This is a genomic window from Ensifer adhaerens, from assembly GCF_000697965.2.
GTDB lineage: Bacteria > Pseudomonadota > Alphaproteobacteria > Rhizobiales > Rhizobiaceae > Ensifer > Ensifer adhaerens.
The window spans coordinates 2800001-2854208 of the sequence record NZ_CP015880.1; the positions used below are offsets into that span (position 1 = coordinate 2800001).

The window sequence follows — 54208 nt, forward strand, 5'->3', positions numbered from 1 at the left end:
GTTACCGCCTTCTACCGGTTCCAGGATCCGAGCGACAACACGATCGACTATTTCGACCAGGACGGCAAAAGCATCCGCCAGTTCCTGCTGCGCAATCCCGTGCCGAATGGCCATTTCCGTTCGGGCTTCGGCATGCGCCGGCACCCGATCCTCGGTTTCTCGCGCATGCACACCGGCGTCGACTGGGCAGCCCCGCGCGGCACACCGATCATCGCCGCCGGCGGCGGTGTCGTCGAAAAGGCCGGCTGGGATTCCGGCGGCTATGGCAATCAGACGCTGATCCGCCATGCCAACGGCTACGTGTCCTCCTACAACCACCAGAGCGCGATCGCCAAAAACGTCAAGGTGGGCAACAAGGTCGTCCAGGGCCAGGTGATCGGCTGGGTCGGAACGACCGGCCTTTCGACCGGACCGCACCTGCACTACGAGCTGATCGTCAACGGCAACAAGGTCGACCCCTTGCGCATCCGACTGCCCGGCGGCAAGTCGCTTTCGGGCGACGCGCTGGCGAAGTTCGAGAAGGAACGCGACCGCATCGACGAATTGCTGAACAAGGACGGCACGGGCGCAGAGGTCGCGAGCAACTAACCGCTCCCCTCCCCTGCTCGAAAATCGGCACAAACAGAAAGGCCGCCCCGAAGGGCGGCCTCTTGATTTGTGCGCTGCCGGACTTAGGCGGCTTCCTTGTCCGGCCCCGCCCCGCGCTTGAAGTTGAGGCGGTCCGAGCCCGAAAGCACCTTGACGGTCGAACCATCAGGGAACTCGCCCTGCAGGATCTTCTCGGCGAGCGGATCCTGCACGAACTTCTGGATCGCCCGCTTCAGCGGACGGGCACCATAGGCCGGGTCGTAGCCCTTGTCGGCCAGGAACGCGCGGGCATCGTCGTCGAGTTCCAGCGTGATCTTGCGCTCGGCAAGCAGCTTGCGCAGCCTTTCGAGCTGGATATCGACGATCGCCCCCATCTCCGACCGACGCAGCCGGTGGAACAGGATGATCTCGTCGACGCGGTTCAGGAACTCCGGCCGGAAGGCGGACTTCACCACCTCCATCACCTGGTCGCGAACCGCATCACTGTCCTCATTTTCGCCAAGCCCAACCAGATACTCCGCGCCGAGGTTGGAGGTCATGATGATCATCGTGTTGCGGAAGTCGACAGTGCGACCCTGACCATCGGTCAGGCGGCCGTCGTCGAGCACCTGCAGCAGCACGTTGAAGACATCCGGATGCGCCTTCTCGATCTCATCGAACAGCACGACCTGATAGGGCCGGCGCCGAACGGCTTCGGTCAACGCACCGCCTTCCTCATAGCCGACATAGCCCGGAGGCGCACCGATCAGCCTGGCGACGGAGTGCTTCTCCATATATTCCGACATGTCGACACGCAGCAACGCGGTCTCGTCGTCGAAGAGGAACCGGGCAAGCGCCTTGGTCAGCTCCGTCTTGCCGACGCCGGTCGGGCCCAGGAAGATGAACGAGCCGATCGGCCGGTTCGGATCCTGGAGACCCGCACGGGCACGCCGGACGGCACGGGAAACTGCCTGCACGGCGTCACCCTGGCCGACAACCCACTTCGCCAATTCGTCTTCCATGCGAAGCAGCTTGTCGCGTTCGCCTTCCAGCATCTTGTCGACCGGAATGCCCGTCCAGCGCGAAACGACATGCGCGATGTTGTCGGGGGTCACGACCTCCTGCACCATCGGGTTGGCATTGGCGTTCTCCTGGCTTTCGGCGTCCGAGAGCTCCTTTTCGAGCTTCGGAATGACACCGTAGGTCAGTTCGCCGGCACGCTGGAACTCGCCCTTGCGCTGGACGATCGCCAGTTCGTTGCGGGCTTCGTCGAGCTGCTTCTTGAGATCGGCGGCACGCCCGAGCTTCTGCTTTTCCGCCTGCCAGCGGGCCGTCAGCGCGGATGCCTGCTCTTCGAGCGAAGCAAGATCAAGTTCGAGCTTCTCGAGCCGATCCTTCGACGAGACATCGGTTTCCTTCTTCAGGGCCTCGCGCTCGATCTTCAGCTGGATGATGCGACGATCGAGCTCGTCGAGCTCCTCGGGCTTGGAATCCACCTGCATCCGCAGCCGCGAGGCGGCTTCGTCCATCAGGTCGATCGCCTTGTCCGGCAGGAACCGGTCGGTGATGTAGCGGTTCGAAAGGGTCGCGGCGGCAACCAGCGCCGAATCCGAAATCCGGACCTTGTGGTGCTGCTCGTACTTTTCCTTCAGACCGCGCAGGATCGAGATCGTGTCTTCGACCGTCGGCTCCTCGACCATGACCGGCTGGAAGCGACGGGCAAGGGCCGCGTCCTTTTCGACATGCTTGCGGTACTCGTCGAGCGTGGTCGCGCCAACGCAATGCAGTTCGCCGCGCGCAAGCGCCGGCTTCAACAGGTTGGAGGCGTCCATGGCGCCATCGGCCTTGCCGGCCCCGACCAGCGTGTGCATCTCGTCGATGAACAGGATGATCTCGCCGTTTTCGGCCTGCACCTCGTTGAGCACGGCCTTCAGCCGCTCCTCGAACTCGCCGCGGAACTTCGCACCGGCAATCAGCGCGCCCAGGTCGAGCGCCATCAGCCGCTTGTCCTTGAGGCTTTCCGGCACGTCACCATTGACGATGCGCAGTGCCAGGCCCTCGGCGATCGCGGTCTTGCCGACGCCGGGCTCACCGATCAGAACCGGATTGTTCTTGGTGCGGCGCGACAGCACCTGGATGGTGCGGCGGATCTCGTCGTCGCGGCCGATGACCGGGTCGAGCTTGCCTTCTCGCGCGTCGGCCGTCAGGTCGCGCGCGTATTTCTTCAGGCTGTCGAAGCCCTGTTCGGCAGTGGCGCTGTCGGCGGTGCGGCCCTTGCGGATGTCGTTGATCACCTGATTGAGCTTGGTCGGCGTGACGCCGGCCTTCTTCAGGATGTCAGCAGTGGCCGCAGAGCTTTCGATCGCCAGCGCCAGCAACAGGCGCTCGACGGTGACGAAGCTGTCGCCAGCCTTCTTGGCTGCGTCTTCGGCGCTCGAAAACACCCGCGCAAGCGGCTGCGACAGATAGACGGAACCGTTGCCGCCGGAAACCTTGGGAAGCTTTGCAAGCGCTACGTCATTGCCGGCGCGCGCTTCGCGGGCATCACCACCGGCCCGCTCGATCAGCGAGGCGGCCATGCCCTGGTCGTCATCGAGCAGTACCTTCAGCACATGCTCCGGCGTGAACTGCTGGTGTCCTTGCGCCAGCGCGTAGGTCTGCGCCGACTGCAGAAAACCGCGCACGCGCTCGGAATATTTTTCGATGTTCATACTCTACCTCCATAGCCCGGCAGGCCCATCATGGCACCCGTCGGTGTTTCAGGATCAGGCTCCCGCATTCGGCAAGCCTGTCAGTGGCGCGATCCCCGCTTTGCGTCGGATCAACGCGTCCGAAGCGAATATGGGGCAGCGATTTTGGAAATTAAAGAGCCTCCCGGCGCTCGTGAGACGGAAATCTGCAACCACGAGGCGGCCGCGCACCGAAAGGGTAACGCGGCCGCGGGATCGTCTATGCCGCGGGGGTCCGCTCGGCGAAGGACGCGCCGAATTCCTTCATCCGCCGCACATAGTAGGCCGGCTCGATCAGGACCTCCGGCAGATAGAGGCCCGGCGTCGGGGCGGCCCCTCCTTCAAGGCCGAGCATGCGCTCGACCGCAAGGGCGACGCCAAGCGCCGTCAGTGGGGCCTGGCCCTGAGGGTGCACGATCTCATAGCGACGGTCGACCAGTTCGCCGTGTTTGTCGCGGCCCTTGATATCGATGGCGATCTCCGTCGAGAACGGTTCGCCGCGCCGCCTGCTCGCGGACACGCTATAGGCAAGATCCAGGCGGATATCGCTGGCGTTGGTACGGGCCGAAAGCGCCATGACGTCGAAGGGCGAATAGGCGGTCGCTTCGAGTTCGACGCCGTCAACGCTTCTGAAGCGCGCCTTGGAATCCTCGCCGCCGGCCCAGTGGAACTTGCCATCCGCGACGGTCAAAGCGGCGGGCGCAAGGCCGGTGATGCGGTTGTAATCCGCAAGTGCTGCCGGCCCACCCATGTCCTCTTCGTCGAGCAAGACGCCGATGCGGATCGTGTCGATCGCCTCATAGGCTTTGGCAAAGTCGAGGATCGGGAAGATCGCGGCGCCGGCGAGCCAGTGGCTGGCGAGCAGGATCGGCGCACTGTCCGGCGCGTGGATATACTGCGCCATCTCCGGACCGACCTCGAAGGTGCCGCTCGATAGGCTGATATAGGGAATGCCGTGGCGCTGGGCGTAACGCATCGAACTCAGCTTTTCGTCTTTCAGGAAGATGACGACGGCGCTGAAGCGGGGCGCATCGCCAAGGCCGAGATCCGGGCGACTGAGGTCGACGCTGACCCCGACCGCGCCGCCAACCTCACGTGCGACCGCCTCGGCCCTGCCAAGATCGCGGCCACCGATCGCGATCGGCAGCGTCGGGTGCAGACGACGAATGATCCTTGCGGCCTGCGACCCGACGACACCGGAACCACCGACAATCAAAACGGGCAGAAACTTGCTCGACATCTTCCTATCTCCTAAACGAGAGGTAAGCGGCACCTACCGAACTTACCATTAGTAACTTACTATTGGTAAGTAAGATGCCGAATACCACTTTCAAGAGGCATGGGCCGACGCGAATAGAGGATTGTGATCGATGAGCCGGACGAAAGGCCGAAAGCTTGCGAAGCCCGAGCGGCGCGCCCAGCTGCTCGAGACCGCCAGGGAGATCCTGCGCGAACGGGGCGCCGACGCCCTGACGCTTGGCCATCTCGCCGAAAGCGCTGGCGTCAGCAAGCCGATCGCCTATGAACATTTCGGCACGCGCGAGGGGCTCTTGATCGCGCTCTCCCAGGAAATCGAAGACCGGCACACGGAAAAACTGAAGGTCGCGCTGAAGGGTGCATTAAATCGGCTCGAAGCGGTCGCCGATATCATCAGTTCCGTCTACATCAACTGTGCTGTCGAAAGCGGCGAGGAATGGCAGGCGATCTCCGGCGCGCTGCGCGGCAATGCGGACATGATCGCCACGCAGCAACAGCAGGCTGACGATTACGTCGCCATGATCAAGGCAGCCCTCTCTCCTTTCTCGGAAGTCCCCGAGGACGATCTGAGGCTTCGATGCACGGGTATCGCCGGCGCGGCCGAGGCGATCGGCCGCGAACTGATCCGCGGGCGCACAAACGAGACCGCTGCGAGCAGCAACCTAACTGCACTCATCATCGACAGTGCCAAAAGCTGACCAGTGCAACTGGCTGATCAGCGTTTGCCGTGCAAAGAAAAACCCGGCCGCGATGGGCCGGGTTTTTGATGCCTGCACCGGGCAGGCTGACTAAAGCGACTTCGCTTACTCGGAAGCAGCCAGAGCCGGCGCTTCCGGAGCGTCATCGCCTGACGGCTGAGCCTCGTCGGCAGCACCTTCCTGGGCGCTGCGGCGGGGACGGCGCGGACGCGGCGCGTTGCGGCGGCGCGTTGCGGCACGGCCGGAAGCGGCAGGAGCTTCTTCTTCCATCGCAACTTCGGCCGGCGTGCCTTCGATCACCGGCTGCGGGCCGGTACCGTCGATGACAACGGGCTGCGGCTCGGCAACAGGCGTTACGGCTGCGGCACCCGAAGCCGGCATGTCGTCGGCGTAGCCCTGATCCAGATCGTCCTGGTCCTGGTCGGCTGCGTCGTGGCCGCGGAAGTCCTGACGGTCGTCACGCTGGAAACGATCCTGCATCTGCGCCTGCGCGGCAGCAATGATGCGGTTGTAGTGTTCGGCGTGCTGCAGGTAATTTTCCGCCATGACCCGGTCGCCGGAGCTCTGGGCGTCGCGCGCAAGTGCAGAGTACTTCTCGGCGATGTGCTGGGCCGTACCGCGAATCTTCACATCCGGACCGGAGCTGTCGTAGGTCCGCGTCAGCGGATTCGAGCCCTTGCGGTTGTGATTGTTGTTGCTTCCATTGTTGTTGTTATTGTTGTTGTTATTTCGCCCGCGGCCGCGCTTGTTTTGCTGTCCTGGCCTCATAGTACATTCACCCGAATTCTCTTGATAATGATGATCATGTGGTTTCGTCTTCCGGCCGGATCCGCCCGACAGAGCACGCACCGTTGCGCTCGCACAATGGCGGCTTCGGCGCCGACTGACGTCAAATTAACAGGTACCCGCACAAGGCACGTGTTGAACCCTAGCAACTCTTTCTTGAGAGCAATCCCCGTGGCCAGGTCATACCGGAACGAATCTTAGGTCCATGACCTTCTGCCCAGTGCGCGGGCAAACTAGCCCGCTTCCTCTGGGATTCCAAGCCCTTTCTTTGCCTCTGCAAGAAAGAAGATGCGCCAGTGCAGCATTTTTTCAACGGTTTGTGTCGCGTTCGAAGATCAGGACGCGGTCATTGCCGCCGAGATCCTTCGCCTCTTCACGCAGACGGAATTTTTCGGCGTAAAACAACGCCGTTACCGCCTCTTTCTGGTCGAAACCGATTTCCAAGCCTATCACGCCGTTTGTCTCAAGATGATGACCAGCTTGAGAAGCGATGGCGCGATAGGCATCTAGCCCATCTTCTCCGCCATCAAGCGCTGCGGCCGGGTCGTGAAGTCTCACCTCCGGCTCAAGCTCTTCAACCACACTGGACCGGATATACGGCGGATTTGAGACGATAACGTCGTAACGACCGTCCACCTTTTCGTACCAGTTGCTGAGCAACGGCCGAAAGCGATCCGCAAGTCCGAGAGCGACGGCATTTGCCGTCGCCGTTGCCAGCGCGTCTCCGGATATATCGGTAGCCGTGCCCCTGGCTTCAAGAACCTCAGACAGAAGCGCGAGACAAATCGCGCCCGTGCCGGTCCCGAGATCCATGATCTCGCAACCTCCCTTTCGCGCGACCACCGCGCGCAGATAGGGGATCATGCGGTCGACCAAGGTCTCGGTGTCCGGGCGCGGCTCCAGGGTTTCCTTCGACAGCCTCAGCGGCAGACCGAAAAACTCGCGTTCACCGAGGATGCGATAGACCGGCTCGCGCGCCAGCCGGCGCGCAACCGCCGCCCGGATCCGCTGGGCATCCTCATCCGAAACCGGGTCCCTGCCCCGCGACACGACCGCGCTCAGCGACAGGTCGAGCAGGCCCGAGATCAGGTGCCGGACGTCGAGCGCCGCATGCTCGATGCCACCCGCCTGCAGGCGATCGCGACTTTCGGCAACCAGACTCGCGAGCGTCTCGGCCATCTCTTAGCCCCGCTGCTCGCCGAGCTGCGCCAGCTGGCTCGCCTGGTAGTCGGCAAGCAGCGCATCGACGACTTCGTCGATCTCGCCCATCATCATCCGGTCGAGCTTGTAGAGCGTCAGGTTGATGCGGTGGTCGGTAAGGCGTCCCTGCGGGAAATTGTAGGTGCGGATGCGTTCGGAGCGATCGCCCGATCCCACCTGGCTCTTGCGGTCGGCCGAGCGTTCGCTGTCGGCGCGCTGGCGCTCCATGTCGTAGAGGCGCGAGCGCAGCACCTGCATCGCTTTCGCACGGTTCTGGTGCTGCGACTTTTCCGAGCTGGTGACGACGAGCCCGGTCGGCAGGTGGGTGATGCGCACGGCCGAGTCCGTCGTGTTGACGTGCTGTCCGCCGGCGCCCGACGAGCGCATCGTGTCGATGCGGATATCCTCGGGCCGGATCTCGATATCGATGTCTTCGGCCTCGGGCAGCACTGCGACGGTTGCCGCCGAGGTGTGAATGCGACCGCTCGCCTCCGTCTCCGGCACGCGCTGTACGCGGTGCACACCAGACTCGAACTTCAGCCGCGCGAACACGCCGCGCCCGGAAACTGTAGCGATGATTTCCTTGAAACCGCCGGCTTCGCCTTCGCTCGACGACAGCACTTCGACCTTCCACCCCTTGCCCGCCGCATAACGCTCGTACATCCGGAACAGGTCGCCGGCAAACAGCGCCGCCTCGGAACCACCGGTTCCGGCGCGGATTTCAAGGATCGCGCTCTTTTCGTCGGCCGCATCCTTCGGCAGGAGCAGGATCTGGATCTCCTGTTCCAGCTGTTCGATCGCCTCGACGACCTCGGGCTTTTCCATTTCGGCGAGATCACGCATCTCGCGGTCGGTCGATTTGTCGGCGAGCATGGCGATGATGTCGGCAAGCTCCGCCGTCGCCTTTTCGTAGGCGCGGATCTTCGTCACCACCGGCTGCAGTTCGGAATACTCCGAGGCGAGCTTGACGTAGACGTCCGCGGCCGGGCCGGCGGACATGCGCGCCTCGATTTCACCGAACCGCCGTTCCAGTTCGCGCATCTTTTCAACGGGAAGCTTTGCCAAGTCTCACTCCAATGCGTCTCGCCCCGGCCGGATCAGCTCCGGACGAGGGTTGCGACGCGTCACTTCAATCTAAACCGGAATGCCGTTTTCCGCGGCGAAATCCACCAGCATCTGGCGAACGGGCGTCTGATCTCGCGTGTCGTCCAGTGCAGCGTTGAGCAGTGCGCCGAGCTTGGACGCGTCAAGCGCCAGAAGCATCGCCTTGATCGGTCCGACGGCCGTCGGCGACATCGACACCGAACGGAAGCCAAGACCCAGCAGCGCCATGGCCGAGAGCGGCTTGCTCGCCATCTCGCCGCAGAGCGTCACCGGCGTATCGTGCCGGTCGCCGGCGCGCACGATATCACGCAGGATCCTGAGGAACGGGCGCCCGAGCACGTCGAAACGATCGGACACGCGGGCATTGCCGCGGTCGACGGCCATCGCGAACTGGAAGAGGTCGTTGGAGCCGACCGAGACGAAGTCCACCTCGGTCATCAGCTCGTCGAGCTGCCAGAGCAGCGCCGGCACTTCCAGCATGGCGCCGAATTGCAGCTTGCGCGGCAACTGTTCGCCGAGCTTCGACTGCCGCTCGATTTCCTTCTGCAGGAGGTCGCGCGCGATCCTGAGTTCGGAGACCTCGGTGACCATCGGCAGCATCAGCTTGAGCTCGGCACCGGCCGCCGCCCGCAGCATCGCGCGGAGCTGGGTGCGCAGCAGACCCGGCCGGTCGAGCGAAAGCCGGATGGCGCGCCAGCCGAGCGCCGGGTTTTCCTCTTCCGCAGCGCGGAAATAGGGAACCACCTTGTCGCCGCCAATATCGAGTGTGCGGAAGGTTACGGGCTTGCCGCCCGTCTGCTTCAGCACGCTGCGGTAGAAGGCTTCCTGTTCCTCCGCCTTCGGCATGGTCGAGGCGATCATGAACTGGAGTTCGGTGCGGAAGAGGCCGATGCCTTCGGCACCCGCCTCGTTCAGATGCGGAAGGTCGACCAATAGGCCGGCATTCATCTGCAACGTGATACGCGTGCCGTCCCGGGTCAGCGGTTCGACGTCCTTCAGCGCGCGGAACTGTGCCTGACGCCGCGCCCGGAAGCGAACCTTTTCCTCATAGGCGCGCTGCAGGTCGGCGAGCGGCCGCAGATGCACCTTGGCGTCATCGCCATCGATGATGATCGCGTCGCGGTTTTCCGCAAGCGCCACGGCACCGGTCGCCTGGCCGATCACAGGAATGCCCATGGCGCGGGCAACGATCACCACGTGGCTGGTGACGGCACCCTCTTCGAGCACCAGGCCGCGCACATTTTCGCGCGGATAGTCGAGCAGCTCGGCAGCGCCCATGGCGCGCGCGACGATCACCGCATCGTTCGGGAAGTCGCTCGCCGAAAGCTTGGCGCCGTAGCCCGAGAGCTGGCGCAGCAAGCGGTTGGCGAGATCGTCAAAATCATGCATGCGCTCGCGCAGATAAGGGTCCGTCAGGCGGATCATGCGCGCTTTGGTTTCGCTCTGCACACGCTCGACGGCGGCTTCCGCCGTCAGGCCGTTGCGGATCGCTTCTTCGAGCTTGCGCACCCAGCCGCGGTCATGCGCGAACATGCGGTAGGTCTCGAGCACTGCCCGATGCTCGCCCTCCATCGACACCTCGCGGCGCGACAGCATGTCGTCGATCGAGATCCGCAGCGACCCGAGCGCCTCTGCAAGCCGCTGCAACTCCTGGTCGGTATCCTCGTTGAGAAGATTGGTGACGACGATCCTTGGTTCGTGCAGGACGACATAGCCAAGGCCGATGCCTTCGCCGTAGCTGTTGCCGTCGATCGAGACGGGACGCGAGAGATCGAGTTCGAGCCCTGGCTTGGTGATCTTCTTGAGCTCGCCGGTTGCCACCATCTCGGCGAGAACCATGGCGGTCGTTTCGAGCGCCTCGACCTCGTCCTCGCGATAGTTGCGCATCGCCTTGTTCTGGACGACGAGAACGCCGAGCGCGCGCCCTGTGCGCAGGATCGGCACGCCGAGGAAGGAATGATAGATCTCTTCGCCGGTCTCCGGCAGGTAGGTAAAGGCCGGGTGAGACTGGGCGTCGGACAGATTGAGCGGCCGGGCCGAAGCGGCGATGGTACCGACGAGGCCCTGCCCCATCTTCAACTGCGCCAGGTGAACGGCGGCCTTGTTCAGACCTTCGGTCGCATAGAGTTCGAGCACGCCGTCGGAGCGCAGCACGTAGACCGAACACACTTCCGCGACCATATTCTGCGCGATCTGGCGCACGATACGGTCAAGGCGCTCCTGCGGCTCCAGCGGTTCCGCCATCAACTCGCGCAACCGCTTGAGGAGAACGCGCGGACCTGCGGAAAGGTCTCTCATCGCGTGGGGTCTCCCGAAATAGAGGGGACGGCAGCAAAGGGGATGCGCGGCCAAGTCGCCGCGAATCCCAAATCGGTCGTCTGTCGATTAACTCTTATCGAGACCGTAAGCGGAATGCAAAGTGCGAACCGCCAATTCCGCATAGGGTCCATCGATCAGGATCGAAATCTTGATCTCGGAAGTGGTGATCGCCTTGATGTTGATGCCCTTGTCGGCAAGCGCACGGAAGGCCGACGCTGCAACACCGGCGTGGCTGCGCATGCCGATACCGATGACCGACACCTTGACGAGGCCGGCTTCGGACTGGACAACGTCGTAACCGATCTTGTCCTTGTTGTCGCCGAGCACCTTCAGTGCCTTGTCGACATCGCCGGAGGGAACCGTGAAGGTCATGTCGGTTTTCGAACCGTCCTCGGAGATGTTCTGGACAATCATATCGACGTTGATATGGGCTTCAGCCAGCGGGCCGAAAATCGCGGCGGAGACGCCCGGCCGGTCGGCGAGACGGCGCAGCGAAATCTGGGCTTCATCCTTGGCATAGGCAATGCCGGTTACGACTTCCTGTTCCACGATCTCATCCTCATCACAAATCAGCGTACCGGGCGGATTGAGAAGGTCACCCATGCCCGGCGCATCGGGATCTTCGAAAGACGAACGCACGAAGGTGCGGACCTTGTGCACCATGGCAAGCTCCACCGAGCGCACCTGCAGCACCTTGGCGCCGAGCGATGCCATTTCCAGCATTTCCTCGAACGCGATCTTCTTCAGACGCCGCGCCTTCGGCTCGATGCGCGGGTCGGTGGTGTAGACGCCATCGACGTCGGTGTAGATGTCGCAACGGTCGGCCTTGACGCCGGCGGCGATCGCAACCGCCGAGGTGTCGGAGCCGCCGCGGCCGAGCGTGGCGACGCGGTTGTCGGGCCCAAGCCCCTGGAAGCCGGCGATGACGGCGACCTGGCCCTCGCCCATGCGGCGGATGAGCTCGGCACCGTCGATGTCAAGAATGCGGGCAGCGCCGTGGGCGTTGTCGGTGCGGATCGGGACCTGCCAGCCCTGCCACGAGCGGGCGTTGATGCCCATCGACTGCAGCGCGATGGCGAGAAGACCGGAGGTCACCTGTTCGCCGGACGCGACGATCGCGTCGTATTCGCGCGCATCGTAGAAGGGCGAGTTGGCGCCGGTTGCCTTCGGCATGTTCTGCACCCAGCCGACCAGCTCATTGGTCTTGCCGGACATCGCGGAAACGACGACGGCAACTTCGTGGCCGGCATCGACCTCGCGTTTCACATGGCGGGCAACATTGTGGATGCGTTCCAAATCAGCGACGGACGTCCCGCCGAATTTCATCACGATGCGTGCCATGTGCCTCTACCGGTACCCAAATTGCGCGCGCTTGCGCGCGTGACAGGAAAGCCCCCGCCGGCGCCCGACGGTCAAAAAGCTTGGGAGACTTCTCGCACATCGGCAGTCACCGCTACGGGGAGCGGAAAGTCGCGGCGTCTCTTAGCGGATCAGGGGCCTGCGCGCAATGGCAGGGCGGCAGGAATAAGGCTCCATACGCACGGTGGGGAAACGTGCGCGGTCGCGGTTTGCGCCACTTGAAATTGCGGCAGCGCCGGCTAGGCTGCCAACGGACGCTTGAGGGGGCAGACATGCAAGCACATCGCATACCCGCAACCGCACGAATGATGGCCCGCTGTGCCGTCGCGCTTTCCGTGACGCTCTTGTGTTCGACACCGTCGAACGCCGCCGATTTCGACCAGGCACGCATGGCGCCGCAAGGCGACTGGACGGTGATCGTCAGCCCCTATGTCTGGGCGGCGAGCCTCAAGGGGGACGCATCGCTTGCGGGCTTCGACACCGATGTCGACGTGCCCTTCAAAGACACGCTCGACCATCTCGACCTGGCGCTGATGGGCAACATCGAGCTGACCAACGGCCAATGGGGTGTCTATTTCGACGGCCAATACGTCCGTACCAGCCAGGATGAGGAGCTGCTCAGCCATGAGATCGGCCTCGACATCAAGATGACGACGCTGGCCTTCGGCGCGTTCTATCAGGTCTATGAGCAGGAACTCGGCGGCAACACCGTCTTCGGCAAGCCCCGGACGCTGTCGATCGAGCCGACGATCGGTCTGCGCTGGACGAAGCTCGAGGCGGACGTGTCCGTGGCCGGCTTCAACACGAGCAAGAGCGCCGACTGGACCGACCCCTTCGTCGGCCTGCGGCTCAACGCCGATCTCAGCGAGCGCTGGAACCTCGTCGCCGAGGCCGATGTCGGCGGCTTCGATGTCGGCTCAAAGCTCAGCGTCAACGCCCAGGCCTATCTCGGATACCGAACCGAAATGCTTGGCCAGCCGACAATTTTGCGCGCCGGGTACCGGTTGCTCTATCAGGATTACGAAAGCGACGACTTCACGGGCGCGAACAAGTTCCGCTGGGACGTGAGCCAGCACGGCCCGGTGATCGGGTTTTCCATGTTGTTTTAGAACCTGGGCCTGCTTCAACGCTCAAGGACCGACTGGCGGATACCCAGCATACGCTTTGCCCGCGAAGGAGAATGGTATGACGTTCATCGTAAAGCCGGCCGTCCGATCGGTCACATCCGCGCTTGCCGCCCTTCTCATGCTCGGTCAGACGACGGCGGAAGCCTGCACCCGCCTCGTCTATCTCGGCCCCGATGACAATATCATCACTGCCCGATCGATGGACTGGAAGAGCGACGTCGCGACCAACCTCTGGGTCCTGCCGCGCGGCATCGAGCGCAACGGTCAGGCAGGGCCGAACTCGTTCAAATGGACGGCGAAGTATGGAAGCGTCGTGGCCACCGGCTATGATGTCTCGACCACCGACGGCGTCAACGAGGCCGGCCTCAATGCCAATCTCCTGTGGCTGGTCGAATCCGAGTACCCTGACTTCAACGATAAATCGAAGCCGGGCCTGACGATCGCCGCCTGGGCGCAATATGTGCTCGACAGCTTCGCCACTGTCGAGGACGCGGTGAAGGCGCTTGAGAAAGAACCGTTCACGATCGTCACCGACAACGTACCGGGTGAGAACCGGCTGACGACGCTGCACCTTTCGATCTCGGACAAGACCGGCGACAGCGCAATCGTCGAGTATATCGGCGGCAAGCAGGTGATCCATCACGGTCGCCCGTATCAGGTGATGACCAATTCGCCTGTCTTCGACCAGCAACTGGCCCTGAACGCCTACTGGAAGCAGATCGGCGGCACCGTGATGCTGCCGGGCACGAACCGCGCGGCCGATCGTTTCGCGCGCGCCTCGTTCTACGTCAACGCCATTCCGAAGGACGAGAACCCCGACCGTGCGCTGGCCAGCGTCTTCAGCGTCATTCGCAATGTCTCGGTTCCCTATGGGCTCAACACGCCGGAGGAACCGAACATTTCCTCGACCCGCTGGCGCACCGTGGTCGATCACAAGCGCAAGCTCTATTTCTTCGAGTCGGCGCTGACCCCGAACACCTTCTGGGTCGACCTGAAGAAGATCGATTTTACCAAGGAGACCGGCAAGGTGATGAAGCTCGATCTCGGCGAAAACCAGGATCACACCTATTCGGGCGACGCGACCGGCGACTTCAAGCAGGCCGAACCGTTCAAGTTCCTCGGGTTGCAGATGTGAGCACACCGGCTCGGGGCCGGCGCGAAGCCATTGAAAATTGCGCGCGACGGTGTTATTGACGCTGCCGTAAGTTCAAATTCGAGAAAGGGGGGCTGCACGTGATGACATTTTTCCGGCACCACCGCCAGCGTGGCCCCGTCCAAGCCCTGCAGATGCGTTTGCAGGGCTGACCAGACATCCTTTCGCGAAGATCGCGAGCCTATCCCTGGTCTGCCCAGAGTGATGCAGTGCGGAACCGTTTCGGTTTGAACGCCTGCATCGTCTTCCAATACCGAGTAGATGCGGCCCGAGCACAGCATGTCTGTGCTGCGGGCTCGACCATCCGAAACCCCGGCCTGAAGTGCCGCCCCGGATGATCCGCCGTCGCTCGTGCAGTCCAGAGAACGACCATGGCCTTGATCAATATCCGCAACCTCGGCGTCAGCCTGAGCGCACCGCTTTTCTCCAGTCTTAGCCTGTCCGTCGCATCCGGTGATCGTATCGGCATCGTCGCTGCCAACGGCCGCGGCAAGTCGACCCTGCTGAGATCAATCGCCGGCAGCTTTGATCCGACCGCCGGCGAAATCACCCGCTCGCGCGGGCTGACGGTCGGTCACGTCGAGCAGAACGTGCCTGCGTCGCTTTTACCTCTCTCCTTCCACGACGCCGTTCTTTCGGCCCTCCCGGCCGACCAGGCGGAAAACGAAAGCTGGCGCGTCGATATCGTGCTCGATTCCCTCGATGTGCCGGAGGTTCTGCGGACTCGCGCCGTCTCGGAGTTGAGCGGCGGCTGGCAGCGGCTGATGCTGCTTGCCCGCGTCTGGGTCAGCGAGCCAGACGCGCTGCTGCTGGACGAGCCGACCAACCATCTCGATCTCGCCAAGATCGCCCGGCTGGAGGCCTGGCTGAATGCGCTGCCACGCGACGTGCCGGTGCTGGTTGCCAGCCACGACCGCGCCTTCCTGGACGCAACCACCAACCGCACGCTGTTCCTGAGGCCAGAGCAATCGCCGATCTTCGCGCTCCCCTATTCGCGGGCGCGCGCCGCTCTCGATGAGGTGGACGCATCGGAGGAGCGGCGTTACCAGCGCGACATGAAGGTGGCGCAGCAACTGCGTCGCCAGGCCGCCAAGCTCAACAATATCGGCATCAACTCCGGCAGCGACCTGCTCACGATAAAGACGAAGCAACTGAAGCAGCGCGCAGAACGGCTGGAGGATGCGGCAAAGCCCGCGCATCAGGAACGTTCCGCCGGCGCGATCCGGCTCGCCAATCGAGGCACCCATGCCAAGATCCTGGTGACGCTCGACGACGTCCAGGTCGAAACGCCCGACGGCACCCCGCTTTTCCGCACCGGCAAGCGCTGGATCTGCCAGGGCGACCGCATCGTGCTGCTCGGCGAAAACGGCGCCGGCAAGACCCGGCTCGTCAACCTGATCCGCACGGCGATCGAGGAGCCCTCCCGCGCGCCGGAGACGCTGAAGGCAACACCCTCGCTGGTGCTCGGCTACAGCGACCAGGCGCTTGCCGGCCTGTCGGACGAGGAGACGCCGCTTGCCGCGCTGTCCCGCCGCTTCTCGCTCGGCGACCAGCGCGCCCGTAGCCTGCTCGTCGGTGTCGGCGTCGGCATCGACATGCAGGAAAAGGCGATCGGCCGGCTGTCGGGCGGCCAGAAGGCGCGTCTTGCCATGCTGGTGCTGCGCTTGAAAGAGCCCAATTTCTACCTGCTCGACGAACCGACCAACCACCTGGACATCGAGGGCCAGGAAGCGCTCGAAACGGAGCTGTTGAGAAACGAGACGAGCTGCCTGCTCGTCTCCCACGACCGCAGCTTCGTGCGCAATGTCGGCGACCGCTTCTGGCTGATCGAGAAGCGCCGCCTCGTCGAGGTCGAGGACCCGGAGGACTTCTTCGCCTCGGCGGCGGCAGGCGACGTCGGCTGACATAAAGCGCAATCATCGCAAGTGTGACGCCCGCAACAAGCGGGCGTCACAAATGCCAACATCATCAGGCGGGCGGCCGCGCAATCAGGCATGCGACCTCGCTGCTGTCAAAAATCTGCGCCGACAGTGCCTCGACCTGCCAGCTCTGGCGAAGGGCCGCCGCCGCGAGCCGCGCCAACGTCGTCCGCCCCCGTGGACGGCTCGTCATGGAAAAGAAAAAGACGTCCCTCAGGCTTCAACAGCTGCGCCAGCGCCGCAAACTCTCGAGCGGGATCGCCCCGCGTGAACACGCCGACGCGCATGGCGAACGCCTTGTCGAAGCGACGGCCACCGAGATCGAACGAGCGAAGCTCCGCAACCCGCAAGGTCGCCCGGCCTGCAGCAACATGTTCAGCATTTCTGCGTGCTGCCGCCGCGATCATCACAGCCGAGCGGTCGATGGCGACAATCTCCCCTTCGCCGAGCCGATCGCAAACCTTCGTCACGGCAATGCCATGGCCGCAACCGACTTCGAGCAGATGATCGGACGGCTGCGGCGCGATGACGCCGACCGCCCAGTCGATCCTGTTCAAGCCCATGTGGATTCCTCCCCTCGCCAGCGCAGAAACTAGCACGCGGAAGAGCCGCAGCACCAACCAATCCGATGCAAAAATAAAACCACTTGCAAAACCATATCAGATTTGCCACCCTTTCCGTGACAGGCATGCCGCAACGGGAGAGATACAATGCGCAAGGTCATCATGTGGGACATGGTTAGCGTCGACGGCTTCTTCGAAGCACCGGGGCACGACATCGAGTGGTTCGTCTTCGAGGACGAGCTCGCCGCCTATATCGGCGAAACGCAGCTCGAGGCCGACACCCTGCTTTTCGGCCGCGTGACCTATGAAATGATGGCGGGCTACTGGCCATCCGCTGAAGGCGACATCGCGACCTTCATGAACGGCGTCGAGAAATTCGTCTTCTCGCGCACGCTGACCTCCGCCGATTGGGCGGGGACGACGCTCGTGACCGGCGACGCCGCAAGCGAAGTCGAACGACTGAAGGCGCTGGATGGCGGCACGATCTTCGTTTTCGGCAGCGCCGACTTCGCGAGCGAACTGATCGAGAAGGGCCTCGTCGACGAATACCGCCTCGGCATCAATCCGGTGCTGCTCGGCGAGGGTATGCCGCTGTTCAAACCAGGGCTGAAGCGGACGAAACTCAAACTGACCCACACACGCCCTCTGACGTCCGGCGTGGTTATCCTGCACTACCAGCCAGAAGCGGACGCCTAGCAGGGCGGGCGCCACGCACGCGTGTGCGCCGATCTGGCCCAGCGCCGCCTCTTGACTTCCTTGTCCGATCGTCCGACTTCACTGCTGCACAAGTCCCTAAATCGGGATCGATTTAAGGATAGAATTTTGCAGCACTTTAAAGTGCTACAGCGTCCTTAGCGCGCCTTGAAAGACGCGCGGCGCTGTCGGGACGATGCAAGGAGACGGCGACATGAGCGAGACCGCACGCACGACGATCGACCAGAGCGAGGTTGACCGCTTTTCCGCCATGGCCGCGGAGTGGTGGGATCCGACCGGCAAGTTCCGGCCGCTGCACAAGTTCAATCCCGTTCGCCTCGCCTATATCCGGGACAAGGTGGCCGGGCATTTCGGCCGTGATCCCAGGAGCCCGCAGCCGCTCAAAGGTCTGCGCCTGCTCGATATCGGTTGCGGTGGCGGCCTCCTGTCGGAGCCGATGGCACGCATGGGCGCCGATGTTCTCGGCGCCGACGCCTCCGAAAAGAACATCGGCATCGCCAAGACGCACGCGGCCGGAAGCGGTGTGGCGGTCGACTATCGCGCCGTGACCGCCGAAGCCCTTGCCGAAGCCGGCGAGAGCTTCGACATCGTGCTCAACATGGAAGTGGTCGAGCATGTCGCCGATGTCGATTTCTTCATGACCACCTGCGCCCATATGGTTCGCCCCGGCGGTCTGATGTTCGTCGCCACGATCAACCGCACCATGAAGGCAGCGGCGCTTGCCATCTTCGCAGCCGAGAACGTGTTGCGCTGGCTGCCGCGCGGTACGCACCAGTATGAAAAACTGGTGCGCCCGGAGGAACTGGAAAAGCCGCTCGTGGCCAACGGCCTCGAAGTGACCGAGCGGACCGGCGTCTTCTTCAATCCGCTTTCCAATCAGTGGAACCTGTCCAAGGACATGGACGTCAACTACATGATCGTCGCCAAGCGGCCGCTATGAGCAACTGTCGGCGGTCTCAGCCAGCCTGCCGACGCTCCTGCCACTCGCGCTTCAACAGCGCATAGACGTATTCGTCGCCCCAGACATCGTTGAACCGGTCGTTCTCGATCAGATGCGCTTCGCGGCGCATGCCGAGACGCTCGACGACGCCGACGGATCCCTTGTTGAGGGCATCGAGCCGGGCAAAGATCCGGTGAAACTTCAGCGTCGAAAAGCCGAGATCAAGCAACGCCCGCATCGCTTCCGTAGCGTAGCCCTTGCCGGCAAAGTCGGGATTGAAGATGTAGCCGGTCTCCGCCTGTTCCGCCGCACTGCTTGCGAGCTTCAGCAGGACCTCGCCGATCAGTACACCATCCTCGCGGCGCTCGACGGCAAACACCGCGACGTCCCCATCGTCAACGAGCTTTGGCGCCGAAGCCTTGGCGAATTTTGTCCGCGCTGCCGTTTCGTCGAGCGGGTCCTGATAGAGATAATGGTAGACCTCCGGCAGGCGGTGATAGGCAAAGAATGCCGGAAAATCGCCAGGCGCGAAGGGCCGGATAACGAGGCGATCAGTGGAAATGTGAACATCGGACAATGCCATTGGCTGGAAAACTCCCATTGCAAAGCTGCGAGATGGGAGCCAAGGCATTGTATTTAAAGGGTGAGAACCAAAGTTTAGACGCGCAGATGCGAAAGTGCCCCGCGTCAGTTGACCTCGTCGGGCAAGATCGGCAGCGGCGCGACCGCGATCCCTTCTTCGAGCAACGCCACGGCCTCTTCCGCCGTCGCCTTGCCGATCAGCCCGCGCTCTTCCGCCTCGCCGTAGTGGATCTTGCGGGCTTCCTCGGGAAAGCGCTCGCCGACATCCTCGGCGTTCTCGCGTACGGACTTCACCAGCTCGCGGATCTTGGCGACCGTTTCCTTCTGCGCCTGGTCCATGATCACCGCCCGCGTCGCCTCCTTCTTGCGCGCGGTCGCGACCGAGGGCGCCATCAGTTGCTTGGCAACGGATGTCGAGTTGCAGCTCGGACAGGAGACCAGTTTGCGCTCGACCTGGCGGTCGAAATCGTCACTCGACGAGAACCAACCCTCGAAATCGTGGCCGTTGTCGCAGGAAAGGGTGTAGCGGATCAAGCGGCAACGCCTCCCTTCCCGGTCGGCGCCACTTCATCGAGCACGAAGCTACGGGCATTCTTCAAGTTCGGTATCTTGGCACGCGCCGCATGCACGGCGGCGACATCGATGTCGGCAAGCACAACCGCCTCGCCCGTAGGGCCAGCCGAAGCGAGCACGCGCCCCCAGGGATCAACGATCATAGAATGGCCGAACGTCTCACGCCCATCCTCATGCGTGCCCCCTTGCGCGGCGGCAATGACGAAGAGGCCGTTCTCGATCGCGCGGGCGCGAAGCAGGATTTCCCAGTGCGCCTCGCCCGTCTGCCGTGTGAAGGCGGCGGGCACCGACATGATCTCGGCGCCGGCAACGGCCTGCTGCCGGAAAAGCTCCGGGAAGCGCACGTCGTAGCAAATGGAAAAGCCAAGTTTGCCGAAATCGAGTTCGGCCAGGCGTGCAATGCTGCCCGGCTGATAGGCGGCACTTTCCCGCCAGCTCTCGCCGTTGTCGAGATCGACGTCGAACATATGGATCTTGTCATAGTCACAGATCTTTTGGCCATTCGGGCCAAACAGCAGGCCGCGATTGGCGATCTTACCGTCGGCAAGCGCGATCGGCGTCGAGCCGACATGGAGGTAGACGCCAAGTTCGCCGGCAAGCTGAGCCGCCGCCGCGGCAATAAGATCGTTGGCCTCGTCCTTCAGGATCGCGCGCAGCGCCGCCCGGTCCCGCTGCAGCGCCCCGGTCATTTCCGGAGTCTGGATATAGGTCGCACCCTGGGCTGCCGCTTCACGCGCGAGCCGCACCATCGTCTCCGCATTCTTGCGCGGATCGACGCCGGAACACATCTGAATGGCTGCGGCCTTGAAAGTCATCACGTCCAACTCCTAAGCGCTCACCGCTGATAAACGGGACGTCGCCTCATGCAAGGGTACGGTGCCTCAGGCAGCCAGCATCGCGTCGAGTTTGCCGGCGCGTTCCAGCGCGTGCAGGTCGTCGCAGCCACCGACATGAATGTCGTTGATGAAGATCTGCGGGAACGTCGTCCCACCGTGCGACTTGTCGATCATCACCTGCCGAACGTTCGGATCATAGGTGGCATCGTGCTCGAGGAAGGAAACGCCCTTGGTTTCCAGGAGTTTCTTTGCGGCCGAGCAATAGCCGCAGAACTGACGCGTATAAATGACCACCGAAGCCATGATCCTGAACCGCTCCTTTGCCGGCGACCGTGCCGGACATCTGATTGTCATATAAGACCGGATACGGCTCTTGCAAAGGTCAAAACCGTGACCGACCCGGCTCCCGCCCGCTTCAGCGCACGGGTCGCTGCGGCAACGGTTGCGCCGGTCGTATATACATCGTCGACGAGAACCACGCTTTTCCCACTGAGACCCGCCCTGCCGCTTTCCGAGACGGCGAAGGCGCCGCGGACGTTCTCCTCGCGGGCGCGCAATCCCAAGCGTACCTGCGGGCTCGTGCGCCGGATGCGCCTCAAGATGTCGGGCTGATACGGACGACCGGAGAGCTGCGCAATGGCTCGCGCCAATTCCGCCGACTGGTTGAACCGCCGCTTCCACAGCCGGAAGGCATGCAGCGGCACGGGGATGATCGCGTCGGCGGAAGCGACGGCACCGTCGCTCGCCCGGATCATCCATGTCGCCATCATCGGCGCGAGATCCGTGCGGTCGCGATATTTCAGCCCGTGGACCAGATCGCGGGCAACGCCTTCATGGATCGCCACCGACCTTAACCGATCGAATGCAGGCGGGTTGGCGATCGCCTCCGGTGACACCGCTCCGGCGCCGTGATCGACCGAAAACGGCATGCCGAGAATATCGCAATAGGGCCGCTCGATCAGCGGCAGCGTCGCCCAGCAGGAGGCGCAGACCGCGCGATGATCGCCGACCAGCCGGCCGCAACCGCAACAGACAGGCGGAAAGACGAGATCGACGAGCCCCAGTCCGAATCGTCTCAGCATGCCCGCGCGCCACGCCTGCGGAATACGCAACCTCTCCCATGCCATGCGGTTGACTTTGTGCCTCCGAAGGTCTCTTTGCTGCCCATCGCGGAGAGACTATCGTGGAAAAAATCTTTGACCAGAGCCTCGTCGAGGCGCACCGGGCAAGGGCGCTCAGAAACGCCGATCCGAAGGCCGGTTTCCTTCTCGACATCGTTGCCGAAGAGCTCGCCGAGCGTGTCGGCGTGGTCGAGCGTCATTTTGATCGCGCACTCGAACTTCACGGCTATACCGGTGAAACGGCCCGCCAACTGATGGCGACCGGCAAGATCGACGCCATCGAGCGCATCGAGACCGACGCCCGCTTCAGCTCGACCGAGGCGCCGGTGACGATCGCCTCGCTCGAGGAAGTTCCGGCCGAACCGGAAAGCGTCAACCTGATCGTCTCGCCGCTGTCCCTGCATCTGACCAACGATACACCGGGCGCCTTCATCCAGGTGCGGCGGGCGCTGAAGCCCGATGGGTTGTTCCTCGCCGCCATCCCGGGCAGCGGCACGCTGCAGGAGCTGCGCGAAGCGCTGCTGGCTGCAGAGGCCGAATTGACCGGCGGCGCCAGCCCGCGCGTCATTCCCTTCGCCGATGTCCGTGACGTCGGCGCTCTGCTCCAACGCGCCGGCTTCGCTCTGCCGGTCACCGACACGGAAACCTACACGGTGCGCTATGATTCGCTGTTCGCGCTGATCCGCGACCTGCGCGCCATGGGCATGACCAGCCCGCTTTCGGCGCGCAGCCGCACGCCCGTTTCCAGGCGGTTCTTCCTCAGGGCTGCGGAAATTTACGCGGAGCGCTTCTCCGATCCGGACGGCCGCGTTCGCGCTACCTTCTCCATCATCTATCTGTCCGGCTGGGCGCCGCACGAAAGCCAGCAGAAGCCGCTGAAGCCGGGTTCAGCAAAGCAACGGCTTTCGGCAGCGCTTGGCACGAAGGAGCAGCCGCTGTAGGGCGGCATCCACCCCAGATCCGGTCTTAGTGCTTATGCGCTCGGGAACGCTGCGGCGAGCGAGTCGTAGACGTAGGTCAGGGCGTTGCCGATCTGGTTGGCCCCGAAGATTAAGCTGAGGGAGACGAGGGCGGCGATCAGCGCATACTCGATGGCGATGCCGCCGTCCGTGCCACCAAACAAGCGTCTAAGCGTTTCCATGCGTCCCCAGCCAGATTTGTGTTCAATCCGAATCGGACGCCAGCGCCAAACGGGCCGATGGCGTTCGCCTCAGCAGCCGCTCTTGCGGCCGTCGGCATCGATAATGCAAACCGCTCCGGGCATTTCCTGAAGGACGCTGCGCCGAACCGTGTAGCGCTTGGTGGTCCCCTTCGAAGGGATGGAGCCGGTGGAAATGTTGTCGTAATCGACGGGCGTGTTCGCCATGATGCGCTTGTCGGTCTTGGATGACAGCATGGGCGTCAGGATCAGTGTCAGCGCGATCACCGCCGTTCCGAACAACAGCGACAGATTGAGCACACCTGTCCGGCGGGACTGATTATTCATCAGATCCTTTTCCTGAACCGTGTTCCAGAAATCGTCGTCCACCATCCCAGCCTCACAAACGCGCAAAATACGGCGAACGCAAGCGCCCTTCCCAAGCTTGGTTCCACCGCACTGCCTGAAATCGATACGCCGTTGCCAACGATACGTACCAAAACTGAATTGGAGCTATCTTTGCGCCAGGGAGATAAACGATCGATTAATAATCAATCAGATTTCGGGTAGGTTCAGAGCAAATCCATAATAAACGGGATAAGCGGTTCGTCTGCCGGCGGCATCGGAAAATCGCGCAGGGCCTTTGGCCGGACCCACTTGATCGCCTGGCCTTCCCGCCCGATCGCAACCCCTTCATAGCGGCGGCAGACATAGAGCGGCATCAGCAGATGGAAGTCGTCATAGGTGTGGCTGGCGAAGGTGAGCGGCGCCAGGCATGCGACCTTGGTGCGGATGCCGAGTTCTTCCTCAAGCTCGCGGATCAGGGTTTCCTCCGGCGTCTCGCCGGCTTCAACCTTGCCGCCCGGAAACTCCCATAGGCCGGCAAGCGATTTCCCCTCCGGTCGCTGCGCGAGCAGGATACGACCATCGGAATCGACAAGCGCGCAGGCCGCGACAAGCACGATCTTCTTTCCGTTGGCATCCATGGCCTCAAGCTCCCGGCGTTCGATAGATGTAGCTGTAAACCTCGGAGAAACCGGCGCCGCGATAAAGCGCCATAGCCGAGCTGTTATCCGCTTCCACCTGCAGCCAGGCCTTCTTGGCTCCGCGCAGACGCGCCCAGCGCAGGCAGACGTCGAGCATCGCCTTGCCGACGCCCCGGCCACGGACCCGCTCGTCCACGGCAAACTGCATGATGCCGGCAAGATCGTTGTCCTGGACGACGAGCGCCACGGCCGTCGGCCCCATCTCGGCATCCTCGAACAGGAAGAGGCCACTCTCCGGCTTGATCGCGTTGATGATTTCGGCCAGCGCCGCCTTGCGCTTCGGATCGCTCTTCGCAATCCCGATGCACGCATCGACGAACCGGCCGACATCCTTGATCGGCAGATGATCGATGCCGTCACCGAACTCGCGCTCGACCAGGTCGACGCTCATGACCAGGCTGCGGCTGAACGCATTCCAGCCCTCGGCATCCATATGGGCGACAAGCTGCGGCGGCGTCAGCGGCGTCTGGCGCACAGTCAGCGGCCGGCCGTAGTCGGCAAAGCGCCGGGCAGCCTTTTCGAGACGGACCGGGATGTCGCGATAGTCGGACGGATCAAGCGGATTGACGGAATTCAGCCGCTTGGAATCATGGCCTGCATTGAGCCGGATCAGCCAGCTGCCATCATATTGTACGGACGCTGCCGGCCAGGCGCGGAAACCCACGGCCTCGAGACGGCGCACGTTCGGAAGATCCACCATTGCCACTTCCCCAGCTTCGGCCTGTGCCTTGCCCGCCACGTGCCGAATATCATTCGATGTCATCTTGCTACCTCTGCACGGTCTGGCGCGCCAGGCCGCTCACCATCACATAACCGGCGCCTCAGCTCCGGTAGTCGCCGTTGATCTCGACATATTCCTTCGTCAGGTCGCAGGTATAGACAGTGGCCCGACCGGAACCGAGGCCGATTTCGACGCGGATCGTGATGTCCTCTTCCTTCATCACGGCCGTGGCCGCAGCTTCAGAATAGGTGGGATCGCGCTCCCCCTCGACGGCGACGCGCACGTCGCCGAACCAGATCGCCAGCCGGTCGCGCTCGGCCATTTCTCCGGACTTGCCGACGGCCATGACCACGCGGCCCCAGTTGGCGTCTTCACCGGCGACCGCCGTCTTGACGAGCGGCGAATTGGCGATCGAAAGCGCGATGCGCTTGGCGGCCGCATCATTCTCGGCGCCTTCGACAGTCACCTCGACCATCTTGCGAGCGCCTTCGCCGTCGCGCACGACCTGGAGCGCGAGATCGCGCAAAAGGTCGTTCAGTGCGGCGCGGAAGGCATTAAGACGCGGGTCGGCCGCATCGGAGATTGCCGGCTGGCCGTCGGCCGATGCCGCGCCCGTAGCGAACAGCATCAGCGTATCGGACGTCGAAGTGTCGCTGTCGACCGTGACCGAGTTGAAGGTCGGGCCGACGCCGGCCGAAAGCAGGGCCTGCAGCGCCGAAGGCGCAATGTCGGCATCTGTGACCACGAAGGAGAGCATCGTCGCCATGTCGGGCGCGATCATGCCGGCGCCCTTGGAGATGCCGTTGATCGTCACCTTGACGCCGTCGATTTCGGCGCTGCGTGTCGCTACCTTCGGATAGGTATCCGTCGTCATGATCGCCTTGGCGGCTTCGAACCAGAAGTCCTCCTTGCCGGCAACAGCCAGATCGTCGAGCACGCCGGCAAACTTGGTCGCGTCCAAAGGCTCGCCGATGACGCCGGTCGACGCCAGGAAGACTTCGCTCTCCGCGCAGCCGACAGCCTTTGCCGCCGACTTTGCCGTCAGTTCCGTCGCCTCGCGGCCCTTCTTGCCGGTGAAGGCATTGGCGTTGCCGGAGTTGACGACGACAGCGCGCGCGACACCGCCGGCAAGGTTCTTGCGGCAGAAATCGACAGGGGCCGAAGGGCACTTGGAACGGGTGAAGACACCGGCCACGACGGCCGGCCGGTCGAACACCATCATCAGCACGTCGGTGCGGTTCTTGTACTTGATGCCGGCGGCTGCGGTCGCCATGCGGACGCCACGCACGGAGGGCATTTCGGCAAAGGTTTTCGGAGCGAGCGGAGAAACGGAGCCGGACATGGGAAACCTGCTGTGACGTGTTGGAGCCAAAGCACTTCCAAAAGAGCCTGGCGGCCTTCAGGAAATGCCTAAGAACAAGGATCCGGAGCGGTCTACAACCGAAACGGCTCCAGATCCATCTTGCGACAAATGCCCGAACGGTTTTCACCGCCGGGCATCGACAAAAAGCGGTGACGACAGGCCCCGCCAGTGGCAGGGCCCGCCGATCGAATTACTTGGCTTGTTGCGCTTCCTGCGCCTTGTTGGCCTCGTCATAGGCCTGCTTCAGCGCCGGGTCGGAAATTTCGACGCCTGCATCCTTCTTGGCGGCGGCAAGCAGCTCGACATACTTGTCACGCATGACAAGCTGACGAACCTGCTGCTCGACCTGCTCGAGCGGCGGCGGGGCCTGCGGGCGCTTGTCTTCGACCAGGATTACGTGGAAGCCGAACTGCGTCTTGACCGGGGTCTTGGTGTAGGCGCCCTTCTCGAGAGCGAAGGCAGCCGTTTCGAATTCCGGCACCATGCGGCCCTTGGTGAAGTAACCGAGGTCGCCGCCGTCGTTCTTGTTCGGATCGGTGGACTTCGCCTTGGCAAGCTCGACGAAGCTCTTGCCAGCGTCGAGTTCCTTGATGATTTCCTTGGCTTCGTCTTCCGTCTTGACCAGGATATGGCGGGCCTTCACTTCGTCCTGAACCGGAATGGCCGCGACTTCCTTGTCGTAGCGTGCCTTCACCTCTTCCTTGGTGATGGCGTCGACGACATGCTTCTTGAAGTAGGCGTTGTGAAGTTCGCGCTCGGTGAGGTACGCGACGCGCTGCTTGAAAGTGGCGTCGTCCTGCAGGCCTTCCTTCTCGGCCGTGGCGGAAAGAAGCTTAACGTCGATGATCGCCGACAGTGCTGCGGCGCGCTTCTGTTCTTCCGGCATCTGCTGCAGCTGCGGGTCGAGGCCACCCAGAGCAAGATTGAGTTCGGACTGACGCACGTCCTCGCCGCCAACCTTGGCGACCACCGGATCGGCGTCTTCCGCCCGCGCGCCACCATGTACGGCCATCGCCGCAACCAGTGCCACGGCGGCCAGGGTTTTCAACTTGGTCATGCTCACTAACCTTTCACATTGGCCTTCGGCGCAATTGCCTGCAGCTTGTAGCGGCTGCACAACACCAGAATGTGGCGGTTCTGTAGCCGTCCGGCAGTGCAATTGCGTTGACATAATTCGACCCCCCTCTTATCTGTCACGCAACCTCGCGTCCAGAACAGTTTCCGGGCGTTTCACGGCATTGCGCGGTTTTCGCGGCGTGGCCATGAGACCCAAGGCAACAAAAATGAAAGGACCATTCGTATGGTCAGTCTCGGCGGCCTAGCCCGCAAGTTGTTTGGCTCCTCCAACGATCGCCGCGTGCGTGGCTACAAGGCACGGGTGGACGCCATCAACGCACTTGAAGCCGACATGAAGGCTTTGTCGGATGAGGCGCTCGCCGGCAAGACGGTGGAATTCCGCAAGCAGCTGGAAGAAGGCAAGACGCTCGACGACCTTCTGGTTCCGGCCTTTGCGGTCGCCCGCGAGGCGGCCCGCCGCGTGCTCGGCCTGCGCCCGTTCGACGTCCAGCTCATCGGCGGCATGATCCTGCACGAGCGCGCCATCGCCGAAATGAAGACCGGTGAAGGCAAGACCCTCGTCGCGACGCTTCCGGTCTACCTGAACGCGCTTGCGAGCAAGGGCGTGCACGTCGTTACCGTCAACGACTACCTCGCCCAGCGCGACGCCGGCACCATGGACCGCATCTATAGCTTCCTCGGCATGACCACGGGCGTCATCGTCCACGGCCTGACCGACGAGCAGCGCAAAGCCGCCTATGCCTGCGACATCACTTATGCCACCAACAACGAGCTCGGCTTCGACTATCTGCGCGACAACATGAAGTACGAGCGCGGACAGATGGTCCAGCGCGGCCACTTCTTCGCCATCGTCGACGAAGTGGACTCGATCCTCGTCGACGAAGCGCGCACGCCGCTGATCATCTCCGGCCCGCTCGACGACCGCTCGGATCTCTACAACACAATCAACGAATTCATTCCGCTGCTTTCGGCTGAGGACTACGAGATCGACGAGAAGCAGCGCTCGGCCAACTTCTCCGAAGAAGGCACCGAGAAGCTCGAAAACCTGCTGCGCGAGGCGGGCCTGCTCAAGGGTGAATCGCTCTACGACATCGAAAACGTCGCAATCGTCCACCACGTCAACAATGCGCTCAAGGCCCACAAGCTGTTCCAGCGCGACAAGGACTACATCGTTCGCAACGGCGAGATCGTCATCATCGACGAATTCACCGGCCGCATGATGCCGGGCCGCCGTTATTCGGAAGGCCAGCACCAGGCGCTCGAAGCCAAGGAAAAGGTGCAGATCCAGCCAGAGAACCAGACGCTCGCATCGATCACCTTCCAGAACTACTTCCGCATGTACTCCAAGCTCGGCGGCATGACCGGTACGGCCTCCACCGAAGCGGAAGAATTCGGCAACATCTACGGCCTGGAAGTCGTTGAAGTTCCGACCAATCTGCCGATCAAGCGTATCGACGAGGATGACGAGGTCTACCGTACGCAGGGCGAAAAGCTGAACGCCATCATCGACGAGATCAAGTCGGCACACGAGCGCGGCCAGCCGATGCTGGTCGGCACGACGTCGATCGAAAAGTCCGAGCAGTTGGCCGACCTTCTGAAGAAGTCCGGCTTTGCCAACTTCCAGGTTCTCAACGCCCGCTACCACGAGCAGGAAGCCTTCATCGTCGCCCAGGCCGGCGTGCCCGGCGCCGTCACGATCGCCACCAACATGGCCGGTCGCGGCACCGATATCCAGCTCGGCGGCAACGTCGACATGCGCATCCAGCAGGAGCTCTCGGAAGTTGAGCCCGGCCCCGAGCGCGAACAGCGCGAACAGGCGATCCGCGCCGAAGTGCAGCAGCTGAAGGAAAAAGCGCTGGCCGCGGGCGGGCTTTACGTTCTCGCTACCGAGCGCCACGAAAGCCGCCGCATCGACAACCAGCTTCGCGGCCGTTCCGGCCGTCAGGGCGACCCGGGTCGATCGAAGTTCTACCTGTCGCTCCAGGACGACCTGATGCGCATCTTCGGCTCCGACCGCATGGACGGTATGCTGCAGAAGCTGGGCCTCAAGGAAGGTGAGTCGATCATCCATCCGTGGATCAACAAGGCTCTCGAACGCGCCCAGAAGAAGGTTGAAGCCCGCAACTTCGACATCCGCAAGAACCTTCTGAAGTACGACGACGTTCTCAACGATCAGCGCAAGGTGATCTTCGAGCAGCGCATCGAGCTGATGGATGCCGAAAGCGTCACCGAAACCGTGACCGACATGCGCACCGAAGTCGTCGAAGACATGGTCAGCAAGCGCATTCCCGAGAAGGCCTATGCCGAGCAGTGGGACGTCGCCGGTCTCAAGGCCGACGTGCAGCAATACCTCAATCTCGACCTGCCGATCACCGAATGGGCTGCCGAGGAAGGCATCGACGAAGCCGATATTCTCGAGCGCGTCATGACCGCTGCCGAAAAGGAAGCCGCCGACCGTGCCGAACGCTTCGGTCCGGAGATCATGCAGTATGTCGAACGCTCGGTCGTGCTGCAGACACTCGACCATCTGTGGCGCGAGCACATCGTCAACCTCGATCACCTGCGCTCAGTCATCGGCTTCCGCGGCTACGCCCAGCGCGATCCGCTGCAGGAATACAAGTCCGAAGCCTTCGAGCTGTTCCAGGCCCTGCTCGGCAACCTGCGCCAGGCCGTGACCGCACAGCTCATGCGCGTCGAGCTGGTGCGCGAAGCAGCCGAAGCGCCGCAGCCGGCTCCGCCTGTCATGCATGGCCACCATATCGATCCGCTCACCGGCGAGGACGATTTCGGCGACGTCACGCTGCTGGCCGCCCCGCCAGTGCAGCGAGACGCAACCAACCCATTGTCCTGGGGCAAGGTCTCGCGTAACGAGCTCTGCCCCTGCGGTTCGGGCAAGAAGTACAAACACTGCCACGGCATCTACGAGGCATAAGCCAGCCGCGGAATGCAGGTACTGTCTGCGCCCCCTGCCCTTCAGAAATGCCGCCCCCCGGGCGGCATTTTCGTTTCCTGGAGCCAGTTTGCTAGCGATGGCACGCCCTGGGCGATCAGGTTTTCGAGCGCGCGAATGCCGGTGCTGTTGATATGGCGGCGGCCGAGCGTGGCGTTGATACGGAGTGCGAGGTCTTCCGCGTTGGCGACCGTCAGGTCCTCCAGCCGCTCGATGCCGATCTTCTGGAGATCGCCGACCATGTGCGGCCAATCGATTTCGCCTGCATAATCCGCTGCCGCTCGCTGTCCACAATCGGCATGGTTGCCCCCATTCCTTACAACCGCGCTGCACCCTTTGTTAACGCTGTTCTGGCAGTACTGAACCCCTGTATTGCGTAATCTCAGGGTGTTCTCGTGTTCATGGCGGTATGTCAAACGGCCGGACGAATGCTGCCGTCGGCACTGAGACACCGCCTGTCCGCAATTATCGCCCGGCTTCTCCCCATCCTGACAAGTTCCGACGCCACGAACGCTGCGCGCCGCATGGCGCTCGTCGCCTTCACGGTTCGCATCGTCAGCGCCGCCATCGCCTTCCTGTCGCAGATCATCCTCGCGCGGCTGATGGGCGAGTTCGAATACGGCATCTTCGTCTTCGTCTGGGTGCTGGTCATCCTGTTCGGCAGCCTCTCCTGCGTCGGCTTTCACTCCGTCGTCATCCGCTTCCTGCCGGAATACCAGGCGTCGGCCGCCATGGACGAAATCCGCGGCGTGACGACGACGGTGCGCATCTTCGCGCTTTCCTCCGCCACCACGGTCGCCGTCCTCGGCCTTGCCGGCCTCTGGTTCTTTTCCGGGCACATCGAGGCCTATTACCTTGTGCCCCTCTATCTCGGCCTCTTCACCCTGCCGATGATCTCGCTGGGCGACGTCATGGACGGAACGGCGCGTGCCCATGGCTGGCCGATTGCCGCGATGAGCCCCACCTTCATCATCCGGCCGCTGCTCGTGCTCGTTTTCATGGTGCTCGCCGTCACCGCCGGCGCGCCCCACACCGCGCAAACCGCCATGATGGCAGCCATGGCCGCGGCCTATGTCACCAGTGTCTCGCAGTTTCTCGCGCTCACCTACCGTCTGCGCTCGCGCTATGTTCCGGGACCGCGACGCATCGAGCTTCGCCGTTGGCTCAAGGTCTCGATCCCCGTCTTCCTGGTCGATGGCTTCGGCTTCCTGCTGACCAATTCCGATGTGGTGATCGTCGGCCTCTACCTGGAGCCGGACGACGTCGCGATCTATTTCGCTGCCGCCAAGACCATGGCGCTTGTGCATTTCGTCATGTTCGCGGTCAAGGCAGCCGCGGGCCCGCGCGTCTCCAACGCGATGGCCCGCGATCCCGGCCAGATCCCCGGCATCGCGGTCGAAAGCGCCCGCTGGGCCTTCTGGCCGTCGCTTCTGGTCGGCGCGCTGGTGCTACTGGCAGGGCCGTTCCTGCTTTCGCTCTTCGGCCCGGCCTTCGTCACCGGGCTGCCGCTGATGATGGTGCTTTTCGCGGGTATCCTCGCCAAGGCTTTCATCGGCCCGGCCGAAACGCTGCTGACGATGGCCGGCCAGCAGACGCTGTGCGTGATCCTCTACGCCGGCGCGCTGGTGGTCAACATCGCACTCAACCTCAGCCTCATCCCTCTTTTCGGACTGAACGGTGCTGCTTTTGCAACCGCTGGTGCTATGTTCGTCGAGGCGATGCTGCTGCACCTCGCCGTCCGGCGTACCTTCGGCTTTGCGCTCTTTGCCTTCGCAAGAGCGCGGGCCGGCAATGAAAACAACGGGGCTGTCCATCCATGATCGGCAATACCAATCTTCCGAGCGATGCAAACAGCCGGGCCGCACGGGTTCTCGGCGGTCTGGCGCAGGACGGCGAAAGCGGACCGACCGCAGAGCATCTGATCGAGGTCGGACGTCCCGGACGGCATCTTGCCATCTATCCGGCAAGGGCCGGCTACGAGTTGCAGCGCGAACTCGACTTTCTGTCGAACCGGGCGCTGGAGCCGAACGTCTTCTTCACCGGACGCTTCCTGGCGCCGGCCATGCCACGCCTGGAAGAGCGAGTCATCCGGCTCGCGATCATGCGCGACAACGACGAGCGCCGCAGCCGGCTGCGTTTCCTGATGCCGTTCTCGATCGAAAAGCCCGGCTTCTCGATCGGCGCGCCGATCATTCGCGCCTGGTCGAACCCGTTCGGACCACTGGGCGTGCCACTGCTCGACGCCGAGGATGCGGCCGAGACCATCGACAACCTGTTCGAAGCCTTTGCCGCGCCGGCAACCGGGCTGCCCTCGATCCTGGTGCTGCCCGACATGCGGCTCAACGGCAAGGTCGCCCGCCTCACCCGCGCCGTCGCCATCGGCCGCAACCTGCCTCTGACGGTGACCGACACCTTCAGCCGGCCGATGCTCGAAAGCCTGCTCGACGGCCCGACCTATCTGCGCAAGGCAATCAGCCCGGCGCATTTCCGCGAGCTGCGGCGGCAGTGGAACAATCTCGAAAAAGAGGGCGAGCTCGTCTATTCGGTCGCCCGTCAGCCCGCCGACGTCCGCCTGCGCATGGAGGAATTCCTAGCGCTGGAAGCATCCGGCTGGAAGGGCAAGGCGCGCAGCGCCATGGTGCTCGACCGCTTCCGGGCCGCCTTTGCCCGCGAGGCGATCACCAATCTGGCCGACGGCGACAGCGTGCGCATCCACACGCTCGATCTCGACGGCAAGGCGATCGCCTCGATGGTCGTCTTCCTGATGTCGGGCGAGGCCTATACCTGGAAGACGGCCTATGACGAGCGCTATGCCAGGTTTTCGCCGGGCAAACTGCTTCTCGCCGAACTGACGGAATGGCATCTCGACGACGCCAACATCGCCCGCTCCGATTCCTGCGCGGTGCCGGACCACCCGATCATGAGCCGTTTCTGGCAGGAGCGCGAAGACATGGGCACGATGGTGATCGGCCTGCAGCAGACCCGAGACCGCGAAGTGCGCCAGGTGGCAGCCCAGCTCCACCTCTATCGCAACACCCGCAACATGGCGCGGATCCTGCGCGACAAGATCAAGGCGCTTGCCGGACGCTAGAGCGGGATGAGGAAAAAGCGGGCGCGGTTTTCCGCCCGCATCCCGCTCCAGCCAATTCAAATCAATCGCGCGGCGGCCGAGGGACTACGACGCTTCGGAAACCTCGATCGCCTCGCGCGCTTCCGCCGCCGCCTGCTCGCGCAGGAATCGTCTGATCACCTTGCCCGAGGTCGTCAACGGCAGGCTGTCGACGAAGGCGATTTCGCGCGGATACTCGTGCATCGAGAGCCGGGTCTTCACCCACTCGCGGATGGAGGTTGCCACACGCGCGTCGCCAACGACGCCCGGCCGTAGCACGACATAGGCCTTGACGATCTCGGTGCGCACCGGATCGGGCTTGCCGACAGCGGCGGCCAATTGCACGTCCGGATGGCCGGCGAGGCAATCCTCGATCTCGCCCGGGCCGATGCGATAGCCCGACGAGGTGATGACGTCGTCGTCACGCCCGAAGAAGGTGAAATAGCCCTCCTCGTCCATCACGCCCTGATCGCCTGTCGTCATCCAGTCGCCGATGAACTTCTTCTCCGTCGCCGCCGCGTTGCCCCAGTAGCCGAGGAACATCACCGGGTCCGGCCGCTTCACCGCCACCTGCCCGACGCTGCCGGCCGGCAGTTCGCGGCCTTCGCCGTCGATGATCGCCACCCGGTGGCCGGGTGCGGCCTTGCCCATCGACCCCGGCTTGACGACGCCGAGATCGGCGGCTGACGAAATGACGATGTTGCACTCGGTCTGGCCGTAGAACTCGCTGACCTCGAGACCGAGCGCCGCCTTTGCCCATTCATAGGTCTCGCGGCCGAGGGACTCGCCAGCCGAGCCGATGGTTCGGAGATTAAGCCGATAGCGCTCGCGCGGATTCTCGACCGCCTTCATCAGCCTGAGCGCCGTCGGCGGAATGAACGCATTGCGCACGTCCATTTCTTCCAGGATGCGAAAGGCAGTATGCGGGTCGAACTTCTGCGCCGGCGACGACACGACGGGTACGCCGTGCAGCAGCGACGGTAACAGCGCGTTGAGCAGCCCGCCCGCCCAGGCCCAGTCGGCCGGCGTCCACATGCGGTCACCCGGCTGCGGCAGGAAGTGATGGTGAAACTCGAAGCCCGGCAGATGGCCGAGCAGCACCCGGTGCCCGTGCAGTGCCCCCTTCGGCGGCCCTGTCGTGCCTGACGTATAGATCATCAAGGCCGGATCGTCGGGGCCGGTATCGGCCGCAACAAAGTCAGAGGGATCACCCGACGCCAAGTCAGAGAAGACAATCGTGCCCGGACGCGGCTGATCATCCGCCAGCACCACCAGCCGCAAGTCAGGCAGCCGCTCACGGATCGCCGCGATGCGTTCATAGCCAAAGCCGTTGGTGATGACAGCCGCCACGCCGGCGTCGCGCAGCCGGTATTCGAGCGCCTCGACGCCGAAGAGCAGCGCCAGCGGCAGCGCGATGGCACCGTGCTTATAGATCGCTGCATGGGCAATCGCCGTCTCGAACCCCTGCGGCAACAGGATCGCCACCCGTTCTCCGGGCATGATACCCTCCCCCGCCAGCCCCCTGGCAAAGGCCGAGGATTGCCGGGCGAATTGACGATAGGTCAGCGATTGATGCGCACCGCCAGGATCGAAATGCTGGAGACAGACACGCTCCGGCGCCCGCTCAGCCCAGGCGTCGCTGACGGCAACGCCGATGTTGAACTTTTCCGGAATCTGCCAGCGGAAGGCGCGGTAGAGTTCGTCGTAGGTCTCTATTCTCGGTAACATGACGCTGCCATGACAGTTTTCTTGCTGCAGCGCACCTAACACCTTCGCAAGCGACAGTTCAATGACTGCGGCGGCGTTCAGGCATGTCGGACGATGGATGTGAAGAAAGTGTATGTGGTGGTGCCCCATGCCGGAGCAAGCTAACGATCGAAAAACAATAACTTGGCGAAATGTGAGACAGGCAGACTATGCGTCATTTTGTTATGTTTTTTTCTGCCCTTGTCTCACTAAGCACGCGCCATTTCGGCCCTGTGGCCGCTCAACCTCCCAAGCCCTGAGGGCCTGCGAAGATCGAAGCGGGTTCGAGGCGGGCGAGATGTTTCGATTTGCTCATCAACAATCTACGCCGAGAATGCAATAACAAGGCATCCAACCCTGTTATTTCGACGGGGAAGAGGACAACTGTTCCACGACTTTATCGAGATTGAAGCTCGCGGGTTTCTGCCGTGGCGGAAACTCCTTGAAGCTGCTGAGCCAATTCGCCGCCAATGTCTGCAAGGGAACCTGAACAAAGGCGTGATCCGCAAGCCACTTGTCATACAGGATAGACTGATCTCCCCGCTCGAAGGGATCAGAACGAAGGTTGAACAGCTTGGGAATGCGCAGCTCTTCAAAACCGCGCTGCCAGACGCCGATCCCTTCATGGTTCTGTTCCAGGAACACGGCTTTCCAGTCGTTATAGCGAATGGCAACAAGCTGGCCGTCATCATTCCAGTAGACGAACTCCCGCCTCGGTGCGTCCTTCACCTCTCCCTTGAAGAAAGGCATGAGGTTATAGCCGTCGAGATGGACCTTGAAAGTCCTGGTGCCGAACTGTGCGCCCTTGAGGCATTTCTCAACGACATCGGGGTCACCGCCCGCAGCGGCAAAAGTCGGAACAAGGTCATAGTGGGAGAAGGATTCGTTGAAGACGGAACCTGGCTTGATGGTGCCGGGCCAGCGCATCAGCATGGGAACGCGGTAGCCGCCTTCCCAATTTGTCGCCTTCTCGCCGCGGAACGGCGTGTTGCCGCCGTCCGGCCATGACATTACCTCCGCTCCGTTATCCGTCGTGAATACGACTATAGTGTTATCGGCGACACCGAGGTCTTCGAGCTTCTGGAGCAATTGTCCAACATACCCGTCCAGCTCGACCATGCCGTCCGCATAGAGGCCCAGTCCAGTCTTGCCCTTGGATTCGGGTTTGAGGTGGGTCCAGACGTGCATTCGCGTTGGGTTGAAGTAGCAGAACCAAGGTTTATCGGCCTTCTGCTGGCGATCGATGAAATCGAGCGCAGCGCCGAGAAACTCCTGATCCACTGTCTCCATTCTCTTGGTAGTAAGCGCTCCCGTATCCTCAATCCGCCCATCAGCCGACGCTTTGATGACCCCACGTGGCCCGAAACGCTTGGCGAATTCAGGGTTCTTTGGATAATCGTCGTTCTCCGGCTCTTCCTCGGCGTTGAGGTGATAGAGGTTGCCGAAGAACTCATCGAAACCGTGATTGGTGGGAAGGAACTCGTCTTTGTCGCCCAGGTGATTCTTACCGAATTGCCCGGTGGCATATCCCAGGGGCTTGAGGAATTCGGCGACGCTTGGGTCCTCGGCCCGCAGCCCGATGTCCGCGCCAGGAAGCCCCACTTTCGTTAGTCCTGTCCGAATAGGCGATTGTCCGGTGATGAACGCAGCACGTCCAGCAGTGCAACTCTGCTCGCCATACCAATCGGTGAACTTTGCACCTTCCGTTCCTATTCGATCGATGTTGGGTGTGCGGTAGCCCATTATGCCGTGATTGTAGATGCTTGCATTGAACCAGCCTATGTCATCCGCCATGATCATGAGAATGTTCGGCTTGCGCCCAACTCCTGACCCAGCGGCCTGCTGTGCTATCGCAAGGCCTGGCGCCGACAATGACACGGCGCTGGCTGCCAGGGCAGTGCTCGCCACCAGCAAAGCGCGTCGACTAAGGCCTTGTGGAACTTCGTTAGCTGCGGGCTTCGATTCGTCTACCATTCGCGTATCTCCAAGCAGAAGGGCAAGTCCCATCTCCGTAGGCTAGCGGTGAATTAAAATGAGGGGAAGTATATTTCTGTACACGCAACTTTGATTAGAAGCGTCGAATTGAACGCTAGCTGAGTTGGAAGCCAAATCATCAGAGCATGACGACCATATTCCTAATCTGGGGGTCCCGCGTTCGAATCGCGGCGGGATCACCAATAATTTCAAATACATAGGTTTGGTTTTGCGCGCTCCAGCGTGCGCCACACCTTTACCGGAATTACCCACGTTTTCCGGCATTTCCTGAGGTTAGCGGGAATTCGTTGGCGCACGGTTGGCGCATGGCGGCGCACAAATCGGAGGATCTTGACTCTTTCCCGCATTGGGAACATTTAGAGAACAAAAGACGATGGAGCCAAGGCTATGATGCATTCGACCCCTTCCCCGTCGGTCCTGCCGGCGGCGTTCACGGCAAAGCGCGCGGCAGCGTACTCGGTGCGCGGCTACACCATGGGCGCTATCAAGGATGGCTGGTGGGCGTTTGTGCCCGGTCAACAGGCCAAACCAAACGACGACCTGGTTGACGAGCTTTGCATCGCGCATACGAAATCCGGCCGCACTCTGCTTCGATTTCTTCGGAAGGGCCGCGTGCCCGGTACATGGGATCTTCTCTCCGTAACTGGCGACCCACTCCTCGATCAGGAACTGTTATGGGCGGAAAGGGTGATCTGGCTTGAACCTCACAAGATCACACACACCGAAATTGCAGAATGCCTCGCGATTGAAGCAGCGAAGGTCGCGGAGTGATGTCGGCAGAAATCAAACTTAAATACAATTGGCGCCGCCTGCCAAACGACCCGGAAACGCTGTTTCACGGGGACGACGGCGATCGTCGAATGGGCCGTGTTCAGAAGGCGGTCACGGGCGAATACTGGCTTTGGTTCATGAACTTTCAGCACGGCATCAACGATCCGAAGGTGGCGGTGACACTGAACGGCGGGGCGGAAACAGGCAGGCAAGCGGCCGCCGCCTGCGAGCGGTGCTACGAAGCGGTTCTTGATGCAACGTGGCCGGGGATGACGCCTGCGCTTCGTGATCGCTTGTTGGCGCATGAAAAGGAAATGAAAGATCGCAAAGAGCAATGGGCTCGCGAGGACGCTATGCGCCGGCGCCAATCACTGAGGGTTGTCAGCTAGATCGTCGATCGAGAAAACTCTCGTATCATCGTTTCGCACTTTCACGCCTTTGAACGACGGATGGCGCAACTTGCCGTCCTGGGTCCAAGCCCGATACTCGACCTCGGCAACAAGGAGCGGCTCGGCGAAAACCGCCCCCTTTCGCTTCAGGGACACCGGCGGGTGCGCCGCTGGTATCGCGTCGAGCAGTTCGCGCAGTTGCACAGATTCCTTGTTGCTCCATCCAGTACCGCACCCGCCGACGTAGACGAGCCCGTCGCCCTTCTTGGCCGCCAGCAGTAGCCGGCCAATCGCGCCTGGCACGGTCGAGCGCTCATAGCCTACGATCACAAAGGTATCCCGCCGCGCGCATTTGATCTTGAGCCATTCCGGCCGGCGACCGGATCGATACGGCGCGTCCTGGCGCTTGGCGATGATGCCTTCTAGCCCCATCTCGCAAGCGATCTTGAAGAACTCGGCGCCGTCAGCGTGCACCTCCTCCGAGAAGCGGATTGCACCAGTCCTGCCGACGACGATAGGCTCGAGCAGGCGTCGACGCTCTGACAGAGGATGCATTCGAAGGTCTTGGCCGTCGAGATAGAGGAGATCGAAGGCATAGAAGATGATCTCGCCGACATCGTGCAGGCTTGGCTTTTTCCCGACGGCGCGCTGCAGCAGCCCGAAGTCTGAGCGGCCTTGGTCGTCGAGAACGACGACCTCCCCATCAATGATCATGGAGGCGTGCCCGAGCTCGCGCGCCTCGGCGACGATCAAGCCGAACTTCTTTGTCCAGTCGTACCCGCCGCGGGTGATCGCCCTCACCCCGCCTGGCTCGACGTGGACCGCGAGGCGGTATCCGTCCCACTTCACCTCAAAGGCCCATTCCGGACCTTTCGGTGGCTTATCGACGAGGGTCGCAACGCAGGGATCGACGCGGCGAGGCATCGGCTCGGGCAACGTCGCGGGAACAGATTTCTTTCTGAGTGTTTTAGCCATCACGCATTAACGCCTGAGAGCGCGAAACGGCTCAAGCTATTTTCATGGAACCTTTAACGCATATGGCTGTTTTAGCCGTCCCGATGGTCCACATCCCCTGCGGATCGACGGAGGGGGCCAGCCCCCCCGCGTTGGGTCCCGGTGATGACGCGCTGACCCCGTCGGAAACGGCGGGGTCTTTTTTTCGAATGGACGGAACATGTGCCCGCCGAAAGCGGTTCTATGCCGCCTGTCGATTAACGGGTGGGTTCTGTCTCCTAACTTGAACTCGATCTGGTATTACACGCGCGCTCTGGGCTCGTCGCGAATGACGGGCCCTTTTGACTAAGAGTTACCCATGCGCGCCAGACACCAATCCCAATAGGTCTCGACCATCTCCGTCGCCTCGCGAGCGGTGTCGCAATAGCCTTGGTTCGGCGTCGGCGGCGATCCTTTGAAGGTGCGAGGGACAGATCCAGCCCATTGCCAGCGGCCAGTCGTCGGGCCTGCCAACTCTTTCCGGATGCGGCCGATATAGCCGACGCCGTCAAACCCGAGCCAATCGAAGTCGGTCGGCGGGTCGTTGGCGTCAAGCTCGGTGCGTCGCCATTGGTATCTCGGCTGGTAGAGCTCGGTCATGGCGTAGGATGTGATTGGCCCGAGGAGAAAATCAAGCCTGCGAGAGGGTGCGACAGAAAGCCTCGCTCAAGGCGAGCGCGCTAACCAAATCTTATTGAACATTCAACAACCTAAAGACGTTGAGTTCACATTGACATCCGAAGAGTCTCCCGTTGCGTGCCTGACGGTAATCCATAAGATCGATTGACTATAACACCTTGGGCAACTATCTTTGTCACAAAGACAAGAAAAAGATGGCGGAAATCAACGGGTTAGCCCAACGCACCGTACATCCTTGAGGAGCAAAGCCATGACGAGCAACCTTAAGACCAAAGACACGCTGTTGCGCACGCTGCGCCGCGCCGGATCTAAAAAGCTATCGTTCGAAGAACTACAGCAGCAGCGCGTATCGTTCGTGATCGGGTCACTTTCGGCCGAGAGCAACGTCACGCGCGCGCAAGTGAAGGAAGTTCTTGCCAACTTCCAAGGCCGCAAGAGCGCATAAGTGATCCTGTTCGAGATTACGCGAAACGAGCAGCATCCCGCCTATCAGCGGCTGGAAATCGAAAACGGCATTCGACATTACGATTTTCTGAGATCGATGGTGGTGGCCTCCCTAGAAATGGGGAGGCCTTTCCTATCTCAGCAGATTATGAAGGCGCTGAATTTCCACGCGATAGCCTGTCTGCACACACATGCCGGAGAGTACCGGCCTTGCCCGGTTCAGGTGGGCGACTATCGTCCGCCAGAACATTACCAGGTCGTGCCGCTGATGGACGACTTCGTAAACATGGTGAACCGCGGATGGCAGACAAGCGATCCCGTAGTTATGGCCGCTTTTGTCCTTTGGCGCCTCAATCATATTCACCCATTCATCAACGGTAACGGCAGAACTGCGCGCGCAGCAGCGTACTTCGTCCTATGCGTATCGGCCGAAAGTTGGCTCCCAGGAGAGACCATCCTCCCTGAACTTTTGCGTCAGAACCGCAAAGAGTATGTCGAGGCCCTCCGTTTGGCTGATGCGGCGTATGAGGCGAAGGGCGAACCTGACCTAGGCCCTCTCCACGAAATGCTGTCCAGACTTTTGGACCAGCAACTCCAAAGCGCCGGACTGTCGCCAGAGGAGGCCGATGGCGAAGACAAGGCTGAAACGCCCACGAATGGCGATATTCAGGAATTAGTCGCCGCAGACGGTCCTCAGCCCGAAGGCGACCCGTTGACTTAGGCGTGTATTGTGATCAATCTGCAGCCCTCAATGGTTGGGGGCCAGATTGATCGATACAGTTGAAGACGGTTTTGAGCAGGCTATCAGGGACGTTGCCGACGCTTATGACGCCGACATTTATGTTTACTCCGGAAACATTGATCACGCGGGGTTTGGGAAGGTAGTTGAAGCGTTTTCACGCGACGGCCGTCCTAACGCACTTGTAATTTTGACTACAAACGGCGGTCTGGCAAATTCGGCTTACAAAATTTCGCGCTTCTTCCAATCTCAGTATGACCGGTTCATAATATTTATTCCAAGTGTGTGTAAGAGCGCAGGGACGCTCCTCGCTATTGGTGCGCACGAACTGATCATGAGCACTTTTTCTGAACTGGGCCCATTGGATGTCCAACTCTACGAGCGCGACGAAATTGGCGCCCGCAAGTCGGGGTTGTTGAGCCACTCTGCCTTTGACGCGCTAAAGGCGGAAACCTTCGCGCTTTATGAGCATTTCATGCTCTCTATCAAACAGCGGAGCGCGGACAACATCAGCTTTCCGATTGCCTCGGAGGTCGCAGGAGACATGGCGTCAAGGGTGATGTCTCCAATCTTCGAGCAGATATCGCCTTCCATTTTAGGCAGCGACTACCGGGATTTGCAGGTAGCCATCGAATACGGCAACCGCCTCGCTCTTCAAAGCGAGAACATTACATTCGAAGCAGTGAAGTTCCTTACGGAACAATATCCTTCTCATGACTTTATTATTGACAAGAATGAAGCAGAAAAACTTTTCCATGATGTGGAGGCACCAAAACCGGAGCTTTGGGCGTTGATAAAATACCTCAAAGATTTCGTCTTTGTCCCCCATGAGCCGACCACCGTATTTAACCTCAACTCGTTCCTGGAGGTCGTGGACGATGAGCAGTCAGAACGTGAAGCCAGCGAGCCAGACACCGAAGAAGCCGAGCCCACCGGATTGGATAGTGGCCAAGACGGAGATCGCGACGGGACTAATTGAACGCGGAAGCAAGCAGCACGACATCGAGAGCCTGATACGCCCGCGGAACAGCCCTGACCACTTCCGACATCACGGGAAACTGTACAGTCGCGTTGTGCAGTAAGGAACCCCGCCGGAGCCTTTGCTCCGGCTGGCCCCTCACCCCTTTTCCACCTTCGCGCCGAACCAACGCATGAACAGAACCTCGGACCCTCGTGGCCCGAGGTAGGCGAGCGCGGCGATCATGCCGGTCGCCATCGGTTGCCCGAGAGCCAGCCAGTTCGCCAACCCCTCGCCGATGAAGGCCATGCCGACCGCGATCGGCATCTCCCACAGCAGTTCCTTCCCGAAAAACTTCCGTCGCATCTTTCGCACCTCGTTTGTGTGCCACATGAGGCGACCGGCGAAGACTGCGATAAGGGTGGTCGCCGCGCCGCCGAACCAGGCATTGAGCAGCTCGATAAGAGACGTGTACTTTTCCTGCATATCAGCGATTTTCCCCGTGTCGCTTGCATTCCGCCTTCGTCCAGATCGCCGCGGCGCAGATGCCGACGGCGGTCCGGTCTATCTTTTTCTGATCTTCGGGCGTCGCCCCTCGCGCGCCGATCAGGTCTGTCCCGACGATGCTTCTAAGGGCCGTTACACTCGCCGGCGCCGAAGTTCCACAGCCCGCCAGCATCAAGGCAGGAATCGTAATCAATGCGCTTGGAATGAGCGCTGCTCGCCGCTTCATTGTTCTGCCTTTCAATCTTGGTGGTGACCGACCGGGCGCCGTCCTCGCGGATCTCGACAACGAGCCAGATGAGACCGGCGAGTGCGAGCCCGCCGGCGATGACGCGCGCCCACATGTCAGCGGGCCGCGGCGCGGTTCACCGACCATCGACCGGTGAAGAACATGAAAGCCGCGATCGAGCCGATAACGATCAGGAGCGCAGCGATACCGAAGGCATAGGGATTATTGACGCCGAGCACCGCCGAAAGGCCAGCGCCGCCGAAGAGGCCGCCAACAGTCGTCACCACCGTGCCACTCCTCTCGGCCGGCATGTCATCGGCCTTCGCCGCTTCCGGCTTCACGTCCGGCAGCTCGGCCGGCATTCGCGACGCCTCGATCGCGTCGAGGAAATTGCCGAAATAGCCGGCGATCAGCTTCGCCTTGTCGGTTCCGTTGACGATCTTGCGGGCGCCGACCGGATCGTTGTCGGCCTGGTTGAAATAGTCCGCGAGCTTTCTGCCGGTGAACATGCCGCCGATCATGCCGTCAAAGAGGATGCGGATGGCGGTTGCCGTCTCGGCCGCCTTCTCCGGCGTTTTGGCGAGGCCGAACTTGTCATAGTTCTCCTTGCCGGTGATCTGCGGCAAGCCCCGGCCACGATAGAGCCAGCCGTCGTCGGGCGCCGTGTTGCCCATCCGGCCGCCATAGACCTTGTTTGCCAGCTTGCGCGGGTTACGGGCGAAAGGCTTGGCACTGGCGAGGGTCGGGAACCGGGTCGGCCAGACCTGCGTAAGACGCTCGGCCGAGTAATTGAGGTTCTCGGTCACCGGCTGCATCGTGCCGCCGGTCTCGTGGAAGACGGTCGCCAGCATGTAGGCGAGATGGCGATTGTCGATCACCTTGCCGGTCGACTGGCGCCGATCCCACTCGTCGAGGATCGCATTCATGCCGTCGATCTGAGATTGCATAAGGCGGCCGCCAAAAGGCGCGCGCCTCGCATACGCGAGGAACGTCGTTCTGTTCATCGGATTTTCCTTCTAGTGAGATAAAAACGCCGGCCGAAGCCGACAGCGGCGCTTTGAAAGGGCTAGTCAAAGGCCGTTCCGCGGAGCATATTTGCCTGTTCGCTGGACCATGAAACGGGCTCCAGCAACTGATGGATCATCAGCACTTTCGCCCTAAATGGAGGAGGTTATGTTTGATCGACTGCATTCCGGATACATTCTTCCCGAAGGCTTCATCGTTATTTCCGCGGTCTTTGAGAGGGTCGTGAACGCGCGAGACTTCCAACGGCAAAGCGACGAAGGCGAGTGGCTGGCCCGCGAGGCGATTCGTCTGTTCATGAGTGGCATACGAGACGCCTGGGAACTGGAACGCCGACTTAAGGATGCTCGCCGCCCGCCCGACCATTCACCGCCATCGGGAGGCGTTGGCACGGTCGTGGATCTGCTGCCAGAGCTGACGGCATGGGCGCGGAGCTTGACCGCCTCACAGCGTGCGGCAACCGCGCTCACCGAAAAAACACTCGAATACGCCATCGAACATACGGATGAATTCGGGGCGACATCAGATGTCAGAGGATGGCTGGTCCGTGTGATGTTGGACCTCCGGCTTGGCCGGAAATGAGGCGAGCATCGAACGTAGATCCACGCACGGCATGATGCCGGCTGGGGAACATGATGGGCTATGATTGGAATGGCGCGCGAGCGCCGCATGAAGTTTGCGCGATTTGGTACGGCCGTCGCACTGGCGGCCTTGCTGGTATCGGTCGCGGCCCAGATGGTGACGCGAGCGATCTAACGCTTCATTCGGGCGGCAATTGCCCACCGAGCATCGCCGGCCGCTGCATCGGCCACTCGAACGAGCATGCCGCTTCCAGCTCCGCCATGAACTCCGCCACGGTCGGCTGCACGCGTTCGCCTGACATGACCTTCGCCAGCTCGGCCGAAGAGAAGGTCCAAACGGTCGACCGCCAGGCAAACAGCGCATCCGCCTCGGCTGCGAAGTCCAGGTTGGGGTCGTCGCGGTAACCGATGGCCGAATGGATACCGTCGTACTGCCGCTCCCGCGCCTTGGCGTCGAGGTGTGCTTGAATAGCAGCGGAGTAATCTGCTTGGGTCACTGGCGGCGCCGGCGGTTCGTACGGAACGACAGCACCGCCCTCCCACTTACGTCGACCGGGATTGGACAGGAACTCCATCCAATGCTCGTCCGAGATTGCGACAGCCTCAGGCGGGATCACGCAATCCGGGTTCGGCTCTTCGCCAATGATCTCGACTTCGGCTGTATCGGCGTCCGGCTCGCCGTAGACTGGCCGCACCTTGGTGCCGTGCACATCCTCGCTATAGAACCCGACGGGAAAACCAACTTCAAAAACTGCGAACTTCGTCATCGTTTAGTACCCCACTGCAAGCCAAAGTGCGCCCTGGCCGGCGCCGCCGACCGCTCCGCCGTTATTTACTGCTCGCGCCCTGATATCGAAGCCGAACTTGTCGACGTTGCTCGTTGATACCGTCACGGCCGTTGTTGCCGGCAGATCAGAGGAGGCCATAGTCGCGACGGCAGTGAAGCAAGTAGCCGGAAATGCGACGGGGAAGATCTTTCGGAAGTCGCCGGAACCGGTGGGATCGTAGCCCCATTGCAACATGAAACCATTCGGGAACTTGTGGTAGCCCGAGGTCGCCGCATTCCAAAGGACAGCGCTGTCAGTCCAAACCTTGCCGAGGTCGGTGCTGTCGACCGTCGCCTTCAAGGCGCTGTTGGTCCAGCCAAGAAAGACCTTGTTGCTCCCCTGTCCGTAGCCCCCTCCCTGCTGCACCGGTGTGAAACCCAGCGCCGCCTGCGCACCCAATGTTGTGCGTGCCGTCGCCGCATCAGGGTCATTCAACAGAAACTTGATGAAGTCGCTTACTAAGAACCACTCCATCGTGTTTCCGCTAAGCCCGCGCGGCACCATGCCGGCGGAGAGTGTCGGAGCGATCGACGCCAGCGCCGCCAGCGAGGCATTATCGAGACGCTGCAGATAGGTCGACAGCGCATTGGCATTGGCGACCGTCTGCTGGCCGTAGGCCGTGTCGCGCATGATCGCGTAGGGATAGGTGCCGCTGGCGCCCTTCCACTTGATCGCCGCCGTAATCTGCGTGTTGCTGTCGATCGTGAGGATTGGCAGTGGGTTGCCGGCCACTTCGGCGTAAATCGTGCCGCCGGCGATCAGCGCCGTTTGCCAGGCTGTGCCGGCGCCAGTAACCACGGCGCTGCCGTTCGCCAGGGTGATCGACCCTGTCGTGTAAGGAGTGGTCATGTTGGGGAACTTCCTAAGCTGGAATGCCGAAGATGTAGTAGCGGATGCCGAGGGGCGGCGTGGCGCCGCTGGTGCGCCAGCTTCCGGGGCTGTCTCGGCGATTGTAGTAATCGCCGACGTTGCCGGCGAAGGTCCAGAAGCGGGCGTTGTTCTGCGTCAGCTCGCAATAGGTGCTCTCGCCGGCATGCGACTGGTTGCCAGGCGCGGTGTATTTCAGCCGCTTTACGAACGGCAGCCGATACACATTGGTCCACGACGTGAGCAACTGGTTGAGCCCGTCAGGTGCAGCGTTGCCGCCTCGGCCCGCCCCATGGGTCGTGATGTACTTGACCATGGGAAACATGCCAGTTCCGTCGAATGGAACGTCGTAAAACACCCCATTGCCCCCGACCGTGTCGATCCAGCCCTGCGCGAGGATCTGCACCTGCGGCCATCGGCTATCGACGACGATATCCGCCCAACCGGGCGGGTCGGCAGCACCTGGTCGCAGGATCTGCGTGACCTCCTGCGCGCCGTCGTGGAACTTCCGAAGCACCTTGTTGCTGCCGCTGGTGGGCGGACTATTGTCTTCGAGGTAGAGCATGAAGCGGGCGCGCATGCCCGTCGAAGCGTCGAAGCCGATCCGCGTCCCCTCAAACCAGTACTCGGCGCCGAAGTTGTTGAGCTGAGGATTGCACGGATACATGATGGTGGCGCTGTTGTAGAAATGCACATCGAGCGCGACCATCTCAGGGATCTGAAAGCCAACGTCGAAGTAGCTCACCCCGGCCGGAAGCGCGATATCGCCCGACCGAATGACCTTCACCGGCAGCTTGGCCCCGATATCGAAGGCAATCTGTGCTGGCGTCGCCGTGTCGACCGGGTATCCCGGCCTCGCCGCCTTGAACTCGGTCGACGAGATCTTGATCGTCTTGCTACCGTTCGGTGCCAACGCCGGCGCCTCGTCGACAGGCACGTTGTTTCCCGGCAAGTTCCAGACGACGAGCGTCCGGTCTCGCGACAGGAAGCGATTGAAGCCGTCGATCGTATCGAACCGGGTAATCTGGATAATGATACCGGACGCCCATGCTCCAAAGATATTGTTGAAGAACGAGCTGTTAGTGCCGGTTACCCAGCCGAGCTGCTGATAGTTGCCAGCAACGTAAAAGCCGCCTTGACCGTTGTAATAGTCGTAACTGTCGAACCAAAAGACCATCTGCTGGTTATAGCGGTTGCTGCCTTCCCCCTTTTTCGCCTTGATGTCGAACAACGGCACGTCATAGCGGAGCGTCGGAAAGTGCTCTTTCTTGTAGCACCAATGACTTGAGCCACCACCCGATGACTCCGCGTAGACGAAGTTCCCACTGTTTGAGCCGGCCGGATAGTAATAGGTCACCCCCGAGTCATTGAGGCCCGGTCTCGAAATCTGGTTGACCCGCTGCATGTCGGCCAGATTCATCGTGATCGAGAACTTGCTGTTGTAGAGGAACTTCCAACGCTCACTATCCGGCGTGGTGCGCGGATCGTCGGCGTCGCTCTTCATCATCTTGATGCAGCCGGCGCCGCTGCTGTCGACGCCAATCATTGTGCGAACCATCAGCTGTAGATCTCGATCGTGCCGTTGTTGAGGTTGATCGCGAGCCTCTGATCCCTAGAGCGCAGAATTCCTGCCTGAACCAGACCGACATCGGCATTGCTTAGGGCCAAAGTACCGCTATTTTCGAGCGCGACTGGAACGGCCATGCGCCGGTCGGTGGCCGCTGCGGGAAGGACGGGCGCAACAAAAAGCGCCGCGAGGAATGACCTGCGCTTCATATCAGAATTCCTTTTGGTGACTCGACTCTCGGTTGTTCGGCTGGTTTTATCCGCCCACAGCACAACCGGAGAAAACTATGAGAAAGAAACTGAAACTCACCCCGACGACCGACAACACGCTCCATATCGATGCGTCCGCTATATCGCTCCCCACAGCGCCAGGGGGCTACGATATCCAGTGCGGAGCGTGCGAGGAGATCATGCTTAAGGGTTACGACGTGCGGGCCAGTAGCTTCATGGTGATTGACGCGCTGGTCTGCCAGCACTGCGGCCAAAACAATCTATTCGCGTCGGTACTCCCGCAGGGCTAACGCTCCATCATCAAGAATCGTCACCTCAAGATCGAGGTGATCGTCCCCACGCGAGAAAATGATCTTCGGGCGGCCTTCTCGCGTGTGCGCCGCCTTGAGATAGAGCGGCTGCCCTTTCGTGTTGCTTTCGAGGCATATCATCTGGATCTTCCTTCTTTAGCTGTAGATTTCGATCGTGCCGTTGTTGAGGTTGATGTCCATCTTGCCGTTCTGCGAGAGGAGCCGGCCCGATCGGATCAAGCCGATGTTTGCGATGTTGAGCTTCAGCTCGCCGTTCTCGATGACGATGGGCAGGAAGGCATTGCTGCCCCCGTTCCAGACAACGAACTGATCGGCCTTCACAGCGAAGCGGGATTTGAGCACCCCACCTTCCGTGTAGATCTCGATGTAGAAGCCGCTGTCTTTGAAGGTTTCGTTGAGGGTTGCGCGCAGCATAACCGAGAAGCGAGAGGTGACGCCTGACTGATCAGCGGCCGCCTCAAACTTCACCAGCCCGCCGGCGAAGCGATTGTTCACGTCGGCGCTGACGCCTGTGATGCTGGAGGCTAAGGCGCTGTCTTGTGTGGCACGTGCCGTCTCCTCAGCGATGAGCCTCGCAAGGTTGCTGCCCACCGTCGCCGTCAAGGCCGTAATCAGCTGTGCGAGCGCTTCGTCCTGCGACACACGCACGCGCGCCTCCGTGACGATCTGAGCAAAGGCATCGCCGACCGCTGCCTTCAACTCCTGCCGCTTGACTTCGCCGACGGCACCATCGAGCGAAAAGGCCGTCGTCAATTCCTCGAGGCGCTGCCAGACGCCGTTGAACTCGCCTTGAAGCTCTTCGAAGCGGTCCTTTAGGTCGTCGCGGACCTGGCCGAGGCCGATTTGAACGTTCAGCGATCCGGTGATCGTCGACGTGGTGCGCCAGGGCGTGAAGGTACGCAGCCGGTCCGGGTTAGTCTTGATGGTCGCCCGCGCGACATACGCCTTCTCCGAGATGACGTTCTTCGTGGTTCGGTACCGACCGACCTCGGGTTCGCCGCACTGGTCAGCGAACTCTTCTGCAGCGCCGTCGATGCGATAGACAAAGAGCACGTCCGTGATGGTCGGATCGTCCGGAGGGTCCCAGACGAATTCGAGCGCCGGCACGTCGAAGCCGTTTCCGCCCTGGATCATGCCGGCGTGAACGTCGAAGTTCTGCACCGTGAACAGCTGCGATGGGTTGATCGGCGGCGTGGGCGGTACGACGATCGGGCCGGGCTCGATGTCGCCGTCATCATAGATGTCGGCGCCGGCCTCGGTCAGCACGAAGGTGAAGCGCAGATCTTCGTCGCAGCGCCATTCGGAGATCATCCAGACATTGCCGAGATAGCTGACCCACTCGCCTTCCTTCACCTTCAGCCCGACGCGCCGGCTGACGGGTACCGTTGCCGTGCCGCCTTTGCGGTTCTGGCGGTAGCGGACGTTCAGCAGGTACTGCGCGATATCCGCATCGGAGACCTGCAGAAAGTCGATCGAGGTCTGACGCGGCCGCTTGTCGGCGGCGACGTCGGCATTGACGACGATCGGCTTCAGGCTCTCCGGGTTCCACATCGCCTCCGGCGAGGTGAACTGGCCGGACAGATGGTTGAAGAGATCGAAGGCCGATTTGCGCGGCTGGCGGGGCTTCGGTCGGTCGGCCGGGATATCCTTATCGGTGATATCAAGCACCGGGATCTGCGGCGCGCCGACGACGACGCCCGAAAGGCCGCGGCGGTTCAGCCCGTAGCCGGCCATGGCATCGTCAAAGGCCGACAGCGCCTCAGTGTGATCGGTCTCGGAGTTGACCCAGAGCGAGCACTGATAGATCGGCTTTCCCTTGCGGAGCGTCCGGCAATAGTTGATCGCGACAAAATAGGACGACAGGTCCAACTGGCCGAGCGACTTGCCTTCGCCGATCAGCGTGCGGCCCGAGCGCAAGCCCCTGAGACCGAGCTGATAGTTGAGCCGATGGATCGCAGGGTTCAGCGTGTGCGTCCAGGTCGAGGGATCGTTGAGCCGCTGCGGGCCATTGCCGCCGGCCACCGTCGAGTCCTTCGTCGGGTCGTACTCACGCAGACCGCGCAGCACCCACTCGAACTCCGGACGCCCCTTGTCGAACTTCGAGCTATCGAACTTGCGCTCGACAACGACATAGGCCAGCCCGCTGAGGCGGCTGGTCGCCTTCCAGATCTTGCCGAGGCCGGCCGTGTCGTTGACGAGCTTCTGATCGACAGGCTGGCCCGGCCGACCGTCATAGAAGCGGATCGAGATGAGATCACCGAAGCCGTCGACACCGAAGTGGGAGACCTCGCCGCCGATCAACGGCCGCACCACCAGGTTCTTTTTCTCGCCGTAGAAATAGACGTAGTTTTCGAGGCCGTCGCACCAACCGTTCGCCAAGATGAAAACGTCGAAGTTGACCTTATTGCCCTTGCCCGCCTTCCCGTAGTAAGCGCGCTGGCCTTTCGTCTTGCCGGTACCGAGCAGCGCGTCGACGGGCACATCGCCGCCCATCTGCACTTCGCCCTGGACGGCGGTGAACTTCTGCTTCTTCTGCTTGTTGGTGAGCTTGCCCAGCCCGATCTGTGCACCGAACGCCAGCGCACCCCCGATGAGCTTGGCAGCGAGCAACGAGCCGCCGAAGAGCGCGCCGGAGATCAGCGCGCCCAGACCGGAAAAAATAGCCATGGTGGAGAATTACCCGAGATGGAAGGTCGCAATGACATCGGAAAGGCCGTGGTCGCTACGGCCCCTCTCGGTTTTGGTGGTGAAGCGGTTGCCAAGGCAGACCCCGACATGCTCGGCGCCGTCGGCGAGACGAAGGATGACCAGGTCGAAATAGCGTGCCGAGGCGGCTCCGTCCGGCTCCTGTCCCAGCTCGGCCGACCAGAAATCAACCAGGTTCGAAAAGCCGCGCCGGCGGAGCGCGATGTGCGCTCCCTTCAAGGTGCGATAGGCGCCGCGGTACTTCTCGACGAGCGAGGTGCCATGCAGGGCATCCGCCATGGCGCAGCCGAGGTGAAAGCAATCGGCCGGGCCATAGGCATAGGGGGTCGACAGCTCACGCTCCAGCGTGGCTGATCCGATACGGAAGCGATCCATTGTGAAAGACTCGACTTTTGGTTGTCTGTCTGATCCATTGCCTCGGCCAGCAACAAAGAGGTCAACGGCTGTGTTGCCAGGCGAATGGTTTGTGAAACTGCCAGGAGATGGGCAATGACCGACAAGCGTTACGAAGAGAAAAGCTACACCCCTCGAACGACCGACATTAAGAATCCTGACGTCGGCGGCAACTACACTCCGACGACGAACGAAACTCCGGCACCTAAGCCGCCGGGGAAGTAATTTTTCTTCGCCGAAAATCAATTCGTGCGATTTCCGAGCTGGGGATGAAGGTTATTTCATCACCCCATGCACCAAACTGGACGGCCGCGTTCTCGCGTCTGTCTTCACCAACTGGCCGGAAGTGGGTTACATACATCAGGACGTCGCCGTTTGTACCCAAAACGCAGGGGCCGTTCGGGGCACGAGTAAATCGATGAAGATCATCGCACTCAAGCCACGTCCCGTTCTTGAGCTGAACGGCCAATTGCGTCCCGTCGAACCCGGTCACATTGAACATCGAGACCCAGGCACTCGGTAACTCGTCTGCGTAGCTTACATGCATTCCCCTGAGCAGAAGCTTGAGCAAACTCCGGCCGATCAGCCTCCAGAGGATGCCGATGACGCACGTCGCCACATAAGGCAAAAGCGTTGACACCGCGATGTTCGTGCCGCGCGCGACCAACCATTGGTGAAAGAACAAGCCAAAGAAACCGAAAACCGCACTCGAAAACGCGACATCGACACTTTTGTGATGGTCGCGAATGCCGGTGTTCGCGATGAAATACGCACTGTATCCCGCCGCCAGAAACAGGACTGTGGCGAGCGGCAAGTTTGCAATCTCAGGCTGGAAGGGCATGCAACTCTCCTGACGGCTGACAAATCTATCGACGACGCTCGCACTGATTGCAAGCATGGCCTACCTCGAAACCTGTCCCCATTCCTCGGGAACCGTGCCGATCGTCGCGACGTATTCGAGGCCGGTATCGGTCTCGTCGTTATCGAACTGCTGCTCGGCGGTGCTGCGTTTGATCAGCGTTTGCCCCCGGGCGGAGCGGCCGGGCGGCTGAAGCTCGATCGTCAGGGTCAGCATGCCGGAGCCATTGGCATCGAGCGCGTCATCATTAAAGCTGACGCGGTCGATCTCGTAGATGTTCGAAACGAGGATGCCAACGACCTCGTTGGTGTCAGGCACGCCGGCAAGATGGGTGATGATGACCGGCGAGTTCGGGTAATCGTACTGCTCGATCTTGGCGACCGCGTCATCAGGGTCGTCGACCGGGATATTCGAAAACACGATCGTCCGCGTCGTCACCGCTACGCCGACGGCGCTATTGATGTCGCCGCCCTGCAGGAATCGGTTCGGCAGGTACTTCAGGCCGTTATAGGTGAAGGGCCGCCCGCCGCGATGATAGCCGACAGTCTTGCCCGGCAGATCGAACCGGATGAGATCAAGCCCCGCGAACTCTCCGCTTTCGACGATCGCCTCGACTTCAGGAGAAAGCACGCTCATGAGAAGAACAGCTCCGTTGCTGTAAACTGGACATTGGAAACCGGCCAGGACTTCGGCAAGCTGAAGCTGCCCTCGTCCATCTCCATGATGCAGGCCGACTTCTCGAAATGGACCGTATTGCCCGCGGCAAAGGTCTGGGTGTCGAGCGCGAACCGTATCGACAGGCTGACCACGCCCGCGCCGTTCGCCGTCGCGGGTGCGGTGATGCGATGCAGCGAGCGTACCAAGGCCGACTTACGGATCTCGACATAGTCGCCAGACGACAGCTTGAAGCCAGCAGGCAAACCGTTGACGACGATCGTCTTGGCGTTCGTGATCGACTGAAGCACCGCGTCGCCGTTAAAGGCACCGCCGCCCGCCTTCACCCCGGCGAGCGGTGCGCCCGCGTAAGCGATCGGCCGAGGCCTGTGCGGGTCGTAACCGGCGAATACCCCGCCATCGCTGGCGAGCATATTGAAGGCATCGAAGAGCGACACCTCATCCGTCGTCAGCTTCGACGCTGCATAGGTCGCTACCCAATAGGGCGTTCCGCGAAAGAGCGTCTCAGTTTTCCGGCCGAGCATGCGCGAGGTGCTACGGGTGCGGATCGGGTCGAATGAGATCGACGGGCCGTAGATGACGGCAGGTAGCGAGATCAGATCCGGCATCAGTATTCCCCGCCGTTCTGGCGGATGTTTGCCCGCGCCGCCTCGTTGCGCCTGATCAACTGAACCGACTGGCCGCTTGCCTGTTCGAGGATCTTGGCAACCAGGTCCTCGCCCAGTTCTAGCTGGATAACCGTGCGATTATCGCCGCCCTGCCCATTTCCATTGTCGCGGATTTTCGAAGGCGCGATGATGCGGCCATGCTGGGTCGGCGCAAAAAATTCGTCTTCATATTCGTTGATCTCGTAGATGCGCCCCGGCGACACATCACCGCCACCTGCTCGCGCTCCGCCCTTTAGAAAATCGCCGAGGGTCGTGTTCGGCACGAAGCTTGAGGAGAAAAGCCCCTTGCTACCACCGCCAAAGCCACCGGACAACGCTTCGAACAGCGAGCCGAAGAGCCCCTTTCCATTCGTTTTCACGTTGACCACTTCCGTGAGCACGGCTGCGAGTGCCTCTTTAAGATCGAAGGTGCCGTCGATGGCCCGCATCAACTGATCGTCGAGCGTGTCACCCATGCGCTGCGCCGCGTCGCGCATCCGCTCCTGGCTGTCGATCAGCTGTTCCTCGGCCGCCATCTGCTGATACTTCTTGTCGATCAGCTTGGAGATTTCCTGCCCCTCTTTCGAGGCGTAGGTAACGCCGGCTTCGCGCAGCGCGATTGTGCGCTCGCGCTCGATGTCCGTCAGCCCCATCACCGCGAGCTCGTCGCGCAATGACTGGATGACGTCGTCGATCGCCTTCTTTTCCTTTTCGGCGGCGCGCTCCGCCTTGGAGCGTCCGCCGCTGCCACGCCCCTTTTTGTCATCATCTGGTGTGATAACGGGTGGCGTCCATTTCACGCTCGGCGCGGGTTTTGGAGAATTTCGGTCGCTGAGGATCGCGATCACGCGATCTTCTTCTTCCCCGATCTGATCGAGGTAGGCTTCCAACTGGGTAATTTGCTCATCGAGCATACCCTTGGCACCGTAGGCTCCCATCGCTTCCCGCGTTTCTTTCGCCTCGCGAATCTGTTGGGCAATATCGTTGCGTCGTCCCAGCAGCTCGGTCTGGCGGGCAGCAAGCGTATTCGTCTGCTGGTTCTGGATATCATTGAAGCTGTCGATGAACTGACCCATGCTGCTAACGACTGACACGATGGCAGCTTTCAAGTTGGTGCCCACAGTCGTCGCTATAGCGTTGAGCTTGCGGTCGATCTCAGCCGCC

The 54208-nt window shown here is 61.7% G+C and carries 57 protein-coding genes and 1 tRNA gene (2 of these 58 cut by a window edge); 20 read left to right on the forward strand and 38 right to left on the reverse strand.

The genetic code is table 11. The annotated features are described in order from the left end of the window. A protein-coding gene (locus FA04_RS13575) for a M23 family metallopeptidase (protein ID WP_034797679.1) crosses the window boundary here: on the forward strand, positions 1–588 show its final stretch. Its footprint begins 1380 nt before the window's first position; only the last 588 of its 1968 coding nucleotides appear in the window; its start codon lies beyond the left edge, outside the window; it ends in the stop codon at positions 586–588. Positions 589–671: 83 nt separating this feature from the next. On the opposite strand, the gene clpB is transcribed toward FA04_RS13575, so the two are convergent. Then, positions 672–3278, reverse strand: coding sequence for an ATP-dependent chaperone ClpB (gene clpB / locus FA04_RS13580; protein ID WP_034797681.1), 2607 nt, complete (start codon positions 3276–3278; stop codon positions 672–674). Positions 3279–3516: 238 nt separating this feature from the next. Continuing rightward, entirely contained in the window at positions 3517–4536 is a 1020-nt protein-coding gene (locus FA04_RS13585; RefSeq protein WP_034797683.1) for a hypothetical protein, read from the reverse strand. A gap of 130 nt (positions 4537–4666) precedes the next feature. Between FA04_RS13585 and FA04_RS13590 the strand changes: the two genes are divergently transcribed. Continuing rightward, on the forward strand, positions 4667–5251 hold the full coding sequence (locus tag FA04_RS13590; protein WP_034797685.1) for a TetR/AcrR family transcriptional regulator: 585 nt from the start codon (positions 4667–4669) through the stop codon (positions 5249–5251). Between the two features lie 105 nt (positions 5252–5356). Here FA04_RS13590 and FA04_RS13595 read toward each other — a convergent pair whose 3' ends face one another. The 5 genes from FA04_RS13595 to FA04_RS13615 form a co-directional block, all read right to left on the reverse strand. Continuing rightward, positions 5357–6019 (reverse strand): DUF4167 domain-containing protein, encoded by a 663-nt coding sequence (locus FA04_RS13595; protein WP_034797687.1) that lies wholly within the window; start codon positions 6017–6019, stop codon positions 5357–5359. 327 nt (positions 6020–6346) lie between these two features. After that, on the reverse strand, positions 6347–7216 hold the full coding sequence (gene prmC / locus FA04_RS13600) for a peptide chain release factor N(5)-glutamine methyltransferase (protein WP_034797690.1): 870 nt from the start codon (positions 7214–7216) through the stop codon (positions 6347–6349). A 3-nt stretch (positions 7217–7219) separates the two neighbouring features. Continuing rightward, complete coding sequence (gene prfA / locus FA04_RS13605; protein ID WP_034797692.1) at positions 7220–8302, reverse strand: peptide chain release factor 1; 1083 nt, start codon at positions 8300–8302, stop codon at positions 7220–7222. 69 nt (positions 8303–8371) lie between these two features. Then, on the reverse strand, positions 8372–10639 hold the full coding sequence (ptsP, locus tag FA04_RS13610; RefSeq protein WP_034797694.1) for a phosphoenolpyruvate--protein phosphotransferase: 2268 nt from the start codon (positions 10637–10639) through the stop codon (positions 8372–8374). A gap of 87 nt (positions 10640–10726) precedes the next feature. Then, complete coding sequence (locus FA04_RS13615; protein ID WP_034797696.1) at positions 10727–12001, reverse strand: aspartate kinase; 1275 nt, start codon at positions 11999–12001, stop codon at positions 10727–10729. A 326-nt stretch (positions 12002–12327) separates the two neighbouring features. Here FA04_RS13615 and FA04_RS13620 point away from each other — a divergent pair, with 326 nt between their 5' ends. The 3 genes from FA04_RS13620 (at position 12328) to FA04_RS13630 (ending at position 16203) form a co-directional block, all read left to right on the forward strand. Further along, positions 12328–13128 carry a hypothetical protein gene (locus FA04_RS13620; protein ID WP_034797868.1) on the forward strand — a complete coding sequence of 267 codons (801 nt, stop codon included), beginning with the start codon at positions 12328–12330 and terminating at the stop codon, positions 13126–13128. Between the two features lie 136 nt (positions 13129–13264). Further along, positions 13265–14281: a linear amide C-N hydrolase gene (locus tag FA04_RS13625; protein ID WP_226020909.1), complete on the forward strand. Its 1017-nt coding sequence runs from the start codon at positions 13265–13267 to the stop codon at positions 14279–14281. 389 nt (positions 14282–14670) lie between these two features. Next, entirely contained in the window at positions 14671–16203 is a 1533-nt protein-coding gene (locus FA04_RS13630; protein WP_034797708.1) for an ABC-F family ATP-binding cassette domain-containing protein, read from the forward strand. Positions 16204–16310: 107 nt separating this feature from the next. Here the strand turns inward: FA04_RS13630 and FA04_RS13635 are convergent, their stop codons facing one another. After that, complete coding sequence (locus FA04_RS13635; RefSeq protein ID WP_127889434.1) at positions 16311–16835, reverse strand: SAM-dependent methyltransferase; 525 nt, start codon at positions 16833–16835, stop codon at positions 16311–16313. A 93-nt stretch (positions 16836–16928) separates the two neighbouring features. Between FA04_RS13635 and FA04_RS13640 the strand changes: the two genes are divergently transcribed. Continuing rightward, positions 16929–17477, forward strand: coding sequence for a dihydrofolate reductase family protein (locus FA04_RS13640; protein WP_034797710.1), 549 nt, complete (start codon positions 16929–16931; stop codon positions 17475–17477). A 211-nt stretch (positions 17478–17688) separates the two neighbouring features. Continuing rightward, entirely contained in the window at positions 17689–18435 is a 747-nt protein-coding gene (gene ubiG, locus FA04_RS13645; protein WP_034797712.1) for a bifunctional 2-polyprenyl-6-hydroxyphenol methylase/3-demethylubiquinol 3-O-methyltransferase UbiG, read from the forward strand. Between the two features lie 16 nt (positions 18436–18451). On the opposite strand, the gene FA04_RS13650 is transcribed toward ubiG, so the two are convergent. The 5 genes from FA04_RS13650 to FA04_RS13670 all read right to left on the reverse strand — a co-directional run bounded on the left by FA04_RS13650 (position 18452) and on the right by FA04_RS13670 (position 21508). Beyond that, positions 18452–19018, reverse strand: a complete 567-nt coding sequence (locus FA04_RS13650; protein WP_034797714.1) for a GNAT family N-acetyltransferase — start codon at positions 19016–19018, stop codon at positions 18452–18454. Between the two features lie 104 nt (positions 19019–19122). Then, positions 19123–19551: a DUF1178 family protein gene (locus tag FA04_RS13655; RefSeq protein ID WP_034797716.1), complete on the reverse strand. Its 429-nt coding sequence runs from the start codon at positions 19549–19551 to the stop codon at positions 19123–19125. Continuing rightward, complete coding sequence (locus FA04_RS13660; protein WP_034797872.1) at positions 19548–20405, reverse strand: carbon-nitrogen hydrolase family protein; 858 nt, start codon at positions 20403–20405, stop codon at positions 19548–19550. The genes FA04_RS13655 and FA04_RS13660 overlap by 4 nt, the downstream gene beginning before the upstream one ends. A 66-nt stretch (positions 20406–20471) precedes the next feature. Continuing rightward, a complete protein-coding gene (grxC, locus tag FA04_RS13665; protein WP_034797718.1) occupies positions 20472–20729 on the reverse strand; it encodes a glutaredoxin 3 in 258 nt (85 codons plus the stop codon). 47 nt (positions 20730–20776) lie between these two features. Continuing rightward, positions 20777–21508, reverse strand: a complete 732-nt coding sequence (locus tag FA04_RS13670; protein WP_234798704.1) for a ComF family protein — start codon at positions 21506–21508, stop codon at positions 20777–20779. 101 nt (positions 21509–21609) lie between these two features. On the opposite strand from FA04_RS13670, the gene FA04_RS13675 reads away from it, so the two are divergent. Then, complete coding sequence (locus FA04_RS13675; protein ID WP_034797722.1) at positions 21610–22488, forward strand: methyltransferase domain-containing protein; 879 nt, start codon at positions 21610–21612, stop codon at positions 22486–22488. 32 nt (positions 22489–22520) lie between these two features. On the opposite strand, the gene FA04_RS34305 is transcribed toward FA04_RS13675, so the two are convergent. From FA04_RS34305 to FA04_RS13700, 6 genes are all read right to left on the reverse strand, one after another. Beyond that, positions 22521–22688, reverse strand: a complete 168-nt coding sequence (locus FA04_RS34305) for a Flp family type IVb pilin (protein WP_082566310.1) — start codon at positions 22686–22688, stop codon at positions 22521–22523. A 69-nt stretch (positions 22689–22757) separates the two neighbouring features. After that, the gene (locus FA04_RS13680) at positions 22758–23078 is read right to left on the reverse strand and encodes a hypothetical protein (RefSeq protein ID WP_034797725.1); all 321 of its coding nucleotides are present in this window, start codon (positions 23076–23078) and stop codon (positions 22758–22760) included. A gap of 179 nt (positions 23079–23257) precedes the next feature. After that, positions 23258–23671, reverse strand: a complete 414-nt coding sequence (gene mutT / locus FA04_RS13685) for an 8-oxo-dGTP diphosphatase MutT (RefSeq protein ID WP_034797726.1) — start codon at positions 23669–23671, stop codon at positions 23258–23260. Positions 23672–23675: 4 nt separating this feature from the next. Beyond that, positions 23676–24494, reverse strand: coding sequence for a GNAT family N-acetyltransferase (locus FA04_RS13690; protein WP_034797729.1), 819 nt, complete (start codon positions 24492–24494; stop codon positions 23676–23678). A gap of 58 nt (positions 24495–24552) precedes the next feature. Beyond that, the gene (argJ, locus tag FA04_RS13695; RefSeq protein WP_034797731.1) at positions 24553–25794 is read right to left on the reverse strand and encodes a bifunctional glutamate N-acetyltransferase/amino-acid acetyltransferase ArgJ; all 1242 of its coding nucleotides are present in this window, start codon (positions 25792–25794) and stop codon (positions 24553–24555) included. Positions 25795–26005: 211 nt separating this feature from the next. After that, complete coding sequence (locus tag FA04_RS13700; protein ID WP_034797733.1) at positions 26006–26872, reverse strand: peptidylprolyl isomerase; 867 nt, start codon at positions 26870–26872, stop codon at positions 26006–26008. 243 nt (positions 26873–27115) lie between these two features. Between FA04_RS13700 and secA the strand changes: the two genes are divergently transcribed. Beyond that, positions 27116–29824, forward strand: a complete 2709-nt coding sequence (gene secA, locus FA04_RS13705; protein WP_034797735.1) for a preprotein translocase subunit SecA — start codon at positions 27116–27118, stop codon at positions 29822–29824. A 41-nt stretch (positions 29825–29865) separates the two neighbouring features. Here the strand turns inward: secA and FA04_RS13710 are convergent, their stop codons facing one another. Further along, a complete protein-coding gene (locus FA04_RS13710) occupies positions 29866–30084 on the reverse strand; it encodes a hypothetical protein (RefSeq protein ID WP_034797737.1) in 219 nt (72 codons plus the stop codon). A 186-nt stretch (positions 30085–30270) separates the two neighbouring features. On the opposite strand from FA04_RS13710, the gene FA04_RS13715 reads away from it, so the two are divergent. Continuing rightward, a complete protein-coding gene (locus tag FA04_RS13715) occupies positions 30271–31662 on the forward strand; it encodes a lipopolysaccharide biosynthesis protein (protein ID WP_051659382.1) in 1392 nt (463 codons plus the stop codon). After that, positions 31659–32933 carry a GNAT family N-acetyltransferase gene (locus FA04_RS13720; RefSeq protein ID WP_034797746.1) on the forward strand — a complete coding sequence of 425 codons (1275 nt, stop codon included), beginning with the start codon at positions 31659–31661 and terminating at the stop codon, positions 32931–32933. The genes FA04_RS13715 and FA04_RS13720 overlap by 4 nt, the downstream gene beginning before the upstream one ends. Before the next feature lie 84 nt (positions 32934–33017). On the opposite strand, the gene FA04_RS13725 is transcribed toward FA04_RS13720, so the two are convergent. Both FA04_RS13725 and FA04_RS13730 read right to left on the reverse strand, forming a co-directional pair. Continuing rightward, the gene (locus FA04_RS13725; RefSeq protein ID WP_034797748.1) at positions 33018–34679 is read right to left on the reverse strand and encodes an AMP-binding protein; all 1662 of its coding nucleotides are present in this window, start codon (positions 34677–34679) and stop codon (positions 33018–33020) included. Between the two features lie 378 nt (positions 34680–35057). After that, positions 35058–36671, reverse strand: coding sequence for an arylsulfatase (locus FA04_RS13730; protein ID WP_034797750.1), 1614 nt, complete (start codon positions 36669–36671; stop codon positions 35058–35060). 117 nt (positions 36672–36788) lie between these two features. Between FA04_RS13730 and FA04_RS35150 the strand changes: the two genes are divergently transcribed. The 3 genes from FA04_RS35150 (at position 36789) to FA04_RS13740 (ending at position 37852) form a co-directional block, all read left to right on the forward strand. After that, positions 36789–36874: transfer RNA gene (locus tag FA04_RS35150), tRNA-Arg, on the forward strand. A gap of 205 nt (positions 36875–37079) precedes the next feature. Further along, on the forward strand, positions 37080–37463 hold the full coding sequence (locus FA04_RS13735) for a hypothetical protein (RefSeq protein WP_034797752.1): 384 nt from the start codon (positions 37080–37082) through the stop codon (positions 37461–37463). Beyond that, on the forward strand, positions 37463–37852 hold the full coding sequence (locus tag FA04_RS13740) for a hypothetical protein (RefSeq protein WP_034797754.1): 390 nt from the start codon (positions 37463–37465) through the stop codon (positions 37850–37852). The genes FA04_RS13735 and FA04_RS13740 overlap by 1 nt, the downstream gene beginning before the upstream one ends. Here FA04_RS13740 and ligD read toward each other — a convergent pair. Both ligD and FA04_RS13750 read right to left on the reverse strand, forming a co-directional pair. Continuing rightward, positions 37832–38827: a non-homologous end-joining DNA ligase gene (ligD, locus tag FA04_RS13745; RefSeq protein ID WP_034797756.1), complete on the reverse strand. Its 996-nt coding sequence runs from the start codon at positions 38825–38827 to the stop codon at positions 37832–37834. The genes FA04_RS13740 and ligD overlap by 21 nt on opposite strands. Positions 38828–39151: 324 nt before the next feature. Continuing rightward, positions 39152–39445, reverse strand: a complete 294-nt coding sequence (locus tag FA04_RS13750) for a hypothetical protein (RefSeq protein ID WP_034797758.1) — start codon at positions 39443–39445, stop codon at positions 39152–39154. 289 nt (positions 39446–39734) lie between these two features. Here FA04_RS13750 and FA04_RS13755 point away from each other — a divergent pair, with 289 nt between their 5' ends. The 3 genes from FA04_RS13755 to FA04_RS13765 are packed head-to-tail and all read left to right on the forward strand — an operon-like array spanning position 39735 to position 41646. Then, positions 39735–39929: a hypothetical protein gene (locus FA04_RS13755; protein WP_034797760.1), complete on the forward strand. Its 195-nt coding sequence runs from the start codon at positions 39735–39737 to the stop codon at positions 39927–39929. Then, positions 39930–40649, forward strand: a complete 720-nt coding sequence (locus FA04_RS13760; RefSeq protein WP_051659383.1) for a Fic family protein — start codon at positions 39930–39932, stop codon at positions 40647–40649. It begins immediately after the preceding gene. 46 nt (positions 40650–40695) lie between these two features. Then, positions 40696–41646, forward strand: coding sequence for a S49 family peptidase domain-containing protein (locus tag FA04_RS13765; protein WP_167550697.1), 951 nt, complete (start codon positions 40696–40698; stop codon positions 41644–41646). A gap of 138 nt (positions 41647–41784) precedes the next feature. On the opposite strand, the gene FA04_RS13770 is transcribed toward FA04_RS13765, so the two are convergent. From FA04_RS13770 to FA04_RS13780, 4 genes are read right to left on the reverse strand one after another with little or no spacing between them, the layout of a single operon-like run. Next, positions 41785–42111, reverse strand: a complete 327-nt coding sequence (locus tag FA04_RS13770) for a phage holin family protein (RefSeq protein WP_034797764.1) — start codon at positions 42109–42111, stop codon at positions 41785–41787. Position 42112: 1 nt separating this feature from the next. Continuing rightward, positions 42113–42358: a hypothetical protein gene (locus FA04_RS35885; RefSeq protein ID WP_034797766.1), complete on the reverse strand. Its 246-nt coding sequence runs from the start codon at positions 42356–42358 to the stop codon at positions 42113–42115. Continuing rightward, complete coding sequence (locus tag FA04_RS13775) at positions 42255–42473, reverse strand: hypothetical protein (protein WP_034797768.1); 219 nt, start codon at positions 42471–42473, stop codon at positions 42255–42257. Before FA04_RS13775 ends, FA04_RS35885 begins: the two co-directional genes overlap by 104 nt. A gap of 1 nt (position 42474) precedes the next feature. Next, positions 42475–43362 carry a chitinase gene (locus FA04_RS13780; RefSeq protein WP_034797770.1) on the reverse strand — a complete coding sequence of 296 codons (888 nt, stop codon included), beginning with the start codon at positions 43360–43362 and terminating at the stop codon, positions 42475–42477. A gap of 169 nt (positions 43363–43531) precedes the next feature. Between FA04_RS13780 and FA04_RS13785 the strand changes: the two genes are divergently transcribed. Beyond that, positions 43532–43963 (forward strand): hypothetical protein, encoded by a 432-nt coding sequence (locus FA04_RS13785; RefSeq protein WP_051659384.1) that lies wholly within the window; start codon positions 43532–43534, stop codon positions 43961–43963. Between the two features lie 178 nt (positions 43964–44141). Here the strand turns inward: FA04_RS13785 and FA04_RS13790 are convergent, their stop codons facing one another. The 4 genes from FA04_RS13790 to FA04_RS13805 form a co-directional block, all read right to left on the reverse strand. Beyond that, the gene (locus tag FA04_RS13790; protein ID WP_418235968.1) at positions 44142–44528 is read right to left on the reverse strand and encodes a hypothetical protein; all 387 of its coding nucleotides are present in this window, start codon (positions 44526–44528) and stop codon (positions 44142–44144) included. 204 nt (positions 44529–44732) lie between these two features. Then, a complete protein-coding gene (locus tag FA04_RS13795; RefSeq protein ID WP_051659385.1) occupies positions 44733–45638 on the reverse strand; it encodes a gp53-like domain-containing protein in 906 nt (301 codons plus the stop codon). Between the two features lie 13 nt (positions 45639–45651). Then, the gene (locus FA04_RS13800; protein ID WP_034797773.1) at positions 45652–47214 is read right to left on the reverse strand and encodes a hypothetical protein; all 1563 of its coding nucleotides are present in this window, start codon (positions 47212–47214) and stop codon (positions 45652–45654) included. Beyond that, complete coding sequence (locus tag FA04_RS13805; protein ID WP_034797775.1) at positions 47214–47432, reverse strand: hypothetical protein; 219 nt, start codon at positions 47430–47432, stop codon at positions 47214–47216. Before FA04_RS13805 ends, FA04_RS13800 begins: the two co-directional genes overlap by 1 nt. 77 nt (positions 47433–47509) lie before the next feature. On the opposite strand from FA04_RS13805, the gene FA04_RS13810 reads away from it, so the two are divergent. Continuing rightward, positions 47510–47743 carry a hypothetical protein gene (locus tag FA04_RS13810; protein ID WP_034797776.1) on the forward strand — a complete coding sequence of 78 codons (234 nt, stop codon included), beginning with the start codon at positions 47510–47512 and terminating at the stop codon, positions 47741–47743. 156 nt (positions 47744–47899) lie between these two features. Here FA04_RS13810 and FA04_RS13815 read toward each other — a convergent pair whose 3' ends face one another. Then, entirely contained in the window at positions 47900–50431 is a 2532-nt protein-coding gene (locus FA04_RS13815; RefSeq protein ID WP_034797778.1) for a phage tail tip fiber protein, read from the reverse strand. Between the two features lie 9 nt (positions 50432–50440). Beyond that, a complete protein-coding gene (locus FA04_RS13820; protein ID WP_034797780.1) occupies positions 50441–50845 on the reverse strand; it encodes a DUF6950 family protein in 405 nt (134 codons plus the stop codon). 114 nt (positions 50846–50959) lie between these two features. Between FA04_RS13820 and FA04_RS36395 the strand changes: the two genes are divergently transcribed. Then, on the forward strand, positions 50960–51088 hold the full coding sequence (locus tag FA04_RS36395; protein WP_257785169.1) for a hypothetical protein: 129 nt from the start codon (positions 50960–50962) through the stop codon (positions 51086–51088). Here the strand turns inward: FA04_RS36395 and FA04_RS13825 are convergent. The 4 genes in view from FA04_RS13825 to FA04_RS13840 are tightly spaced (at most 60 nt apart) and all read right to left on the reverse strand, a layout consistent with a single transcriptional unit that may run on beyond the window. Next, on the reverse strand, positions 51069–51704 hold the full coding sequence (locus FA04_RS13825) for a hypothetical protein (protein ID WP_051659386.1): 636 nt from the start codon (positions 51702–51704) through the stop codon (positions 51069–51071). The genes FA04_RS36395 and FA04_RS13825 overlap by 20 nt on opposite strands. Before the next feature lie 60 nt (positions 51705–51764). After that, entirely contained in the window at positions 51765–52358 is a 594-nt protein-coding gene (locus tag FA04_RS13830) for a DUF2163 domain-containing protein (protein WP_034797782.1), read from the reverse strand. After that, positions 52355–53005, reverse strand: coding sequence for a hypothetical protein (locus FA04_RS13835; RefSeq protein ID WP_034797785.1), 651 nt, complete (start codon positions 53003–53005; stop codon positions 52355–52357). Before FA04_RS13835 ends, FA04_RS13830 begins: the two co-directional genes overlap by 4 nt. After that, positions 53005–54208, reverse strand: the 3' portion of a protein-coding gene (locus FA04_RS13840; RefSeq protein ID WP_034797787.1) for a phage tail tape measure protein. 647 nt of this gene lie beyond the right edge of the window; 1204 of the gene's 1851 nt are visible here — the last part of the coding sequence; its start codon lies beyond the right edge, outside the window — the gene reads right to left on this strand; the stop codon is at positions 53005–53007. The genes FA04_RS13835 and FA04_RS13840 overlap by 1 nt, the downstream gene beginning before the upstream one ends.

What these genes read in the sequence shown, in the direction of transcription:
- clpB (WP_034797681.1), bottom strand. Translation starts at nt 3,278, where the DNA reads ATGAACATCGAAAAATATTCCGAGCGCGTGCGCGGTTTTCTGCAGTCG.
- FA04_RS13585 (WP_034797683.1), bottom strand. Translation starts at nt 4,536, where the DNA reads ATGTCGAGCAAGTTTCTGCCCGTTTTGATTGTCGGTGGTTCCGGTGTC.
- FA04_RS13590 (WP_034797685.1), top strand. Translation starts at nt 4,667, where the DNA reads ATGAGCCGGACGAAAGGCCGAAAGCTTGCGAAGCCCGAGCGGCGCGCC.
- FA04_RS13595 (WP_034797687.1), bottom strand. Translation starts at nt 6,019, where the DNA reads ATGAGGCCAGGACAGCAAAACAAGCGCGGCCGCGGGCGAAATAACAAC.
- prmC (WP_034797690.1), bottom strand. Translation starts at nt 7,216, where the DNA reads ATGGCCGAGACGCTCGCGAGTCTGGTTGCCGAAAGTCGCGATCGCCTG.
- ptsP (WP_034797694.1), bottom strand. Translation starts at nt 10,639, where the DNA reads ATGAGAGACCTTTCCGCAGGTCCGCGCGTTCTCCTCAAGCGGTTGCGC.
- FA04_RS13615 (WP_034797696.1), bottom strand. Translation starts at nt 12,001, where the DNA reads ATGGCACGCATCGTGATGAAATTCGGCGGGACGTCCGTCGCTGATTTG.
- FA04_RS13620 (WP_034797868.1), top strand. Translation starts at nt 12,328, where the DNA reads ATGGCCCGCTGTGCCGTCGCGCTTTCCGTGACGCTCTTGTGTTCGACA.
- FA04_RS13625 (WP_226020909.1), top strand. Translation starts at nt 13,265, where the DNA reads ATGCTCGGTCAGACGACGGCGGAAGCCTGCACCCGCCTCGTCTATCTC.
- FA04_RS13630 (WP_034797708.1), top strand. Translation starts at nt 14,671, where the DNA reads ATGGCCTTGATCAATATCCGCAACCTCGGCGTCAGCCTGAGCGCACCG.
- FA04_RS13640 (WP_034797710.1), top strand. Translation starts at nt 16,929, where the DNA reads ATGCGCAAGGTCATCATGTGGGACATGGTTAGCGTCGACGGCTTCTTC.
- ubiG (WP_034797712.1), top strand. Translation starts at nt 17,689, where the DNA reads ATGAGCGAGACCGCACGCACGACGATCGACCAGAGCGAGGTTGACCGC.
- FA04_RS13650 (WP_034797714.1), bottom strand. Translation starts at nt 19,018, where the DNA reads ATGGCATTGTCCGATGTTCACATTTCCACTGATCGCCTCGTTATCCGG.
- FA04_RS13660 (WP_034797872.1), bottom strand. Translation starts at nt 20,405, where the DNA reads ATGACTTTCAAGGCCGCAGCCATTCAGATGTGTTCCGGCGTCGATCCG.
- grxC (WP_034797718.1), bottom strand. Translation starts at nt 20,729, where the DNA reads ATGGCTTCGGTGGTCATTTATACGCGTCAGTTCTGCGGCTATTGCTCG.
- FA04_RS13670 (WP_234798704.1), bottom strand. Translation starts at nt 21,508, where the DNA reads ATGCTGAGACGATTCGGACTGGGGCTCGTCGATCTCGTCTTTCCGCCT.
- FA04_RS34305 (WP_082566310.1), bottom strand. Translation starts at nt 22,688, where the DNA reads ATGGAAACGCTTAGACGCTTGTTTGGTGGCACGGACGGCGGCATCGCC.
- FA04_RS13680 (WP_034797725.1), bottom strand. Translation starts at nt 23,078, where the DNA reads ATGGTGGACGACGATTTCTGGAACACGGTTCAGGAAAAGGATCTGATG.
- mutT (WP_034797726.1), bottom strand. Translation starts at nt 23,671, where the DNA reads ATGGATGCCAACGGAAAGAAGATCGTGCTTGTCGCGGCCTGCGCGCTT.
- FA04_RS13690 (WP_034797729.1), bottom strand. Translation starts at nt 24,494, where the DNA reads ATGACATCGAATGATATTCGGCACGTGGCGGGCAAGGCACAGGCCGAA.
- argJ (WP_034797731.1), bottom strand. Translation starts at nt 25,794, where the DNA reads ATGTCCGGCTCCGTTTCTCCGCTCGCTCCGAAAACCTTTGCCGAAATG.
- FA04_RS13700 (WP_034797733.1), bottom strand. Translation starts at nt 26,872, where the DNA reads ATGACCAAGTTGAAAACCCTGGCCGCCGTGGCACTGGTTGCGGCGATG.
- secA (WP_034797735.1), top strand. Translation starts at nt 27,116, where the DNA reads ATGGTCAGTCTCGGCGGCCTAGCCCGCAAGTTGTTTGGCTCCTCCAAC.
- FA04_RS13710 (WP_034797737.1), bottom strand. Translation starts at nt 30,084, where the DNA reads ATGGTCGGCGATCTCCAGAAGATCGGCATCGAGCGGCTGGAGGACCTG.
- FA04_RS13715 (WP_051659382.1), top strand. Translation starts at nt 30,271, where the DNA reads ATGCTGCCGTCGGCACTGAGACACCGCCTGTCCGCAATTATCGCCCGG.
- FA04_RS13720 (WP_034797746.1), top strand. Translation starts at nt 31,659, where the DNA reads ATGATCGGCAATACCAATCTTCCGAGCGATGCAAACAGCCGGGCCGCA.
- FA04_RS13725 (WP_034797748.1), bottom strand. Translation starts at nt 34,679, where the DNA reads ATGTTACCGAGAATAGAGACCTACGACGAACTCTACCGCGCCTTCCGC.
- FA04_RS13730 (WP_034797750.1), bottom strand. Translation starts at nt 36,671, where the DNA reads ATGGTAGACGAATCGAAGCCCGCAGCTAACGAAGTTCCACAAGGCCTT.
- FA04_RS13735 (WP_034797752.1), top strand. Translation starts at nt 37,080, where the DNA reads ATGATGCATTCGACCCCTTCCCCGTCGGTCCTGCCGGCGGCGTTCACG.
- FA04_RS13740 (WP_034797754.1), top strand. Translation starts at nt 37,463, where the DNA reads ATGTCGGCAGAAATCAAACTTAAATACAATTGGCGCCGCCTGCCAAAC.
- ligD (WP_034797756.1), bottom strand. Translation starts at nt 38,827, where the DNA reads ATGGCTAAAACACTCAGAAAGAAATCTGTTCCCGCGACGTTGCCCGAG.
- FA04_RS13750 (WP_034797758.1), bottom strand. Translation starts at nt 39,445, where the DNA reads ATGACCGAGCTCTACCAGCCGAGATACCAATGGCGACGCACCGAGCTT.
- FA04_RS13755 (WP_034797760.1), top strand. Translation starts at nt 39,735, where the DNA reads ATGACGAGCAACCTTAAGACCAAAGACACGCTGTTGCGCACGCTGCGC.
- FA04_RS13770 (WP_034797764.1), bottom strand. Translation starts at nt 42,111, where the DNA reads ATGCAGGAAAAGTACACGTCTCTTATCGAGCTGCTCAATGCCTGGTTC.
- FA04_RS35885 (WP_034797766.1), bottom strand. Translation starts at nt 42,358, where the DNA reads ATGAAGCGGCGAGCAGCGCTCATTCCAAGCGCATTGATTACGATTCCT.
- FA04_RS13775 (WP_034797768.1), bottom strand. Translation starts at nt 42,473, where the DNA reads ATGTGGGCGCGCGTCATCGCCGGCGGGCTCGCACTCGCCGGTCTCATC.
- FA04_RS13780 (WP_034797770.1), bottom strand. Translation starts at nt 43,362, where the DNA reads ATGAACAGAACGACGTTCCTCGCGTATGCGAGGCGCGCGCCTTTTGGC.
- FA04_RS13785 (WP_051659384.1), top strand. Translation starts at nt 43,532, where the DNA reads ATGTTTGATCGACTGCATTCCGGATACATTCTTCCCGAAGGCTTCATC.
- FA04_RS13795 (WP_051659385.1), bottom strand. Translation starts at nt 45,638, where the DNA reads ATGACCACTCCTTACACGACAGGGTCGATCACCCTGGCGAACGGCAGC.
- FA04_RS13800 (WP_034797773.1), bottom strand. Translation starts at nt 47,214, where the DNA reads ATGGTTCGCACAATGATTGGCGTCGACAGCAGCGGCGCCGGCTGCATC.
- FA04_RS13805 (WP_034797775.1), bottom strand. Translation starts at nt 47,432, where the DNA reads ATGAAGCGCAGGTCATTCCTCGCGGCGCTTTTTGTTGCGCCCGTCCTT.
- FA04_RS13810 (WP_034797776.1), top strand. Translation starts at nt 47,510, where the DNA reads ATGAGAAAGAAACTGAAACTCACCCCGACGACCGACAACACGCTCCAT.
- FA04_RS13815 (WP_034797778.1), bottom strand. Translation starts at nt 50,431, where the DNA reads ATGGCTATTTTTTCCGGTCTGGGCGCGCTGATCTCCGGCGCGCTCTTC.
- FA04_RS13820 (WP_034797780.1), bottom strand. Translation starts at nt 50,845, where the DNA reads ATGGATCGCTTCCGTATCGGATCAGCCACGCTGGAGCGTGAGCTGTCG.
- FA04_RS36395 (WP_257785169.1), top strand. Translation starts at nt 50,960, where the DNA reads ATGACCGACAAGCGTTACGAAGAGAAAAGCTACACCCCTCGAACGACC.
- FA04_RS13825 (WP_051659386.1), bottom strand. Translation starts at nt 51,704, where the DNA reads ATGCCCTTCCAGCCTGAGATTGCAAACTTGCCGCTCGCCACAGTCCTG.
- FA04_RS13830 (WP_034797782.1), bottom strand. Translation starts at nt 52,358, where the DNA reads ATGAGCGTGCTTTCTCCTGAAGTCGAGGCGATCGTCGAAAGCGGAGAG.
- FA04_RS13835 (WP_034797785.1), bottom strand. Translation starts at nt 53,005, where the DNA reads ATGCCGGATCTGATCTCGCTACCTGCCGTCATCTACGGCCCGTCGATC.